We start from the raw sequence: 56,969 nt of genomic DNA on the forward strand, positions 1-56,969 counted from the left end.
CGGCGCGACGGTGTACTCCTCTCTCGTGCACGAGACGGAGGCGCTGCTCTGGGACACGCTCCCCTCGTCCTGGGGCGCCGACGTGGTCCCGGCCTGGTGGGTCTTTCTCGTCCTGGGCACCGGCGCGGTCGCGGTCTGGGGCGCCAAGCACCTGCACGGGCACGGCGGGCACCACCCGCTCGGCGGGCTCGCGTTCGACATCACGCCGCGCCAGCTCCCGTCCACGCTCCTCGCCGCCTTCGCGACGCTCGTCTGCGGTGCCGTCGTCGGGCCGGAGGCCCCGCTCCTGGCGATCGGCACGAGCATCGGGTTCGTCGCCGTGGCACGCGCGCGGTCCGACCGCGCGAAGATCCTTGTGATCGCGGGCGCCGCCGCCGCGCTCGGGGTCGTCATGGGCAACCCCCTGGTGACCGTCTTCCTGATCCTCGAGGCCGCCCTGCTGATGCCCGGCAGCAAGTCTCCGCAGCCGCTGACCCAGCTGCTCCCGGTCCTGGTCGCGCTCGGCACCGGATACCTGGTGCACGTGGGGATCGCGGACTGGCCCGGGATGAGCTCGCACCCCCTGGACGCCGGCGACCTCGGCACGTACGGGACCGTCGACCCGACCGACCTGGCCGTCGGCGCCGTGGTCGCGCTGGCCGCAGGCGCACTCGTGATCGCCGCGACACGCTCGGCAGAGACCCTCCGCCCGCTGGCCGACCGTCACCCCCTGCCCGTGATCCTGGGCGGCGGCCTCCTGATCGCCGCGATCGCCGTCGTCGCACGCGCGATCTCGGGCGAGGACGTCGACACCGTCCTGTTCTCGGGTCAGAGCACGATGTCCGCACTGACGGACGCGGGCGCGCTCGCCCTCGTGGTGATCGCGGTCGCCAAGGCCGCGGGCTACGCGATCAGCCTCGGGACGGGGTTCCGGGGCGGGTCGATCTTTCCTGCGGTATATCTCGGCATGGCCGTCGGTGCCCTCGGGTCCTTCGTCCCCGGCGCGACCCTGCCCGGCCTGGTGGCCTGCGGGATCGCGGCCGGAGCGGCGGCGACGCTCGGCATGCCGCTGACGTCGACGATGCTGGCCGTGCTCCTGACGGCGAGCGCCGGGCCTGCCGTCACCGTGACCGCGATTCTCGGCGCGGTGATCGGGGTGATGCTCAAGGTGTGGCTGGACCGTCGTCGGGCCGGCGTGCGTCCCGACCTCCCGGGCGTCGACGACGACCTGTCGCTCCGACGGACGGGCACGCGGGAGAGCTGAGCGCGCAGGCCTGCCGCAGACCTGGTCAGCCGTCGCTCGCGAGCCCGCGGATCGCGTCGTCGAGCACGTCCGCGTAGACGTCGATCCCCTCCAGGTTCGGGTGTGTCCTGTCTGCGTGCAGCAGCCCTGGCTCGGCGCGCACCGCACCGTTCCAGTCGGCCACCACCACGTTGGGGCGGGACTCGGCCAGGGCGGCGAGCGCGTCGTTCGCCTCGGGGACCCAGTAGCTCACCCCGACGGAGTTGACCAGGACGACCGCCCGGTCCGGCCCGATCGTCGCCAGGGACTCGTCGAGCGCCTCCGTCGACCCGTCGAACTGGAACCCTCCGTTGGTCCCGAAGTTGAGCACGACGACGTCCCGCAGCTCGCCGGCGTCGGCCGCCTCGCGGAGGAGCGCCGGAGCATCGAGCCACTTGCGGATGGGTTCGGCGTCGATCGCGATCCCGGGGAAGCGCTCCAGGACGGCGGGGGCCGCCCCGGAGAGCACGGAGTCGCCGAACGCGGAGACCTGGGTGCCGTCGACGACGCCGTCGACGAGGAGCTCGGCCGACGCCGGCGGGTCGGCCTCGACGTCGGCGGCCGCGGCCACGGCCGCCGCACCGCGCTCGACCGCGAGCTGCGCCTCGGAGACGGCCGGCGCCGTCGCGATCACGACGCCCGACGCGACCAGCAACGTGGCGGCGACACCTGCCGTCGTCCGCCGGGCGAGCAGCGCCGGGGTGACGGTGTCGCCGCGACGTCCGAGGCTGCCGCGCAGGCGCAACCAGGTCGCACGGAACCCGTCGCGACGCACCGGGGTCTCGACCCACCGGTAGGACACGGCCGCGAGCGCCACCGTGACTCCCAGCGCGACCACCGTGCCCCGCCACCAGACGACGGTCCCCGGCTGGGCACCGACCAGGTCGTCCACGAGCAGGATCACGGGCCAGTGCCAGAGGTAGAGCCCGTACGACCGCTCACCCACCCACCGCAGCCCGCGGGCGTCGAGCAGGCGGACGAACGGGGTTTCGCCGGCAGCGGTCGCGTCCGCGCAGGCAGCGACGAGCACCACCGCACAGAGGGACCCGAGGACGATGCCGCCCCGGTAGGTGAACGTCGCTCCGCTGTGCAGGGTCAGGACGAGGACCGTGAGCCCGAGGGCCGCGACGACGGGCGCCCAGGTCCGCAGGTGACGACCCACGGCCCCGGGCAGACCCGCGCCGTCGAGGAGTCGCGGGTGCGTGACCCACCAGAACGCGGCCGCGCAGCCGAGGAGCAGGCCGAAGACGTGCGTGTCGGTGCCGTAGTAGACGCGGGTCGGGTCGCCGCCGGGGACCACCAGCACAGCCATCAGCAGGGCCGAGAGCGCGGCCCCGGCGAGGGCGACCGCGGCCCGCGCGCGCATGGTCGGCACGAGCGCCACCAGGGCGGCCAGCACGACGGGCCAGAGGAGATAGAACTGCTCCTCGATCGCGAGCGACCAGAAGGTCTGGAAGAGGACGGGGGCGCTCTGGTCGAAGTAGCTGGACCCCGCGGCGATCTCCACCCAGTTGCTCGTGAACGTCGCCGCGCCGAAGACCTGACGGCGGATCCCGACGAGGAAGTCGGGCTCGACGACGCGGGCCGCGAGCACGGACACGACGACGACGAGCGCGAGGGCCGGCAGCAGGCGGCGGGCGCGGCGACGCCAGAAGCGGAGGAGGTCCAGACGCCCGTCCCTCCGCAGGTCGCGCAAGAGCAGCGCCGTGATGAGGAATCCGCTGACCACGAAGAACATGTCGACGCCGAGGAACCCGCCCGGAAGGGCCGCGGGCGTGACGTGATAGCCGACGACGGCCACGACCGCGAGGGCCCGCAGGCCGTCGAGCCCGCGGATCCGCCCCCGGGCAGGCCCGTCGCGGCGCGGGCCGTCGGCGCGCACGCCGGAGGTCGGGCGGGCTTGCGTCGGTGCGGACACTGCACACCTCCGGTGCGCTCGTCGGGCCCGGACTCCCGGACTCCCCAGGTTCAGACCTCACGCTAGGGCGTGGACCGCGGGCACCGGCGACGACACGACGACGCCCGTGCGGCTTTCGTCGAAACCTGACCCCGGCGGCGCTAGGGCGTGTCCGGTGAATCGCGGAGCCAGAGGATGATGGCGGCGATGGTGAGTTCGGAGCGGTAGTAGGCGGCGCGTTTGGTGTAGCGGGTGGCCAGGGCGCGGAACTGTTTGAGGCGGTTGAAGCAGCGTTCGACGACGTTGCGGCCCTTGTATGTTTGGGCGTCGAAGGCGGGCGGGCGTCCGCCTCGGGTGCCGCGGCGGAGTCGGTGGGCGGCGTGGTCGGCCTTCTCGGGACTGGTGAACGCGATGCCCCGGGCGCGTAGTGCTCGTCGGGTGGCGGGGCTGGAGTAGGCCTTGTCGGCCAGCACTCGGTCCGGGCGTTTGCGGGGCCGCCCCGGCCCGTCTCGGTGGACGTTGACCTGCTCGAGCAGCAGCAGTTGCGGGTTGTCGCCGGACTGCCCAGGGGTCAAGATCACGCTCATCGGCAGCCCGCGGCCGTCGGTCGCGAGATGGATCTTGGACGTCAGTCCGCCGCGCGAGCGGCCGAGTGCCTCACCGTCGAGGGCGAGGTCCTCGACCCACGCGGTCTTGCAGCCCCCTTTTTCCGCCCACCAGCCGCGTGCTGGTGAGCCCGAACGTGGGTGGAGTCGACCGAGAAGGTCCACTCCACAACTCCGACCGCGTCGTCCTTGACGATCACATGGCTAAGGATCTTGTCCCACGTGCCGTCCGCGGTCCAGAGTCGTAGCCGCTCGTGCGCCGTCTTCCACGGTCCGTACTTCACCGGCACCTCACGCCACGGCGCCCCGGTCCGCAACCGCCACAAGATCGCGTTGATCACCTGCCGATGATCACGCCACCGCCCACCACGACCGGTCGCGACCGGCAACAACGGCTCGATCCGCGCCCACGCCGCGTCTGTCAGCTCACCACGCCCCACACCCACAACCCGGACATTACCGGACACATACCAAGAACATTCGCAGGACAGGCCCTAGGGCGTCGGATCACCAAACGTCACCAGGTCACAGTTCGATAACGCTTGCGCTTCTGCTGTAACTACTCCGCACATGGCGGCGATCTACCTTGCGACGGCCGCGATGGACGCCGCCGTTCACAGGCAAGGGAGTCAACAGCAATGACGCGCTTCACCTCGAACTTGGTCGTCCGATCTCGGGCTGTGACCATGGCCGCAGCCGTCGGCCTGCTCGCGGCCATTGGCATGGCAGGTGGTAGTTTGGTCGCGGCCGCTTCGGAACCCACCGCGCCACCGGTGCCGGATGACACTGTGGCCATCTCGGTGATCGGTGATCTGCCGGATGGAGAGTTCGACCTCCAGGATCTGCAGAACGTCGGCGTGAGCGAAGGGCAGGTCGCCATGATCTCTGAGGGCCAGGAACCAGTCGCGGCGATGGCCGGCATGGCCATGGCAGCAGACCCGAACAACCCGTACCAGATCATGGCCACCTGGTCGGACAGCAAGGGCAGGGCACTCGCTATGCGTTGGGGGAGCTCGTCATGGGGGTGGTTGAAGGTCAACAACAAGCACAACCTCACCACCGCCGCCGTGCGGACGACGACGAAGTACCCGAAGGAGCGCAAGGTCGAGAGCGCCAGCTCGATCAGGTATCGGACGCCTGTGCACCGGGTCGAGTGCAAGCTCTGGGGGTTGTCCTGCAAGGTGGTGGAGACAAAGACTGTGCGGGTGGTCGCGAACCCGACCAAGCTCAGTGACGGCAAAGCGAAGGGCATCATCACCGCCTACTGCGAGGGCGTGACGTGGTGCCCCAACTGGGTCAAGAACGCCATCAACGCCTGAACCCGCTGAAGGGAAGCACCATGATCGTCGAAGCCCCGACCTTGTTGGGCGCAGTCAACGAAGGGTTCAGAACCGCGTCCACGGGTCGCGAACTCGGCCTGCAGAGCGCCGACGTCGATGACGCGACCCTGATCGTGGTGTTCTCGGGCTCCGCTGAGGACCGTCGCGGCCCTTTCGGCGCGAGGATCTCCATCCCACGGGATGCGTCCGATCCAGAGTGGACGCGATGGGGAGTGGTCAGCGGACTCGAGGAGTGGGTCATGTACGCGGTTGTCCAGCGGATCGCCGAGGAGTATCTGACTGGCGGCGCGGAACGTGGCAGCCGCGACGCGGACGGGACGCTCTGGCTTCAGTTGTCCTAGCGGCGGCTGACGGCTGAGGCCCACACCCAGGCGAAGCCCTCGCGTCCTGCGCGATCGATGTATCGCACGTACACGGCCCGTGGGGTCCAGGCGAGGGCTTCGCCGTTTGCTTTGAAGGATCGGCCGCGCCCGTCGGTGATCCATGCTGTCACCGGGACGGGGTCGTCGGGGCGGGTCGGTTTCTCAGGGCGGGCCTGAGGTGGGACATCGGTGGCGAAGTCCCGCATGGCAACTCGTTCGATCCCGCTAGCGCCCACCGAACGTCGACTGGGCGTGTCCGGTGAATCGCGGAGCCAGAGGATGATGGCGGCGATGGTGAGTTCGGAGCGGTAGTAGGCGGCGCGTTTGGTGTAGCGGGTGGCCAGGGCGCGGAACTGTTTGAGGCGGTTGAAGCAGCGTTCGACGACGTTGCGGCCCTTGTATGTTTGGGCGTCGAAGGCGGGCGGGCGTCCGCCTCGGGTGCCGCGGCGGAGTCGGTGGGCGGCGTGGTCGGCCTTCTCGGGACTGGTGAACGCGATGCCCCGGGCGCGTAGTGCTCGTCGGGTGGCGGGGCTGGAGTAGGCCTTGTCGGCCAGCACTCGGTCCGGGCGTTTGCGGGGCCGCCCCGGCCCGTCTCGGTGGACGTTGACCTGCTCGAGCAGCAGCAGTTGCGGGTTGTCGCCGGACTGCCCAGGGGTCAAGATCACGCTCATCGGCAGCCCGCGGCCGTCGGTCGCGAGATGGATCTTGGACGTCAGTCCGCCGCGCGAGCGGCCGAGTGCCTCACCGTCGAGGGCGAGGTCCTCGACCCACGCGGTCTTGCAGCCCCCTTTTTCCGCCCACCAGCCGCGTGCTGGTGAGCCCGAACGTGGGTGGAGTCGACCGAGAAGGTCCACTCCACAACTCCGACCGCGTCGTCCTTGACGATCACATGGCTAAGGATCTTGTCCCACGTGCCGTCCGCGGTCCAGAGTCGTAGCCGCTCGTGCGCCGTCTTCCACGGTCCGTACTTCACCGGCACCTCACGCCACGGCGCCCCGGTCCGCAACCGCCACAAGATCGCGTTGATCACCTGCCGATGATCACGCCACCGCCCACCACGACCGGTCGCGACCGGCAACAACGGCTCGATCCGCGCCCACGCCGCGTCTGTCAGCTCACCACGCCCCACACCCACAACCCGGACATTACCGGACACATACCAAGAACATTCGCAGGACAGGCCCTAGAGCAGCGTCACCGGCGAGTAGCGCAGCAGGAGCCGCTTGGTGCCGTCTGCGCCGAAGTCGATCTTGGCGACCGCGTTCGTCCCCGACCCCTCGACGCCGACCACCGTGCCGAGCCCGTAGGCGTCGTGCGTGACGCGGTCGCCGATCGAGAGCGACGGGATCGCGCCGTCGGCGTGCGGCTGCTTGCGCGGCCCCGCCTGGGCGGCGCGCTGCCGCGCGATCTGGTCGATCTCCGACTGCGAGTACCCGCTCGAGCCCGACGAGCGCTGCCCGGAGCCTGCACCCCGCGACCCCGCTCCCCAGCCACCACGTCCGCCACCGACGAACCCCCCGGCACCCCGCAAGGTCTGCGTCGCCGACTCGGCACGCCGCCAGTCCCAGAGCTCGTCGGGGATGTCGTCGAGGAACCGGCTCGGCGGGAACTCGTTGGGGGTGCCCCACGCGGACCGCACGGCCGCGCGGGAGATGTACAGGCGCTCGCGGGCCCGGGTGAGGCCGACGTAGGCGAGCCGACGCTCCTCGCTGAGCTCGGCGTCGTCGTGCAACGAGCGCATGTGCGGGAACCCGCCGTCCTCCATGCCGGTGAGGAACACGACCGGGAACTCCAGGCCCTTGGCCGTGTGCAGGGTCATCAGGGTCACGACGCCGGGGTCGACCGTCGGCGTACCCTCGTGCCCCGCGTCGTCCGCGGACGGGATCTGGTCGGCGTCGGCGACGAGCGAGACGCGCTCCAGGAAGTCTGCGAGGTCCCCCTCGGGGTCGGCCTCGGAGAACTCGGTGGCCACGGCGTGCAGCTCGGCGAGGTTCTCCACGCGGCTGCCGTCCTGGGGATCCTCCGACCCCCGCAGCTGGGCGAGGTAGCCCGTCCGGTCGAGCACGTCCCCGAGGATCTCTGCGGGGGTGGCACCGGACTCCGCGAGCCGGGCGAACTCTCGCATCAGGTCGCGGAACTTCCGCAGGGGGTTGAGGGTGCGGGCCGTGATCCCGGGGATCTCGTCGCAGCGCTCGACGGCCGCCCCAAAGGAGATGCGCTCCGCGTCGGCGAACGCCGCGACGGTCGCCTCCGCCCGGTCGCCCAGTCCGCGCTTGGGCACGTTGACGACGCGACGGACGTTCACGTCGTCGTCCGGGTTGGCGATCGCGCGCAGGTACGCGACCGCGTCCTTGATCTCGCGCCGCTCGTAGAACCGGGTGCCACCGACGACCTTGTACGGGAGGCCGACCCGGATCAGGACCTCCTCGAGCGCCCGGGACTGGGCGTTGGTGCGGTAGAAGATCGCGACGTCGCCGGGTCGCACCCCGTGGTCGTCGCCCAGCGTGTCGATCTCCTGGGCGATGAAGCGCGCCTCGTGATGCTCGTCGTCCGCGACGTAGCCCGTGATCTTGGCGCCGTCCCCCGCGTCGGTCCACAGCTTCTTGGGGCGACGGTCGGGGTTGCGCGAGATGACGGCGTTCGCCGCGCTGAGGATCGTCTGCGTGGAGCGGTAGTTCTGCTCCAGCAGGATCGTGCGTGCGTTCGGGTAGTCCTCCTCGAACTCGAGGATGTTGCGGATGGTCGCGCCGCGGAACGCGTAGATCGACTGGTCGGCGTCCCCGACGACTGTGAGCTCGGCCGGCTCGAGCGCGACGGGCTCCCCCGGCGCCGGCGCACGGCCGGTCAGCTCCCGGACCAGGATGTACTGCGCGTGGTTCGTGTCCTGGTACTCGTCGACGAGGATGTGCCGGAACCGGCGCCGGTAGTGCTCGGCGACCGCCGGATGCTCCTGCAGGAGCCGCACGGTCGACATGATGATGTCGTCGAAGTCGACCGCGTGCGCCTGGACCAGACGCTCCTGGTACCGCGTGTAGACGTCGCGCAGCACCGGGTCCGCGTCCTCGCGGCCCGCGTACTCGGCCGGTCCCACGAGCTCGTTCTTGAGGTCCGAGATGCGGTTCGAGAGGGACCGGGCCGGGAACTTCTTGACGTCCAGGTCCTGCTCGCGGGAGACGAGGGTGATGAGCCGCTGGGCGTCTGCGGCGTCGTAGATCGAGAAGCTCGGACGCAGCCCGACCGTCTTCGCCTCCTTGCGCAGGATCCGGACGCACGCGGAGTGGAACGTCGAGACCCACATGTTCTTCGCGGCCGGGCCGACGAGGTCGCCGACCCGCTCGCGCATCTCCGCCGCGGCCTTGTTCGTGAACGTGATCGCGAGGATCTCCCCGACCCGCGCGCGCCGCGTCGCCAGGAGGTACGCGATCCGGTGGGTCAGCACCCGGGTCTTGCCCGACCCGGCGCCCGCGACGATCAGCAACGGGCTCCCGCCGTGCTCGACGGCCTCCCGCTGCTGCGGGTTGAGGCCGTCCACGAGCGCCTCGGGGTCGAGGTGGTCGAAGGGTCCGCGGTACGGGCCGCCCTGGTCGGCACCCGCGTAGGCCTCGTCGTACCCGTCGGGCACCTCCGCGTCCGGGACGTCGTCGCGCTGGAGCGCAGGCAGGCGTGCCAGGTCGTCGAGGCCGGGGAGCGGAAGGTTCTCGAAGAGCGATGTCATAGCCCTCCCAGGGTAGGTGAATCCACCGACGTCGCCGCCCCTCTCCGGGCGCGGCACACCCCGCGACGGTAGATTTCCGAGCACCCGGTCGCCGCACGGACCGGTAGCAACGGCGAGGAGGCACGGTTGAGGACCCACACACGCGTCGCCGGCCTCGTCGACGGCGTGCGCAAGCGGTTCGACCCGGTCACCATCAAGGGCGCGGCGATGATCGCCGTGGGACTCGTCGTCGTGCTCCTGCCGTCGATCAGCGTCAGCGTCATCTCCGCCCTCGTGGGCGTGGCGATCGCGGCCTCCGGTTGCCTCGACCTCTGGGCGTCCGTCGCCCGCACCAAGGGCCGCCGGGTTCGGCGGAGCATTCCGCGCCGGATCCTGCTCGGACTGCGCGGCGTGGGATCGCTCGTCGTCTCCCTCTTCTTCCTCGTCAGCACGCAGGGCGCGCTGAACCTCGTCGTGACCGGGTTCGGCGTCTACCTGTTCTTCCACGGGGTCATCGGCCTCGTGTCCGGGCTGGGCAGTCCGCGCGAACGAGTGGGCCAGCTCGCCGGCGGGGCGATGTCGACGGCGTTCGGGATCGTCCTCGTCGTCAACCCGTCGATCGCGTCCGAGGGTCTGATCCTCGCCGGTGCCACCGCCACCGCCCTGATCGGAGTCGTGGTGCTGGCCTACGGCATCCGCCACCGGGCCGGCTCCGGGTTCGCCCCGCTCGCCAACCCGAGCCCCACCGAGATCCTCTGGGCCTGGGTCAAGGAGGTCGAGGTCGGCGCGGACCGGCGAGCAGAGCTCGTCGAGTCGCTCTACGCCGAACCGCCGGACCGGACGGCCAAGGTCGTGGGCTGGTGGGTGATGCTGATCCTCAGCGTCTGCATCGCGACGTTCGCGGTGCTGCAGGACTCGACCGCCGTCGTGATCGGCGCGATGCTTGTCGCCCCGCTGATGGTGCCGATCCTCGGTCTCGCGGGCGCCCTCGTCAACGGGTGGGCCCGCCGCGCCGTCAGCTCGACGCTCTTCATCGTCGGGGGTGCGGCCGCCGCGATCGCGACGAGCGCGGCGATCTCCGCCTGGGCCCCCGCGGTGGCCGCGTTCGACACGAACTCGCAGATCACCTCACGCGTCAACCCGACCCTGCTCGACCTCCTGATCGCGCTCGCCGCGGGTGCCGCCGGCGCCTACGCGACCCTCGATCGGCGCGTCGGCTCCTCGATCGGCGGGGTCGCGATCGCCGTCGCCCTCGTCCCTCCGCTGGCCGTGGTCGGGATCACGGCGCAGGCCGGGCTGATGGACGAGGCCTGGGGCGCGTTCCTGCTCTTCCTGACCAACTTCGTCGCGATCGTGCTGGCGGCCTCGCTCGTCTTCGCGTTCGGCGGCTTCGCCAGCTTCAGGCCGGACCGCAAGCACGTCCAGAAGATCGCGCTGACCCTCGCACCGTTCGTCACCCTGGCGCTCGTCGTGTTCGTCCCCCTGCTCCTGACCACCGAGGGCCTGATCGCCCAGTCCGCCGACCAGAGCAGGTCGGAGGACGTGGTGGACGACTGGCTCGACGACGCCGACACGGACCTGGCGCTCGTGGACGTCTCTGTCGCGGACGACGTCGTCGAGGTCGACCTCGTCGGGTCCGACGACGCCCCCGACCCCGACGACCTGCAGAGCTCGTTGACCACTTCCCTCGGACGTTCCGTCGGCGTGACGATCTCGGTGACACCGACGGTGGTCACGCACGTCGACGCGGGATAGCGCAGCCGACGCCGGGCGTCACGTCTGGACGAGGCCCACGATCCACGCCGTGGTCGCGATCAGACCGGCGGCGAGCTCGACGAGGATCGAGATCCCGGTCGCCTTGAGCGCGACGACCGTGGCCTCCCAGGCCGCCCGGCCGTCCTTGCGCCGTACCAGCTCGGCCACCCACACCCCGGCGACGAACCCGATGAGCAGACCGACCACGGGGATCACGAAGAATCCCACGACGCCGGCCGCTCCTCCCCACCACATCGTCGAGGACGGGATGTCCTTGCTCACCATGTACTTGCCGGCGACCACGAACTTCACGACGGCGGCGATCAGGACGACCACCGCGGAGATCGCGAACACCGTCCAGGCGACCTGCCCGCCGGTGACGATCGCCCAGACGAGGACCGCGCCGAGGACGAGGAACGACCCCGGGATGACCTGGATGATCGTGCCGACGAGGCCGGCGAGGATCACGAGGCCGACGAGGACCTCGCCCCACGGGCTCATCGCGCCGACCCCCGCCGGGTGCTACGCATCAGACGAAGCGGCGACGACGATGTTGACGAGGACCAGCGCACCGATCGAGTGCTTCAGCGCCGGCGCGATCTTGTCGCCCTGCCGCTTGCCGACGAACGCCAGGACCGCGATCACGAGGGCGATGCCCAGCTTGATGCCGATCTTCGTCATGTTGAGGTCACCCTCGAGGAAGTCGCCCATCTCGGCGAGGCCGACCATGACGATGCCCGCGACCAGCGCCGTCGCCGCACCGTGGAAGACGCCCTTGTACAGGCCCGGGGTGCGCAGGCTGGCGAGGTAGCCGCCGAGGACGAGCGCCCAGCCGACGAAGTGCAGGACCGTGAACACGTTGTAGAGGAACTCCATGGCCCGATCCTAGTTTGCTGACGCCGGTGTCGTCTCCGGGGCGGGGCGAGGGCTATGTCACTCAGCCGCGTCCCGGGCGCCCTTCGCGACAATGTCCCACGATCCGGACCCCCTGTTTCCGCGGCACCGATCCGTCAGTAGTGTCATGAAACATGACCACGGCCCGGACGATCGACACCGCAGCGCTCCTCGACGCGCGCTCGATGTCGGCGTGCCCGGACAACAGCTGTCGCTGTTGTTGATTCGCGCCTGACTCCGCGCGGCCCGCCCGGGCCCGCACCCCACCGAGCAGGCACGCGACGCCGGCCGCTCGGCCCCGAACCCTGAGCCTTCCTGCGTCCAGCGCGTGCCCCCGAATCTCCTCGAGGAGCCCGATGACGCCGCCCACAGCCCCCAGCACCACCGACGACGCACCCGCGCGTCCGGCACGCCCCGCCCGCGCGCCCAGGCCGAACGGTCAGTGGAAGATCGACGGCACGACGCCGCTCAACCACAACGAAGAGTTCAAGCAGGAGGACCCCGGGTTCGGCGTCCGCCAGAGGATCGTCGACGTCTACTCCAAGGAGGGGTTCGGCTCGATCCCCGACGACGACCTGCACGGCCGGTTCCGCTGGTGGGGCATCTACACCCAGCGCAAGCCCGGGATCGACGGCGGCCGCACCGCCAGCCTGGAGCCGCACGAGCTCGAGGACGAGTTCTTCATGATGCGCGTGCGCATCGACGGCGGGGCTCTGACCACCGACCAGCTCCGGGTGCTCGCCGGCATCTCGGAGGAGTTCGGCCGGGACACCGCCGACATCAGCGACCGGCAGAACATCCAGTTCCACTGGATCGAGGTCGAGAACATCCCCGAGATCTGGGCACGCCTGGAGGCCGTCGGCCTGCAGACCACCGAGGCGTGCGGCGACGTGCCCCGCGTCGTGCTCGGCAGCCCCGTGGCTGGGATCGCCGAGGACGAGCTGATCGACCCCGCACCCGCGATCGCCGAGATCACCCAGAAGTACATCGGCATCCCGGAGCTCGCGAACCTTCCGCGCAAGTTCAAGACCGCGATCACGGGACACCCGAGCCAGGACGTCGTCCACGAGATCAACGACGTCGCGTTCGTGGCGCACGTCCACCCGGAGCTTGGCATCGGCTACGACCTCTGGGTCGGTGGCGGACTCTCCGCGAACCCGCGCCTGGGTGAGCGCCTGGGTGTCTTCGTGACCGAGGACCGCGTGGGCGACGTCTGGTACGGCGTCGCCCAGATCTTCCGCGACTACGGGTACCGGCGGCTGCGGAACAAGGCACGCCTGAAGTTCCTGCTCAAGGACTGGGGCCCGGCGAAGTTCCGTCAGGTCCTGCAGGACGAGTACCTCGGCTACGAGCTGCCCGACGGTCCGCCCGCACCGCAGCCCGACCAGCCGGGCGACCACATCGGTGTGCACCGCCAGAAGGACGGTCGCTTCTACATCGGCGCCGCGCCGTACGTCGGTCGCACCTCGGGCCCCACGCTCCGCAAGGTCGCCGACCTCGCCGACTCCGTCGGGTCGTCGCGCGTCCGTCTGACCCCGCACCAGAAGCTGCTCGTCCTCGACGTGCCGGAGGAGCAGGTCGAGCACGTCGTCGGCGAGCTCAAGGGCCTCGGCCTGGACGCCGACCCGAGCCCGTGGCGTCGCTCGACGATCGCGTGCACCGGCATCGAGTTCTGCAAGCTCGCCATCGTGGACACCAAGGACACGGCCACCGCCGCGATCGACGACCTGGAGAAGCGGCTGGGCGACCTCTCCGAGATGAAGCCGCTCTCGCTCAACATCAACGGCTGCCCCAACTCTTGCGCCCGCATCCAGACGGCCGACATCGGGCTCAAGGGCCAGCTCGTGATGGGCGACGACGGCGAGCAGGTCCCCGGGTTCCAGGTTCACCTCGGTGGTGGTCTCGCCTCCCAGGACCGGGAGGAGGCCGGGCTGGGGCGCACGGTCCGCGGCCTCAAGGTCACCGCGGACGACCTCAGCGAGTACGTCGAGCGCGTCGTCCGTCGGTACGAGGCCGACCACGAGGGCGCCGAGACGTTCGCCGAGTGGAGCCATCGCGCCGACGAGGAGGCCCTCAGATGACGAGCGACCCTCTGTCCGCGCTGCGTGCGGCCGCGGCCGAACGTGCTGCGCTGCGTGCGCAGGAGCGGGCAGAGCACCACGCCAGGCGGGCGGCACGCGCCCGCCCGCGGCGCAGCACCGACGAGCTCCAGGAGATCGCCCGACGGGGCCAGGCCGAGCTCGGCGGCTCCGGGATCGGTGCCGACGACGAGGCCTCGGCCGAGGAGGTCGTCGCCTGGGCGGTCCGCGAGTTCGGGGACTCGATCGCCGTCGCGTCGTCGATGTCCGACGCCGTCCTGGCGCACCTCGTCTCGCAGCAGTCCCGGTGGGTCGACGTGCTCTTCCTCGACACCGGCTATCACTTCGCCGAGACGATCGGCACCCGCGACGCGGTCGAGCAGACGGTCGACGTGACCATCGTGGACGTCCGGCCGGAGCTGACAGTCGCCGGGCAGGACTCCGCCTACGGCAAGAACCTCTTCGCCCGTGACGCGGAGGCCTGCTGCCGGATGCGCAAGGTCGAGCCGCTGCGCCGCGCGCTCGGCGGGTACGAGGTCTGGGCAGCCGGGGTCCGCCGCGACGACTCGCCGACACGCGCCAAGACGCCGGTAGTGACCTTCGACGAGAAGAACGGCCTCGTGAAGATCAACCCGATCGCCGCGTGGACGTACGACGACGCCGTGGCGTACGCGGCGCAGCACCAGGTGATCTCGAACCCTCTCCTGGACGACGGCTACCCGTCGATCGGCTGCGCCCCCTGCACCCGCCGGGTCGCGCCCGGGGACGACCCCCGCGCAGGCCGCTGGGCGGGCCAGGACAAGACCGAGTGCGGGCTGCACGTATGAGCGCGGACATCTACCCCCTCGGGCTGCGGATCACCGGCCGTCCGGTGGTCGTGGTCGGCGGTGGCCCGGTCGCCGCCCGGCGCGCCGCGGCACTCGTCGAGGCCGGCGCACACGTCACGGTCGTCGCACCGTGGATCTGTGAGGACGTCGCGGACGCGGTCGACGCAGGCGACGTCCGCTGGGTCCGCCGCGACTACCTCAGTGGCGACCTCGACGGCGCCTGGCTCGTCCACGTCGCCACGGGCGACCCGTCGGTCGACGCCGAGGTGGCGCGCGACGCCGAGCAGGATCGCGTCTTCTGCGTCACCGCGGGCGACGCCGATCTGGCCACGGCGCACGTCCCCGCCGTCGCGAGGACGGCGCTCGACGGTGGCGGGCAGGCCACGATCTCGGTGCACGCGCACCGGGACCCGCGGCGTGCCGTCCGGATCCGGGACGCCGTCGCCGGGGCGCTCCAGTCCGGAGCACTCCCTCTGCGTCGTGTACGGGCCCGCGACGAGACACGCGCCGGGCGGGTTGCACTCGTGGGCGGAGGCCCCGGAGCGACCGGCCTGATCACCGCACGCGGTCGGACGTTGCTCGCGCAGGCCGACGTCGTCGTGATCGACCGCCTCGCCCCGCGGGCGCTCCTCGAGGAGCTCGCGGACGACGTCGTCGTGGTCGACGTCGGCAAGACGCCCGGCAACCACCCGGTGCCCCAGGCGGAGATCAACGCGCTGATCGTGCAGCACGCGCTGGCGGGCCACGACGTCGTCCGCCTCAAGGGCGGCGACCCCTACGTGTTCGGGCGGGGTGGCGAGGAGCGGGAGGCCTGCGAGGAGCACGGGCTCGACGTCGAGGTGGTGCCGGGCGTGACCTCCGCCGTCTCGGTCCCGGCCGCCGCCGGGATCCCGGTCACGCATCGCGGGCTGGCCCGCGGCTTCACCGTGCTCACCGGCCACGAGGACATCTCCGTGGTGCCCGCGCGGAGCGACCACACCGTGGTGCTCCTCATGGGCGTCTCCCGCCTGCGTGAGTCGGCCGGACGTCTCGTCGACGCGGGCCGGGACGCGTCCACCCCGGTGGCGATCGTCGAAGACGGCTACGGTGCGCGCCAGCGGGTCACGGTCGGGACCCTTGCCACGATCGCCGACCGGGCCGCCGCGGTAGGGGTACGGTCGCCGGCGGTCACCGTCGTCGGTGACGTCGTCCGTCTCGCGCCGGCCTGGACCATGGCAGGCGACGGCGCAACGGTGTCCGAGCCCGTCGGGTAGAGAAGCGCAGACAGACACGACGACGCCCCGCTCGCTGGAGCGGGGCGTCGTCGTGCTGTGTGCGAGGGTCAGGCGTCGAGCGCCGCCTTGTCGCCCGTGGCAGCGGCCGGCGCGGCGCCGAGCTGCTTCTCGATCTTGCCGAGGGCGAGGCCACCCAGCGTGAAGAGGAGGCCGAGACCCATCACCAGTGCAGCGACGCCGTAGGCGACGACCGAGGTGAAGAGCGAGGCCCGCAGGAACGAGGCGGTCATCATCGTGGTCCGGACCGGGTCGTCCTGGTCGAGCTCGGCGTAGGTCTTGCCGTCCGACCCGGCCAGTGCGTGCTCGTTGATGATCTCGGCCTGGGCGTAGGCGGAGAACGGACCGTTGACGTCGTCCCCGGGAAGGAAGCTCGCGTCCTCCGAGACGGTGATGTTCTCGTCCGCGAGCTGGGTCGTGACCGCGCCCCAGGTGACGGCGCCGGCGACGATCATGACGATGCCTGCGACGAGCGAGATGATGCCGGTCCAGCGGACGAGCGGCTGGCGGGTGGTGGTGGCGCTCATGGTGTGACTCCCCTTCGAACTTGTGAATGTCTTCACAAGTAAAAGTACTCGGAATTCATGACCAAGGCGATACCTCGACATGGTTTCGATACGGTGCATCTCACCCAGTGGTCGTGATGCCCGTCACGCACCGGGACTGCGTCGTATCGCTGCAGGTCAGAGGAGTTTTCTCTGCGCGGCCCAGCGCGTCAGCTCGTGGCGCGACGAGAGCTGCAGCTTCCGCAGCACCGCCGAGACGTGGGTCTCGACCGTCTTGACCGAGATGAAGAGCTCTCCCGCAACCTCACGGTAGGCATATCCGCGGGCGATCAGCCGCATCACCTCCTGCTCCCGGGCCGAGAGCCGGTCGAGCTCGTCGTCGCGCTCGGCCACGTCCGCCGGCGCTGTGCCGAAGGCGTCGAGGACGAAGCCCGCAAGCCGTGGGGAGAACGCCGCGTCGCCCTGCGCCACCCGCACGACGGCGTCGCTCAGGTCGGCCCCCGTGATCGCCTTGGTCACGTACCCGCGGGCACCCGCACGGATCACCGCCACGACGTCATCAGCCGCATCAGAGACCGACAGGGCGAGAAATCGCGTCCCCGGCGTCAGGTCCGCGCACTCCCGTGCCACCTCGGCACCACCACCGCCCCTTCCGCCGGGCAAGTGAACGTCAAGAAGCACCACGTCGGGACGATGCTCCCTGATCGCCGCGATCGCGGACCCGACGTCCTCGGCCTCCCCCACGACGTCGATCCGCCCGTCCAGGCTCGCCCTCACCCCGGCGCGGAACATCAGGTGGTCGTCGACCACCACCACCCGGACCTGCTCGGTCGTCATGCATCCTCCTTCAGCGCCGCTGCGCGCGGCATGCTCAGTCGAACCTCGGTCCCCCACTGCGGTCGGCTGACGACCTCGGCGGTGCCACCGCGGCGGCGGACGCGCCCGAGGATGGACTCCCGCACCCCGAACCGGTCGGGCTCGATCTCGCGGACGTCGAACCCGTCGCCGCGGTCGCGGACGAACGCCTGGACCGAGTCCTCCCCCACCTCGAGGTACACCGAGACCGGTGGCACACCGTGGGCGCAGGCGTTGACCAGTGCCTCGCGGACGGCCTGCAGGAGCGCCGCGGACTGCTCGTCCGGCACCGCGTCGCCGACCACGACCGTCTCGATGGTCGCGGGCTGTGCCCCGTCCGACGTCCGCTCGACCTGCGTGTCCTCGACCTGCGCGACGACACGACGCAGCTCCGCGGCCACGGAGGTGCCCTCCGCGGGCCGGTCGGCGTACAGCCACTCGCGCAGCTCGCGCTCCTGCGAGCGCGCGGCCCGGGCGACGTACACGGCGTCGTCGGCGTGCAGGCGCACCAGGGCGAGGGTCTGCAGCACAGAGTCGTGCAGGTGGGCGGCGATGTCGGCCCGCTCCGCCTCGCGGGCGCGGGCGGTCCGCTCGTCCCCGAGCTCGCGCACGAGCCGCCACCACCAGGGGGCAAGCACCACGGCGACCCCCGCGAGCACCGCGACGGCAGCCATCGCGGCCCGGACCATCGTGCCGGCGCCGGCCTCCTGGCCGGCGAAGAGCAGGGCACCGACGAGGACCAGGACGAGCCCGGCGGAGACCAGGAGAACGGCGGAGGGACTGCGCCCGTCGGCCCGCCGTGCCCCCGGGCGACGCTGCGTGTCAAGCTGGCTCCACGCGAGCCCGACGCCGACGACAGCGATCACGGCGGGCAGCACCCACCCGCCGGAGAGGGCGACACCGGTGCGCACCGCGACGAGCACCGCCGCCCCCAGGAGCAGACCGAGCGCGATCAGGACGTTGCGTCGTGCCGCGGACTGCTGCACACCACGCAACCGTGGCGCGAGCCGGGAGAGCGCCGCCGGACGTGCCTCGGCAGCGGCGTCACGGGGGTCTCCCGGCGGGATCGTGAGCCACCAGAAGCCGTAGAGCAGGACCCCGGCCCCGCCGGCGGCCCCGAGGAGGACGGCCAGCGCCCGCACTCCGGCGACCGGGAAGCCCAGGTGCAGGGCGAGCCCCGTGCACACCCCGGCGACCCACCGACCCTCACGGGGGCGGCGCAACGGCAGTCGCTCGGTCGTCATGGGTCGATCGTGGCACGTCGCCCGGCCCCATGACGCCGGACGTCCGGGAATCAGGGTCGACGCCGTCAGATCTCAGGGTCGGTTCAGGGTGACCCCCGATGGTCAACGGTGCGTGCGCGGTCCGACGATGGATCCATGGAGAACGAGACCGCCCCACCACCCCCGCCCACGCCGACACCGCCGAGCGCGTCGTCGCCCTTCTTCGACTCGATCCGGCGCCTCGACGTCAGCCGCACGGACGACCGGTGGGTGGGTGGTGTCGCCGCCGGGATCGCCCACCGGTTCGGGATCGACCCGCTGATCGTGCGCGGGCTCCTGGTCGTCAGCGTCCTTCTCTCGGGCGCCGGGCTCGCCCTGTACGGCCTCGCCTGGGCCTTCCTGCCCGAGAAGAGCGACGGACGCATCCACGTCGAGCAGGCGTTCCGGGGCGACTTCGACGTCGCCCTCGTGGGTGCCGGCGCCGTCACGATCGCCGGGTTCGCCCGCGGCGACGGAGCCTGGTGGCTGTTCGGCGCAGACCTCGGGTGGCTCAACGGCCTCCTCTGGCTCGCTGCCGTCGCGCTCGTGGTCTACCTCGCCGTCCGTGCCGGGTCCGAGGCCCGCGGCGCGGGGACGACCACCTGGCAGGGGACCTCCGAGTTCACGGACGGCGCGACGCCGTACGGCCCGCAGACCTCCGCGCAGGCCGCTGCCGCGGCAGACGCCGAGAGCGCCGCCTCCACGGCAGAGGCGCGCGCCCGGGCCCGCGCCGAGGCGGAGCAGGCTCGTGCCGCCGCGCAGGCCCAGCGCGCCCAGCTCGCCGCCGAGCGCACCGCCGCTCGTCGTGCGGCGCGGGAGGCCGCCGAGGCCGGGTACCCGCCACCGGCGGGGCCGACGGTCGTCGGTGCCACCATGGGGGTGATCCTGCTCCTCGGGGCCGCGCTGATCGCCGCGGACCGGGCGGGGGCCGTCGACGTCCCGCTGATGCTGACGTGGGTGGCGACCGGGGCGGCACTCACCGGGCTCGCGACGATCGCCGTCGGGATCGCGGGCCGCCGCAGCGGAGGGCTCATGGGCCTCGCCCTCGTCCTCCTCCTGGCCGTCCCCGTGGCGGCCGTCGCCGACGCCGTCCGCCTGCCGTCCGAGGCGGGCGTCCGCAGCACCATCGCCGAGGGGACGTACACGTTCGACTCGGTCGACGACGCCGAGGCGGGCGCCGCGTTCACGGCCGGCGCCGTCACCATCGACCTCCGTGACCTCGAGACGCGCGGCGAGTCGGTCACGATCCCGCTCGCCCTCGCCCTCGGGGACATCGACGTCCTGCTCCCGGCCGACACCCCGGCAGCGGCCGAGGTCGAGCTCTGGGCCGGACAGGTGAACTGGATCGACGACGACGGACTGGTCACCTCACGCTCCACGGTCGGGCCCGAGCCCGTCCGGTTCGACACCGGCGACCCCGGTACCCCAGAGATCACGCTCGACATCACGGGCCTTGCCGGCACCGTCGACATCGTGGAGGCATCATGACCGAGACCGCACCGACCACTCCCGAGGCACCCCGCCGTCGGCAGGGCATGTCGACCGCGACGGTGGTGTGGGGCGTCGTCGTGACGCTCGTCGCCGTCGGAGCGATCTCTCTCGCGCTCGGAGCGTCGTTCGACCTGGGGCTCGCCCTCATCGTGGCGCTCACCGCGGGTGGCGTCGCGCTCCTGGTCGGCGCCGTCGCCGGCGCGGCCGGGCGCCGTCACTCCCGCACCAAAACGGACTGAGCCGTCCCGACCCCGGACAGCACGATGCCGGTGCCACCGCGGTGGCACCGGCATCGTGCTGTTGACGGGTAGGGCTCGGGTCAGTGGCGCGGCCCGGCGTCACGGGTCGGGGTGTCGTCTCCCGGGACGTCCTCGGGACCGGGCGAGGTCACGGGCCGCGGCTCGGCCGCAGGCGCCGCGGGGGCCGCGGGAGCCGCGGATGCAGCCGGAGCAGCAGACGCTGCGGGGGTGCCTGGCGACGCCGTCGCGGGACCAGCCGCGTGGGCTGCTGCGGGCGCCGTCGCGGCGGGAGCAGGCTCACGCGCAGACGAGGTGTCGACGCTGACCTCGGACCCACCCGCGAGCCGTCGGAGCGCGACGCCGAGCAGGATGAACATGATGCCCAGGCCGATCACCAGTGCGGCGACACCGAACGCGACGACCGACGTGAAGAGGGAGGCCCGCAGGAACGACGCCGTCATCATGGTGGTGCGCGTCGGGTCGTCCTGCTCCAGCTCGGCGTACGTCTTGCCGCCGGAGGACTCGAGCGCGTGGTGGTTGATGATGTCGGCCTGCGCGTAGGCCGAGAACGGGCCGTCGACGTCGTCACCCGGGAGGAAGTCCGCGTCGTCCGACACCGTGATGTTCTCGGCGGCGAGCTGGTCGTGGACGGCGTACCAGGTGACTCCGCCGGCGAGGATCATGATGATCCCCGCGATGATCGTCAGCATGCCGATGGCGCGTACGCCGCCGGTCGGTTTCACGGTGACAGTGCTGGACATGACAACTCCCCTAGTCGATGATGTGCTACACCTCACATGCCACGCTAGACCAGATCGGTGGGTTCGACCGGTTGATCCGCCTGGGACGGCCCCGGCGTGTCCGGTGTCGCGTCAGCCCCTCGCGCGCGTGTACGCAGCCATCGCGGCGGCCAGAGTCGCGTCCCACCCGTGCGCAGGCGGGTTCGCCACGTTGTGCTCCACGATCCGATCGCGCAGCGGCCGGTCCCGGACCAGGCGCACCATCGCCTCCGCGAACCCGGCGTCGTCGTCGACCAGGAGCCCGTCCTCCTCGTGCCGGACGAAGCCCTCGATCCCGGTTCCACGTCGGGCCAGCACGCCGAGTCCGGCGGCACGCGCCTCGAGCGCCGCGATGCCGAAGGCCTCGAGATCCGCGGGGGCGCAGAAGAAGTCCGCGTGCCGGTAGAGAACAGGGATCTCCTCACGCGGCAGCCTGCCCGCGAACAGCACGGAGTCGCCGAGGCCCAGCTTCTCGACGCGCGCCCGGAGCGCGGCCTCCTGCGGACCGTCGCCGACCAGGGTCAGGTGCAGGGCGCCGTCGGGGACGACGCGCGTCGCGTCGGCCATCGCGTCGATCAGCGCCCGCCCACGCTTGCGCGGGGCGAGCCGTTGCGTGGCGACCAGCCGCACCGTCGACGACGGCTCGCGCCCCGCCGCCCCACGAGACCACGCCCCGACGTCGATCGCGTTGGGCACGACCCCGACCTCGTCGGGATCGAGGCCCAGCACGCGCGCCACGCGCTTTCCCGCCGCCGGGCTCACCGCCGTGGGCACGAACCGCGCGTCGCGCCAGCCCGAGAGCCTCGCTCCCAGCGCGAGGGCCGTCGTCGCGCCGTCGAGCATGCAGTGCCACGTCACGACCATCGGCAGCCCGCGCTCGCGGGCAATGCGCGCGCCGTCGTACGCGAACGGGGAGATCATCCCGGCGTGGACGTGCACGACGTCCGGGCGCAGCTCGTCGAGCGCCGCGCGGATGAGCCGAGGACCGGTCACGGGGTTGATCGGGGCGTCGCCCGGGATCTGGGCGCCCAGCCGGTGCACGACGACGTCACCCGCGCTCTCGACGACCCCGCCGCGTTCTCCCCCGGCCCCGGGGGTCGCCGTCAGGACGTGGACGTCGTCGCCCGCGGCCGCCTGGGCGGCCGCGAGGTCACCGACCTGCGACTCGATGCCGCCCGTGCGCGGGGCGAGGCAGTCGGAGACGTGGACGATGCGCATGGGTCGAGACTATCCGGGCAGACGCAGGACGCCCGCCCGACGCCTCACTCCCACTCGATGGTGCCCGGCGGCTTGCTCGTCACGTCGAGGACCACGCGGTTGACCTCGCTCACCTCGTTGGTGATGCGGGTCGAGATCACGGAGAGGACGTCGTACGGCAGGCGGGTCCAGTCCGCGGTCATCGCGTCCTCCGAGGAGACCGGACGCAGCACGATCGGGTGGCCGTAGGTGCGGCCGTCACCCTGGACGCCCACCGAGCGCACGTCGGCGAGCAGCACCACCGGGCACTGCCAGATGTCGCGGTCGAGCCCCGCCCTGGTGAGCTCCTCGCGGGCGATCTTGTCGGCGGCGCGCAGCACCTCCAGGCGCTCGGCGGTGACCTCGCCGATGATCCGGATGCCGAGGCCCGGCCCGGGGAACGGCTGGCGCCAGACGATCTCCTCGGGCACCTCGAGCTCGAGGCCGACGGCGCGGACCTCGTCCTTGAACAGCGTGCGCAGGGGCTCGATCAGGGAGAACTGCAGGTCGTCCGGCAGACCGCCCACGTTGTGGTGGCTCTTGATGTTGGCCGCACCCTCGCCGCCGCCGGACTCGACGACGTCGGGGTAGAGCGTCCCCTGGACGAGGAACTCGACCTCTTCACCGTGCGCACCGGCGTCCGCGACGACGTCGCGTGCGGCATCCTCGAAGACGCGGATGAACTCGCGGCCGATGATCTTGCGCTTGGTCTCCGGGTCGGTCTGGCCGGCGAGCGCGTCGAGGAAGCGCTGCCTGGCGTCGACCACCATGAGCTTGACGCCCGTGGCGGCGACGAAGTCACGCTCGACCTGCTCGGCCTCGTCGGCGCGCAGCAGACCGTGGTCCACGAAGACGCAGGTGAGCTGGTCGCCCACCGCCTTCTGCACCAGCGCCGCGGCGACGGAGGAGTCGACACCGCCGGAGAGGCCGCAGATCACGCGCTTGGTGCCGACCTGCGCGCGGATCGCCTCGACCTGGTCGGCCACGACGTTTCCGGGTGTCCAGTCGGGAGCCAGCCCTGCGCCGTCGTACAAGAAGTGCTCCAGCACGGTCTGGCCGTGCGCGGAGTGCTTGACCTCGGGGTGCCACTGCACGCCGTAGAGACGACGCTCCGTGTCCTCGAACGCCGCGACCGGGGAGCCGGCCGACGTCGCGAGCACCTGGAAACCCTCGGGGGCCGCGTGTACGGAGTCGCCGTGGCTCATCCACGTCGTTTGGTTGGCGGGCGTGTCAGCAAGCAGCGCACCTGCCTCGCACACCTCGACCTCGGTGCCGCCGTACTCACGCTGACCGGTCTGGGCGACGTCGCCGCCGAGCGCCGCGGCCATCGCCTGGAACCCGTAGCAGATGCCGAGGACGGGGACGCCGGCCTCGAAGAGCTTCGGGTCCACGAACGGCGCACCGTCGGCGTACACGGACGACGGACCACCCGAGAGGATGATCGCGGCCGGGTCCTTGGCCAGCATCTTCTCGACCGAGAAGGTGTGGGGCACGATCTCCGAGTACACGCTCGCCTCGCGCACGCGACGCGCGATGAGCTGGGCGTACTGCGCGCCGAAGTCGACGACGAGAACGGGCCTCGGGGTGGTCACGGGGACGTCAGGCGTGGCTGTCACGCACCCAGGATAGTTGCCGCGCCAGCGTGCCGCGGACACGTCCGGATTCAGGCCGGGAGACGCTCCCGCAGAGCGCGGGCCGCCGCCTCGGGGTCGGCGGCCTCGGTGACGGCGCGTACGACGACGATCCGCTCGGCCCCGGCGTCGAGCACCTCGTCGAGGCGCTCGCCGTCGATCCCGCCGATGGCGAACCAGGGTGTCGACGGCCGGGAGTCCGCGACCTCTTGGAGCAGATCCAGCCCGACGGCGGGGCGACCCGGCTTGGTCGGCGTCGCCCAGAGCGGGCCGACGCAGAAGTAGTCGACGTCGGGGTCGGCCTCCGCGGCTGCCGCCTCGACGGCCGCGTGCGTCGACCGCCCGAGCAGGACGTCCCCGCCGAGCAGTGCGCGCGACCCGGAGACAGGAAGGTCGTCCTGGCCCGTGTGGAACACCGGCGCACCGACCAGGCTCGCGACGTCGGCACGGTCGTTCACGCACCACAGCGCACCATGCTCCGTCGCGACCGCTGCGACGATCTCCTGCAGCTCCAGCTCGCGCCGCACGTCGAGCGTCTTGTCCCGGAGCTGGACGACGTCCACGCCTCCCCGCAGGGCCGCGTGGAGGAACTCCTCGAGGTCGCCGCGCTCCTCGCGTGCGTCGGTGCACAGGTAGAGGCGTGCAGCGGCGAGTCGGGCGCGAGCGTCTGCGGAGGTCATGGGCGCGAGCCTATCGACCAACATTCCCGCGGTCGCCGTGCGAGTCGAGTCGCGCCTGCCCCGCGCCACCTGGTCCGTCGCTCATCGCGCTACGCTGACCCCTGCACGGGAGCCTCGACCAGAGGCTGAGAGGGCGATCTGCCGACCGTCGAACCTGATCCGGGTCATGCCGGCGATAGGGAGCAACGATGAGCAAGCACAGCGACGTCCTCGTGGTCGGCGCCGGGATCATCGGACTGACCGCGGCCTGGCGGGCGGCATGCCGCGGCCTGAGCGTCACGGTCCTCGACCCCACCCCACGCGACGGTGCCAGCATGGCGGCGGCCGGGATGCTCGCAGCGGTCTGCGAGGCCGACTTCGGAGAGCCCGAGCTGGCGGCGATGAACGTCGACTCGGCAGCACGCTGGCCCGACTTTGCCGCAGAACTCGAGAAGGCATCACGTCTCGACGTCGGACTACGCCAGACCGGCACGCTCACCCTGGCCTTCGACCCGGACGACCTCGCCGAGACGCGGCGGCTGATCGACCTGCAGCACCGCTGGGGGCTGGTGTCGGAGGAGATCTCGACGGCGCAGGCGCGCCGCATCTCCCCGCTCGTCGGCCGCGTCGCCGGCGGAGCGTGGATGCCGGACGACCACCAGGTCGACCCGCGGGCCACCACCCGCGCGCTCGACGCGGCCGCCCGAGCGGCCGGCGCAGTGGTCGTCGAGTGCCGAGCCGTCCGGCTGACGTCTGCGTCGGGCCGGGTGGTCGGTGCGGTCGACGCGGCGGGCGTCGACCGCACCGCCGACCTCGTCGTCGTCGCGGCAGGGGTCTCGTCCACGGGCCTGCTGGCGACCGCAGGGATCCACGCGCCGCTGCGCCCCGTCAAGGGCATCACGCTCCGACTGGCCGCGGAGCCCTGGTTCGACGTCGAGCCGGTGGTGCGCGCCCGCGTCCAGGGACGGGCGGTGTACGCCGTGACACGGGTCGCCGACGAGTCAGGGTTCCGCGAGGTCGTGATCGGGGCGTCGAGCGACGAGAAGCCCGACGACCGGCGGGTCGAGGCAGGATCGGTCTTCGCCCTGCTCCGCGACGCCCGCGCCGTCCTGCCAGGCATCGACGAGCTCGACCTGCGCGAGGCGAGCCCGCGTGTCCGCCCCAGCGCCCCGGACAACCTTCCCTACCTCGACGCGAGCGTCGACGGCCTGCTCGTCGCCACCGGTCACGGACGCAACGGCATCCTGCTCACCCCGCTGACCAGCGCCGTCGTCGACGCCACGCTCGACGAGACAGACCTGCCCGACGTCGTCGCGCCCGCCATGATGAACCGTCACACCCGCATCCGGACCGAGGAGGCCTCATGAGCACCGACATACCGACCGCCGTCGTGAACGGGGAGCCGTACCCGCTGGCGGAACCGACCGACGTCGCGACGCTGGTGCGTGGCATGCTGCCGAACTTCGTCGCCAACGGTGAGCCTCGAGGCGTGGCGGTCGCGATCGACGACGCCGTGCTCCCCCGCTCCGCATGGAGCACCACGCATCTCGCCCCCGGAGACCGGGTCGAGGTCGTCACCGCAGTCCAGGGAGGCTGACATGGATTCACTGACCATCGCCGGGCAGGAGCTCGGCTCGCGTCTCGTCATGGGGACGGGCGGCGCCTCCAACCTCCTCGCGCTGGAGGAGGCGCTCGTCGCGTCCGGGACGGAGCTGACGACCGTCGCGATGCGCCGGGTCGCCGCACCCACGGCCGGCGAGGACGCCGGGATCTGGGGTCTGCTCGAACGCCTCGGCATCCGCGCCCTGCCCAATACCGCAGGCTGCTTCTCGGTCAAGGAGGCCGTGCTCACCGCCCGGCTCGCCCGTGAGGCGTGCGGCACCGACTGGATCAAGCTCGAGGTGATCGCCGACGACATCACGCTGCTCCCCGACCCTCTGGGTCTCGTCGAGGCGGCCGAGACACTGGTCCGTGACGGGTTCACCGTCCTGCCGTACACGAACGACGACCCGATCGTGGCCCGCCACCTGCAGGACGTCGGATGCGCCGCCGTCATGCCGCTCGGCGCACCCATCGGGTCGGGTCTGGGCATCGTCAACCCCCGCAACATCGAGGCGATCTGCGCCGAGGCCCGCGTCCCGGTGATCCTCGACGCCGGGATCGGGACCGCGTCCGACGCCGCCCAGGCCATGGAGCTCGGGTGCGACGGCGTCCTCCTCGCCACCGCCGTGACCCGCGCGGAGCACCCCGCGCGGATGGCACGTGCCATGCGGCTCGGCGTCGAGGCCGGGTGGGAGGCCGCGCACGCCGGTCGCATCCCTCGCCGCGAGAGCGCGCTCGCGTCCTCGCCGGTCAGCGGGATGGTCGGCCGCAACAACCTCGACCTCGCGATGTAGCGCGGTGGTGCGGTGCTCCCGACACCGCACCGCCGCGCCACGCAGCCGTCGTCCACAGCCTCGGAACGAGGCGCTTTGCGCACTGCTAGGTTCGCGTAGGTGAACCACGTCACTGCTGGCCCTTCGACATCAGGAAGCATCAGCACGCGCCGAGTGCTCTCGACACGTTGGCACCGAGTCCGCGAGCCACTACTTTGGGCAGGACTCGGACTACTCGCGGGCGCCTCTGCCACCGGTGTCGCCGTCGTCTCGATCAACTGGCGCCACGCGGCGCCCATCATCGGAGACCTTGCCCCCGCAGCCACCGCGCTAGCTGGTGTCGCCGCATTCATCATCGGGATGGGCACACTTCTGCATCGCGCGAAGTCCGAGGCTCGCTCGCAGTGGTGGGAACGGATGCAGTGGGCGACTGATCACCGCCTCGACACCACGAGCGGGGAGAAGCACGAGGTCGGCTCCGAGGTGCTGTACGCGCTCATCGACTCACCGCTCGCCGACGTGGACGAACTTCGGGTGATCGACGCCGTACTGGCCGTGGCGCTTGATCGGAGGAGCGAGGATACTGGTACAGACGAGACCAGCAGCGCGGACGGAGGTCGAGAAGATGGCTGATCATGCTCGGAACAGCGACTCCACGAAGTCACCGCGAGCAGCGCGGACTTCGGGTCGATACGTCCCGACGAGAGCTCAGATCGTCGACGCACGCACGCGGCTGGTCATTGATCGGCGCCTGGGCCGCACGCCTGACCCGACGATCCAACAGTGGGCGGCAATGCCGAAGAGCTCCGGGCGCTGAACCTCTAGACCCACCGCGAGCCTCAGTACATCTGCTCGTGCGGGGCGACCTCACTGATCCAGGCGAGGATCCCGCCCGGGACGTTGCGGGCGTCGACGCCTGCCTCCCGCGCGGCCTGTGCCACGCGGTCCGAGCGCGCACCCACCTTGCAGAGCACGACGACGGGGCGGTCCGTCGGCAGGTCCGCGAGCGCCGCGTAGGCTCCCGCCGAGGTGCCGAGGAAACGGCCGCTGGGGACGAGGTGCGCGCCGGGGATCGCGACGATGTCGTGCTCCCACTGTTCGCGGACGTCGAGGAGATAGGCACCGTCGTCGAGGAGAGCGGCGATCTCTGTCGCAGCGACCGTGGTCTCGACAGGCTCGACCGACGAAACCGTGGTCTCGACAGGCTCGACCGACGAGGCCCTGGTCTCGACAGGCTCGACCGACGAAACCCCGCAGAAGGCGGCATACGCGTCGGGCCCCTCGAGCAGCGCGGTGACGGGTTCGCGGGTCGGGTCGGCCCGGACGGTCAGCTCTCGCCAGGTCGCCTCCAGCGCGTCGTGCACGGCGAGGCGCCCGAGCAGGGTCCGGCCGGTCCCGGTGACGAGCTTGACGGTCTCGACCGCCATCGCGGTCCCGATCGACCCGCACATCGCGCCGAGCACTCCCCCGGTGGCGCAGTCGGGAACGGTCCCGGGCGGCGGTGGTTCCGGGAAGACGTCGCGGTACGTCACACCGTTCTCGGGGGCAGCCCCCCAGAAGACGCTGACCTGCCCGGAGTGCTGGAAGATCGACCCCCAGACGACGGGGAGGCCAAGCACCTCGGCCGCGTCCGAGACGAGGTAGCGGGTGGCGAAGTTGTCGGCGCCGTCCAGGACGACGTCGTACCTCCCCATCACGTCGAGCGCGTTCAGCGGTGTCAGACGCTCGCGGTGGGCGACGAACCGGACGTGCGGGTTGATCTCCGCCACGGAGTCGCGCGCGGACTCGACCTTGGGGCGTCCGACGTCGCCGTCGCCGTGCAGGACCTGCCGCTGCAGGTTGGAGGCGTCCACGTCGTCGTCGTCGACGACACCGATCGTCCCGACCCCGGCAGCCGCGAGGTAGAGGATCGCAGGGCTACCCAGTCCCCCAGCCCCGACCAGAAGGACCCGTGCGGCGGCCAGTCGCCGCTGCCCGTCCACCCCGATGCCCGGCAGCGACAGGTGACGGGCGTAGCGGGCGAGCTCCGGCGGGCTGAGCGCCGGACCGGGTTCGACGAGGGGCGGCAGCGGGGCACCGGTCATGCGACGCGGGCCTCCAGCGCGTCGAGGCGTGCCTGGGTGTCGCGGTGCACGTTCTTCTCGAGGACGAACGACATGACGGGGACGACGCCCGCGAGGACCATCGTGACGAGCCGACCGAACGACCAGCGCATCTTGGCCCACAGGTCCAGCACCGTGACGAGGTAGAGGACGTAGATCCACCCGTGGGCGAACGGGATCCACTCGATGTACGGCAGCGCGGCGTCGGACATACCGAGGACGCCGATCAACAGGTACTTGTAGATCATCTCGGCACAGAGGACGAGAAGCATGACTCCGGTGATCAGTGCCATGAACCGGTAGCGGGCGAGCGCGCCGCGCGCCTTGGCGATGGCGGCCTGCACCTCGGCGTCGCTCGGCCCGGCGGTGGTCGTCGCGGCGGCGGCGTCGGCCGCCGGCGTGGTGGTCTGCGCAGCGGCTTCGCGGTCCGGGGTACTCATGGGTGTTCGTTTCCTCACGCCGGTGAAATTGGGTAGGTAGTCAAGCCTGCATGGTTCATGCTAGTTGCCGTGCGAGCCCTCCCCCTCCCCGACCCCGGCACACCGCCGCTGACCGGACCGATCCGGCTGCTGTGGTGGCAGGCCCTGCGCCAGAAGTGGATCCTCCTGACCGCGATCGCCCTCGGGATCGTGGTGTTCGTCTGCCAGGCGGTGCAGCCGTACCTGCTGGGTCGCGCGATCGACGAGGGCCTGGCCGACGGGTTCGGCTCGGCGCTGTGGGGGTGGGCGGCTCTTCTGCTCGCCGTCGGGGCGCTGCTGATAACCGCGTCTGCGATCGGGCACCGCTTCGACGTCCAGTGCTGGATGCGGGGCGCGTTCGGGATGTCTCAGCTGGTGGGCCGTACGGTCTCCGAGTCGGGCGACGCCATCACCGAGGAGCTCCCCACCGGCGAGGTGGTCTCCGCCGTGGCGAACGACTCGCTCCGCCTGGCCGAGATCTACGCGATCGCGGCGCAGTTCATCGGCAGCCTGTCGGCCTATCTCGTCGTGGCCGCGATCATGCTCAACCAGTCGGTCGAGCTCGGGCTGATCGTCGTCCTCGGGCTGCCCGCCGTCGCCCTGGTCCTCAGCTTTCTCATCAAGCCGCTCCAGCAGCGCCAGAGCGCCCAGCGCGAGGCGGCGGGCCGGCTGACGACGCTCGGCGCGGACACCGTCTCGGGTCTGCGGATCCTGCGCGGGATCGGCGGTGAGCAGGTCTTCACCGACCGCTACCGGGTCAAGTCCCAGGAGGTGCGCCAGGCCGGCGTCCGCGTGGCGGGCGTGCAGTCGCTGCTCGACTCGCTGCAGGTGCTGCTGCCCGGCATCTTCGTGGCGTTCGTCGTCTACATCGGTGCGATGAAGGCGATCGCCGGCGAGATCACCCCCGGCGAGCTCGTCGCCTTCTACGGGTACTCGGCGTTCCTCGGCTGGCCGCTGCAGATCGCGACGCAGACGCTGCAGGTGGCGACGCGGGCGCACGTCGCCGCCAAGAAGCTCATCACGGTGCTCCGGGTGGAGCCCGCCGCGGGCGCGACGCCCGGGACGGCACCGCTCCCCCCGGCCGGGTCGCCCCTCGTGGACGAGACCAGCGGGCTCCGGCTCGAGCCGGGCCGCGTGGTCGCCCTCGTGTGCGAGGACCCGGACGCCTCGGCCGCCGTCGCCACCCGTCTGGGCCGATTCGACGACGCAGCAGAGCTCGCGACGCCCGTCCGCCTCGGCGGGACCCTCCTCGCAGACCTCGACCACGCAGAGCTGCGCGGTCGGGTCGTGGTCGCCGAGGCGACGCCGCAGTTGTTCTCCGGCACGCTCTCGGACGAGCTCGACGTGCACGGCACCGCGACACGGGAGGCCCTGCTCGCGGCCATCACCGTGGCCGACGCTCACGACGTCCTCTCGTCCGTGCCGGACGGTCTCGACGGTGTGCTCCCGGAGAAGGGTCGCTCGCTCTCGGGCGGGCAGCGACAGCGCGTCGCCCTGGCGCGCGCGATCCTGACCTCCCCCGAGATCCTGGTCCTCGTCGAGCCGACCTCGGCGGTCGACGCCCACACCGAGGCCCGGATCGCCGTCCGGCTCGCCGAGGCACGCGCCGGCAGGACGACCCTGATCGTCACGGCCAGCCCGCTGGTCCTCGGCGAGGTCGACGAGGTCGCCTTCCTGGACGGCGGCGTCGTCGCCACCCGCGGTACCCACCGCGAGCTGCTCGACCGCCCCCTGGACGCCCCGGGCGGCGAGTCCGCCGCCCGCTACCGCGCCGTCGTCGGACGCAACCTCGACGCCGACGCGGCGCCCGAGACCAGCGACACCCACCCCGGAGTCACGGAAGGAGCCCGCTGATGAAGCTGCCCGTCGCCGACCTCCGCGAAGTGCGCCGGCACACGTCCGGCCTGATGCGGTCGTATCGCGGCCCGCTCACGACCGTCGCCGTCCTGCACACCCTCGCCGCGCTCGGAGGGCTCGCCGGCCCCCTGATCCTGGGCAACCTCGTCGACGCGGTCGTCGCCGGCACCACCGAGTCGTACGTGATCCGCGTGGTGTCGATCGGTGTCGCCGCGATCGTCGCCCAGGCGGTCCTGATCAAGATCGCCCAGCGCAAGGCGATGGTGCTCGGCGAGAGCGTCTTCGCGGCCCTGCGCGAGCGCTTCGTCGAGACCGTCACGTCGCTGCCCCTGTCGACGGTGGAGCAGGCCGGCACCGGCGACCTCGTCGCGCGGACCACCAACGACGTCGACCGGATCCAGCACGCCGTGCGCTTCGGCGTGCCACGGCTGATCGTGGCCGTCGTGACGATCCTGCTCACCGTCGTCGCGTCGTTCATCATCGCCCCGCAGGTCGCGATCGCGATGTTCGTGGGGCTCCCCGTGATGATCGTCGTGACCCGGTGGTACCTGCGCCGCGCCTCGCCCGCCTACCAGCGCGAGGCGGCCGCCTACGCCGCCCTCAACGGCACGATCACCGAGACGGTCGAGGGCGCCCGGACCGTCGACGCGCTGCGGCTGGCGCGACGTCGTCGCGGGCGGGTGGACGACGACCTCCGCGAGGCCTTCGACGCCGAACGGGCCACACTTCGCCTGCGCACCGTGCTCTTCCCGGGCATCGACCTCACGTTCGTCGTCGCACCCGTCGCGATCCTCGTCTGGGGCGGCTATCTGATCTCGACCGGGAACGTCACGCTGGGCGCCGTCACCACGATCACGATGTACACGTTCCAGCTCGCGGGACCCGTGTGGGAGCTGATCTTCTGGCTCGACGAGATCCAGGTGGCGGCCACGTCGCTCGCCCGGATCATCGGCGTCGAGCTGGTCGAGACCGACCGCACCCCCTCGGGCGACGAGCCCGACGACGAGCACGTCGTGGCGCGCGACGTCCGGTACGCGTACCGCGAGGGTCAGGACGTGCTGCACGGCATCGACCTCGACCTGGCGGTCGGCGAGAGGCTCGCCGTCGTGGGCCCCTCCGGCGCCGGCAAGTCGACGCTCGGGCGGATGCTCGCGGGCGTCCACCCGCCCACGGGCGGTTCGGTCACGGTCGGCGGGGTCAACCTCGTGGACCTGCCGCTGGAGGACCTGCGGGGGCACGTCGCTCTCGTGACCCAGGAGCACCACGTCTTCGTCGGCACCCTGGCCGAGAACCTCCGGCTCGCGGACGTGGACGCCGACGACGAGGCCCTGCGCAGCGCGCTCGGGTCGGTCGACGCCCTCACCTGGGCCGAGGCGCTGCCCGAGGGACTCGCGACGACGGTCGGGTCCGGCGGGCACGTCCTCACGCCGGCGCAGGCGCAGCAGGTCGCGCTCGCGCGCCTGGTGCTCCTCGACCCGCACACGCTCGTGCTGGACGAGGCGACGTCGCTCCTGGACCCGCGCGCCGCCCGGCACCTGGAGTCGTCGCTCGACGCCGTGCTGACCGGGCGGACCGTCGTCGCGATCGCCCACCGCCTGCACACCGCGCACGACGCCGACCGCGTCGCCGTGGTCGACGGCGGGCGGATCGCGGAGATCGGCCCGCACGACGAGCTGGTGGCGGCGGGCGGCGACTACGCCCGCCTGTGGGAGTCCTGGCAGCAGGAGTGACGCGCGCCGTCAGTCCGTCGCCCGCCCCGGCACGGCTCGGGCCGTGGCGGGGCTGCCGGCGAACGTCGCCGCATAGCCGCTGACCGGGTCGGCCTCGCTCGCGGGGAAGTCGGTCGACAGGATGTTCGCGCCCGAGGCCAACGCGGCCGCGAGGTCGTCGCCGCCCACGTCGAGGTCGGCGTCGGTCCGTGTGCGGACGACGATCCCGGCCGCCGCCGCGTCGGCGATCGCGGCGGCGTGGGGGTCGTCGTGCACGGCGAAGACTGCGTCCGACCCACCCGTCCGCGACGACGTGAACATCGCCCGGCCGCGAAGGTTCTCGTGTCCGGCGAGGTACTGCTCGCGCACCTCCTCGTCGTCCCACGCGAACACGAGGATCCGCCCGCGCAGCTCTCCGACGGTCGGCCAGCCGGTCGTCTCGACCGCGTCCCGCGGTGACGGCGCGGAGCCCCGCAGGTCGTCGGGCGTGAAGAGCGCCTCACCGAGCGACTCCTCGAGGAGCGCGTCCCACCGGTCGTAGGAGTCGGCGTCGAACGCCTGCAGGCTCGGGTCGAGGAACGCGTAGTCCTTCTTGAACTCGACCATCAGACTGACCGGCAGGTGGTCCGGGTGCGAGGACGACCAGAGCCCGAGCTCCTCGAGCGCGAGCTCGAGGTCCGGCGACGTCCCACGGTTCGCGACCAGCGGGACGTGCGCCATCGAGAACCGGTCACCGTGGTCGCGCACGTCCCACTCGATGCTGCGCACGCCGTCCTCCAGCTGGTCCCAGAGCGGGTCGTGCCCGTAGCGCAGCGTGCTCTTCGACGCGGGCTCGACGAGTCCGATCAGCTGGAGCTGGAGCCACGTCGGCTCCTCCACGTAGGAGTTGTGCGTCCCGATCACCTGGAGGTCGTCGTACGCCAGGTCGTCGCTCACGGAGGCGTCCCCCGCCGGGTCGGTCCAGGCGGGGACCTCACCGTCCGCGAGCTGCGCCACCTCGTCCCTCGCGTCGTCGAGGCGCTGCGCCTGGGCGGAGGCGCTCGTCCATCCCTGGGCGAGCAGATAGAGGACGAGCGCGCCGGTCAGCACCACCGCCGCGCCGAAGACACCGGCCACCGCGATCAGCACCCGGCGCGACGCACGCGTGCGGGTGTCACGCGGCTTCGCGAGCGAGCTCGGCGACGTCTCGGCGGACGGAGGCTGAGTCATGGGCGCATGTCTAGCGCATCTCCGAGGTGCGATCCAAGTCACACCGTCGCGCCGGTCCGGCGCGCGTCCGACGGTCAGTCGATCGGGAGCTGCGCGAGCCCGCGCCGACCGGACGCCTCGTCCCGCACGAGCCGCACCCACAAGAGCACGGCGAACCCGCCGAAGACGAACCACTGCAGCGCGTAGAAGGCGTTGCGGAGGTCGAGCCCCTCGCCGCCGGAGATCGTCGGACGCGGCAGCGGCTCGGGACCGCCGTCGTCCGGGCTGATCTGCTCGGGCTCGGAGGACCGCTCGACGAGGTACCCGCTGTAGATCGGTGACCCCCAGACGTTGGCGAGCTCGGCGGTCGAGACGGCGCCGATCTGCCCCTCGGGGAGGGTCGTGTCGTCCGCCGAGGCCTCGCCCGCCTGCAGGTAGCCGGTGAGCCGGACGACGCCGTCGGGCGTCTCGAGCGCAGGATCGTCGATCTCGGTCCCGGCGGGGACCCAGCCCCGGACGACCGCGAGCACGGGCGGACCGGAGAGGTCGGCCCAGGACTCCCCGTCGGTCCCGTCGTCGGTGACCCGGAGCGGGCTGAGGACGAGCAACCCGTCCTCGCCGTCGAGGACGCGGTCCGGGACGAGGAACTGCTCGTCCTCGTACGTCCCCTCGACCCAGGCCGTCCGACCGACGAGGCTGCCGGCGATCGTCGTCTGCGGCGGCAGCAGCACGCCGAGTCCTTCCGGACCCTCCTCCGCCGCCTCGAGGGCGGCCTGCTTCTCGGCGAGCTCACCCTTGGCCTGGGCCCGGTCGATCTGCCAGATCCCCAGACGTGCACAGCCGCCCGCGGCGACGAGGAAGATGAGAAGGAGCGCGATCATCCGGGGACGACGGGCCACCTGCCAGAAGGACGCGCGCGGTTCGGTCGAGGCCACGCCCCTACGGTAACCGTGCACCGGCCGCACCTCCGCATTCTCGGGCGTGACGTGCGACGCCTCACGCGGCGGATCGGCCACAGACGCGCGAGGCCAACCGACCTGATGTTGGATGGACGCACCAGCAGTCCCCTGCGAAATGGAGTGCGTGATGAGCCTGACCACCCCCCGCCCCGCCACGGACGCATGGGCCGCCGGGCACGGCGACGTGTCCGCGGAGACGCTCGAGCGGATCGACCGGTGGTGGCGGGCCGCCAACTACCTGTCCGTCGGCCAGATCTACCTCCTCGCGAACCCCCTCCTGACCACGCCGCTCGACGTCGACGACGTCAAGCCACGTCTTCTCGGTCACTGGGGCACCACGCCCGGCCTGAACTTCCTCTACGCGCACCTGAACCGCGCGATCGCCGAGCGGCAGCAGTCCACGATCTTCATCACGGGCCCCGGCCACGGCGGTCCCGGCCTGGTCGCCTCGGCCTATCTCGACGGCACCTACTCCGAGATCTACCCCGCGATCACCGAGGACACCGAGGGCCTGCGTCGGCTCTTCCGCCAGTTCTCGTTCCCTGGCGGGATCCCGTCGCACGTCGCACCCGAGACGCCCGGGTCGATCCACGAGGGTGGCGAGCTCGGCTACGCACTCTCGCACGCCTACGGTGCCGCGTTCGACAACCCGGACCTTCTGGTCGCCGCGGTCGTGGGTGACGGCGAGGCCGAGACCGGGCCGCTCGCGACGTCCTGGCACTCGAACAAGTTCGTCCACCCGGCCCAGGACGGTGTCGTTCTGCCGATCCTGCACCTCAACGGGTACAAGATCGCCAACCCGACCGTGCTGGCACGCATCGACGACGACGAGCTCGTCGCCCTGATGCGGGGCTACGGCCACGAGCCGCACGTGTTCGTCGCCGGGTTCGACGACGAGTCGCACACCGAGATCCACCGACGCTTCGCCACGATGGTCGACACGGTCCTCGACGAGATCGCCGAGATCAAGGCCCGGGCCGCCTCCGGGGACGTGGACCGACCGCGCTGGCCGATGATCGTCTTCCGGACCCCCAAAGGATGGACCGGACCCGACTACATCGACGGCAAGAAGACGACGGGATCCTGGCGCGCGCACCAGGTCCCGCTGGCCAACGCCCGGGACACCCCCGAGCACCTCGAGGTGCTGGACCAGTGGCTGCGCTCGTACCGCCCGGACGAGCTCTTCGACGACGAGGGCCGCATCGCCGCGGACATCCGCGAGCTGGCACCGACCGGCGAGCTCCGCATGAGCGCGAACCCGCACGCCAACGGCGGCCAGCTCCTCAAGGACCTGCGGCTGCCCGACTTCCGCGAGTACGGCGTCGACGTCCCGGTCCCCGGCAGCGGCATGACCGAAGCACCGAAGGTGCTCGGCCAGTGGCTCACCGACGTGATCCGCCAGAACCCGGACAACTTCCGCATCTTCGGACCGGACGAGACCGCGTCGAACCGCCTGCAGGCCGTCTACGACGCCACGGACAAGCAGTGGAACGCCGAGTTCGAGGGCCCCGAGGTCGACGACCACCTCGCCCGCGCCGGCCGCGTCATGGAGATGCTCTCGGAGCACCAGTGCCAGGGGTGGCTCGAGGGCTACCTCCTCACGGGCCGCCACGGCCTGTTCAACTGCTACGAGGCGTTCATCCACATCGTCGACTCCATGTTCAACCAGCACGCCAAGTGGCTGAAGGTGACGGACGAGATCCCGTGGCGTCGACCGATCGCCAGCCTGAACTACCTGCTCTCCAGCCACGTGTGGCGCCAGGACCACAACGGCTTCAGCCACCAGGACCCGGGCTTCATCGACCACGTCGTGAACAAGAAGGCCGAGATCGTCCGCGTCTACCTGCCGCCGGACACCAACACGCTGCTGTCGACGTACGACCACTGCCTGCGGTCCAAGCAGTACGTGAACGTCGTCGTCGCGGGCAAGCAGCCTGCTCCCGACTTCCTGACCATGGACCAGGCCGTCGCCCACTGCACCCGCGGGCTCGGCATCTGGGACTGGGCCGGCACCGAGACCGAGGGTGAGGAGCCCGACGTCGTCCTCGGGTGCGCCGGGGACGTCCCCACGCTGGAGGTTCTCGCGGCGGCAGACATCCTGCGCCGCGAGATCCCGAAGCTCAAGGTCCGCGTGGTCAACGTCGTCGACCTGATGCGGATGCAGGACGCCAAGGAGCACCCGCACGGACTCAGCGACTCCGACTTCGACACCATCTTCACGCCCGACAAGCCGGTCATCTTCGCCTACCACGGCTACCCGTGGCTGATCCACCGCCTGACCTACCGCCGCACCGGGCACTCGAACATCCACGTGCGCGGGTACAAGGAGGAGGGCACCACCACGACTCCGTTCGACATGGTGATGCTCAACGACCTCGACCGCTACCACCTGGTGATCGACGTGATCGACCGCGTCCCGGGCCTCCGGACCAGCCGGGCGAGCCTGCGTCAGCGGATGGTGGACTCACGGCTCGCCGCGCGGCAGTACACCCGGCTGCACGGGGAGGACATCCCCGAGGTCCGCGACTGGGTCTGGCCCGAGGCCGCGGCCGCCGGGCTCGGCCAGGACGTCGACGCGAACGCCGCCACGGGGGGCGACAACGAATAACCGGTAGCCGGGGTGCGGCGGGCGTGTCAGCGCTCCGCCGCACCCCGGCTCGACCCGCACCAAGAGATCACCACGCCCAGGCATCGTGTCGGTCAGCGCGACCGCCACCACCAGAGACCGGCTCCAGCGACTCCGGGGAGCGCACCGCACGACCGTCGAACCGCCCCCAGCCGCGCGTTTCCCGACCGTCCTCGGCGAACTGAGACCGAGACCACGGCTCTCGCGGGCCGGAACCCCGTGCACTCACCGGTGCAATGCGATGGAATGGGTACCACCATCGTCGAGCGAGAGCCGAGCCGTGAACACACGCAGCGTCTACATCACCAGCCCCGAGGGCGATACCGGAAAGTCGACGGTCGCCCTAGGTGTCCTGGACCAGCTCGTCCGGCGCGCGACCCGCGTCGGGGTGTTCCGGCCGGTCGCGCGGAACACCGCACGCGGCGACGCCGCCGAGGACCGCGACTACGTCCTCGAGCTCCTCCTCGCGCACGACGGTGTCGACCTGGCCTACGAGGACGCGATCGGCGTGACCTACGAGGACGTCCACGCCGACCCGGACGCCGCGCTGAGCCGGATCCTGTCCCGCTATCACGCGGTGGCGGCCGTGTGCGACGTCGTCGTGGTGATCGGCACGGACTACACCGACATCGCCGGCCCGACCGAGCTCGCCTTCAACGCCCGCGTCGCCGCGAACCTCGGCTCCCCCGTCCTCCTCGTCGTCTCCGGGAGGAACCGCGACGCCGGGGGCATCCGCCAGCTCGCGGAGGTGTCCGTGGGCGAGCTGCAGGCCAACCACGCACAGCCGGTCGGCGTGATCGCCAACCGCTGCACCCCCACGGACCTCGAGACCGTCCGGTCCGAGCTCGACGCCCTTGACCTGCCCTCCTGGGCGATCCCGGACGAGCCGTTCCTGACCGCACCGACCGTCCAGGCGATGATGGAGGCCGTCGACGGCCGGCTCGTCTTCGGCGACCGCGAGCTGCTGGGCCGCGAGGTCCTCGACGTCCTCGTCGGCGCGATGAGCCTCGAGCACCTCCTCGAGCGCATCACGGACGGCGCCCTGATCATCACCCCCGGCGACCGCGCCGAGCTCCTCATCGGCCTGATCGCGGCGCACTCCGCCCCGGGCTTTCCGTCGATCGCCGGCATCGTGCTCAACGGCGGCTTCTACCCGCCCCCCACGAGCGCCGACCTGATCGCCGACCTCGACCCGCGCCTTCCCGTCATCCGCACGGAGATGGGTACGTTCCGGACCGCGAGCGCCGCGTCCCGCGTCCGGGGTCGGGTGACCAAGGACTCGCAGCGCAAGATCGACACGGCCCTGGCCCTGTTCGAGCAGAACGTCGACGGCGCCACGCTCCTGCAGCACCTCGACGTCCCCCGTCCGGACACGGTCACGCCGTTGATGTTCGAGTACGAGCTCTTGTCACGGGCGCGGGCGGACCGCAAGCGGATCGTGCTCCCCGAGGGCTCGGACGACCGGATCCTGCGGGCGGCGTCGACGCTCCTCGGCCGGCAGGTCGCCGACCTCGTGATCCTCGGCGAGGAGCCGGAGGTCCGCTCGCGCGCGATCGAGCTGGGCCTCAACATCGAGGCGGCGCGCATCCTGTCGCCGCACGACCCGGCGTACGTCGACCGGTTCGCCGCGGAGTACACACGGTTGCGGGCGCACAAGGGCATGACCGTCGAGCGGGCTCGGGAGATCGTCACCGACGTCTCCTACTTCGGCACCATGATGGTGCACATGGGCGACGCGGACGGGATGGTCTCCGGTGCCGCGCACACCACGGCCCACACGATCCGGCCGTCGTTCGAGATCATCAAGACCGTTCCCGGCGTCTCGGTCGTCTCGTCCGTCTTCCTGATGTGCCTGGAGGACCGCGTGCTCGTCTACGGGGACTGCGCCGTGAACCCCGACCCGTCCGCGACCGAGCTCGCAGACATCGCCATCTCGTCGGCCGCGACCGCCGCGCAGTTCGGTGTGAACCCGAAGGTCGCGATGCTGTCCTACTCGACGGGTGCGTCCGGCTCGGGTGCCGACGTCGAGAAGGTCCGGGACGCGACCGCCCTGGTGCGGGAGCGCTCGACGGACCTCTTCGTCGAGGGCCCGATCCAGTACGACGCGGCCGTCGACGCCAGCGTCGCCGCGTCGAAGATGCCCGGGTCCGACGTCGCGGGCAAGGCGACCGTGTTCATCTTCCCGGACCTGAACACGGGCAACAACACGTACAAGGCCGTCCAGCGCTCAGCCGGCGCCGTGGCCGTGGGCCCGGTCCTGCAGGGCCTGAACAAGCCCGTCAACGACCTGTCGCGCGGCGCGCTGGTCCAGGACATCGTCAACACCGTCGCCATCACCGCCATCCAGGCGCAGGCCGGAACCTCTCAGGGAGACCCCGCATGAGCACACTTCCCGCCGGCGACGGCGTCACCACCGCACGAGGCGCCCACGGGTCGGTCCTCGTCCTCAACTCCGGCTCGTCGTCCCTGAAGTACCAGCTCGTCAACCCGGTGGGCGGCGAGGCGATCGCCACGGGCCTGGTCGAGCGGATCGGTGAGGACGGCCCCGGGCTCCTCAAGCACAAGTTCGCCGGCAACGCGACGGTGCGCGAGCAGCCGATCGCCGACCACGGCGACGCCCTGCGGCTCGCTCTCGGCATCTTCGAGGAGGTCGGCCCGTCGATCGAGGACGCCCACGTCCGCGCGGTCGGGCACCGTGTCGTCCACGGCGGGGCGATCTTCTCCGAGCCGACCCTGATCGACGACGACGTGCTCCGGCAGATCCGCGACCTGATCCCGCTCGCCCCGCTGCACAACCCGGCGAACGCGACGGGGATCGAGGTGGCCCGCGAGCTCCTGCCCGACGTCCCCCACGTCGCCGTCTTCGACACCGCCTTCTTCGCGACGTTGCCCGAGGCTGCCGCGACGTACGCCCTGAACAAGGACGTCGCCGAGGAGCACGGTATCCGCCGGTACGGCTTCCACGGCACGTCGCACAACTACGTCTCCGGGAAGGCCGCACGAGTCCTGGGTCGGCGCCTCGAGGACCTGAACCAGATCGTCCTGCACCTCGGCAACGGGGCCTCCGCGTCCGCGGTGCGCGGCGGGGCGGCGGTCGAGACCTCGATGGGCCTGACGCCCCTCGAGGGCCTCGTCATGGGCACCCGGACGGGCGACATCGACCCCGCCGTCGTCTTCCACCTGATGCGCAACGCGGGGATGGACGTCGACGAGGTCGACACGCTGTTCAACAAGCAGTCGGGGCTCAAGGGGCTGAGCGGCGAGAACGACTTCCGTGCGCTGCACGAGCTCATCGCCGAGGGAGACGAGGACGCGGAGCTCGCGCTCGACGTCTACCTGCACCGGCTCCGCAAGTACATCGGCGCCTACGCCGCGGTCCTCGGCCGCGTCGACGTCATCGTCTTCACGGCCGGGGCCGGCGAGAACGACGACGTCGTCCGCTCCCGCGTGATGGAGGGGCTCGAGGGATTCGGCTTTGCCGTCGACCCGGAGCGCAACGCCGGGCGGATCAGCGAGCCGCGCGTGATCTCTCCCGAGTGGGCGCGGACCACCGTCATGGTGATCCCCACCAACGAGGAGCTGGCGATAGCCCGCCAGTGCCTGGAGGCCACCGGCGCCTGACGGGCGAGAGCCCCTACGGCAGGCGGAGCCTGTTCATCAGCCGCAGCGCGCCGGTGAGCAGGCCCGTCGCCCGGGCTGCGCCCGTGTCGTAGAGCGTGTCCAGGCTCAGTCCGCGCATCACGCCGTGCTGGACGACGATGCTCCGCGACTCGGTCATCGCCTCGATCGCCTCCCGGCCGTGGCGCCGCCCGAGGCCCGACGACTTGTGGCCGCCCTGGGGTGCGCCCACCGAGCCCCACGCCGACGTGAACCCGTCGTTGACGCCGACGGTGCCCGCGTCGATCCGGGCCGCGATGCGACGGCCACGGCGCGTGTCGCCGGTCCACACGCTCGCGTTGAGCCCGAACTGCGTCGCGTTCATGCGTTCGACGGCCTCGTCGTCCGAGCCCACGACCGTGATCGCGACCACCGGCCCGAACGTCTCCTCCGTCGTGCACACCGCGTCGTCGGGAACGTCGCTGAGCACGGTGGGCGCATAGCTGTACGGCCCGACGTCGGTGCGGTGCACCCCGCCGGCGAGCACGCGCGCACCGCGGGCGACCGCGTCCTCGACGTGCCCCTGCACGCGGTCGAGCTGGGCCTGCGACGTCAGGGACCCGATGTCGTAGCCGTAGTCGAGCCCCGTCCCGAGGCGCAGGTCGCGCACGAGCGGGACGAACACCTCGAGGAACTCGTCGAGGACGTCCTCGTGGACGTAGAGCCGCTCGATCGAGACGCAGAGCTGGCCGGTGTTCGCGAAGCACGCACGCGCCACCCCGGACGCGGCGAGCACCGGGTCGACGTCGTCGGCCACGTACAGGGGATTCTTCCCGCCCAGCTCGAGGGTCGCGCCGATGAGGCGCTCCCCGGCCCGGCGACCGACGACCCGGCCCGTCGGGGTGGACCCCGTGAAGGCGATGTGGTCGGCCCGGTCCACGACGGCCGCCCCGATCTCGCCGCCACCGGCGACCACCTGGACCACGCCGTCGGGCAGCCCTGCCTCGGCGAGGAGCTCGACGGCCCAGAGCGCGGTCAGCGTCGTCTGGGGGTCCGGCCGCAGCACGGCGGCGTTGCCCGCGACCAGCGCGGGGAGGAGCTCGGACACCGAGAGCGTCAGCGGGTAGTTCCACGGGGACACGACGCCGACGACGCCGACCGGGCGACGGTCGACCGTCACCGAGGTGAGGACCGGGAACATGCCCGGCTCGCGCCGGTCTGCGAGATATCGACCTGCACGCACGGAGAAGTGCCGGGCAGCCACCGAGCAGTACGCGACCTCGTCGAACGCGCTCGTCCTCGACTTGCCGGTCTCCATCTGAACGATGTCCAGAACCTCGGTCTGACGCTCGAGCACCAGGTCGGCGAACCGTCGCAGCACGGCGGTTCGCTCCCGCAGGGCCGTGGCCGCCCACGACGGCTGTGCGGCGCGTGCCCGGGAGAACGCCAGCTCGACGTCGTCGTCCGACGAGGTCGGGAACGTCACCAGGGGCGCGCCCGTGAACGGGAGCTCGGAGGTGTGCGTCCCGCTGGTCTGCGAGGTGACGATGCGCGCGATCAGCGGCGTCGCGACGTCGGGCTCCAGGGCGTACGACGACGCGGGGTGCTCCGGGTCCAGCGGGCCGGCGGAGGCGGAGAGCGCGGAAGGGTTGTCCATGCACCCAGGCTATCCGGCGGGTACGACCCCGACGGTCAGCGCGGCTGGTACGGCGAGACGACGACCTCGACGCGCTGGAACTCCTTGAGGTCCGAGTATCCCGTGGTCGCCATCGCCCGGCGCAGCGCACCGACGATGTTCGTGGTGCCGTCCGCCTGACGTCCGGGACCGAAGAGGATCTCGTCGAGCGGGCCGTGGTTGCCGACCTCGACGCGCTCGCCGCGCGGCAGCTGCGAGTGGTGCGCCTCGGGGCCCCAGTGCCAGCCGCGGCCGGGCGCCTCGTCGGCCCGGGCCAGCGCCGCGCCGAGCATGACGGCATCGGCACCGCAGGCCACGGCCTTGACCATGTCCCCGGAGTGCCCGACCCCGCCGTCGGCGATGACGTGGACGTAGCGTCCGCCCGACTCGTCGAGGTAGTCGCGCCGCGCCGCCGCGACGTCGGCCACCGCGGTCGCCATCGGGGCGTGGATGCCGAGCGAGACGCGGGTGGTGTGCGCGGCGCCGCCGCCGAACCCGACGAGGACGCCCGCGGCCCCGGTCCGCATGAGGTGCAGCGCGGCCGTGTAGGTGGAGGCTCCGCCGACGATCACGGGGACGTCGAGCTCGTAGATGAAGCGCTTGAGGTTGAGCGGCTCGGCGTTCCCCGAGACGTGCTCCGCCGAGACCGTGGTGCCGCGGATGACGAAGAGGTCGACACCGGCGTCGACGACGGTCTGGTAGTGCTCCTGGGTGCGCTGCGGGGAGAGCGCACCGGCGACGGTGACGCCCGCGTCACGGATCTCCTTGAGCCGCTGCGTGATCAGCTCGGCCTTGATCGGCTCCGCGTAGAGCTCCTGCATGCGTCGGGTCGCGTCGGCGGGTGCGAGCGAGGCGATCTCGGCGAGGTGCGGCTCCGGGGTCTCGTACCGGGTCCACAGGCCCTCGAGGTCGAGGACGCCGAGGCCACCGAGCTTGCCGAGCTGGACGGCCGTGGCCGGGCTCATCACCGAGTCCATCGGCGCCGCGACGATCGGCAGGTCGAAGTGGTAGGCGTCGATCTGCCACCCGACGGACACGTCCTTCGGGTCGCGCGTGCGCCGCGAGGGCACCACCGCGATGTCGTCGAAGGAGAATGCGCGGCGACCACGCTTTCCACGGCCGATCTCGATCTCGTTGCTCACCCGGACAGCCTACCGGCCAGCCGCGCCCCCGCCCGGCCCGTGTCCGGCGCGTCACAGTCCGAGGATGTCGCAGACGGCGTCCGAGAACTCCTCGAGGTCCTCGGGGCTGCGGGCCGTGACGAGTGTCCAGCCCCGGCGGGTGCAGATCACGGGCGCCCGGTCGTGCCACGTCCCCCCGGCGTTCACGACGTCGGTGCGCAGGCTCGGGAACGAGGTCAGATCCTTGCCCCGGACCAGGTTTGCCTCGACGAGGAGCCACGGCCCGTGGCAGATCGCGGCGACCGGCCGGCCCGCCTCGGCGAACGCCCGGACGAGGGCGACCGCGCCGTCCTCCGTCCGCAGCCGGTCCGCGTTGACCGTCCCGCCGGGCACGAGCAGCAGCTCGTGCTCCGCGACGAGGTCCGGCACGTCGGCGTCGCCCAGCAGCACGTCGGCCGTCCGGGTCCCGGACGCGTCGAGGTCCGCGTCCACGAGCCCGACGTCGCGGCCCGTGGCCACGTGCGTCAACGTCGCCCCGCGGCCCTCGAGCTCTCGCCACGGCTCGGTGAGCTCGACCCGTTCCACGCCGCCGTCCGACGTGAGCACCAACACCCTGGACTCCATCGACCCTCCACTGTCCGTCTGGGTCAACTCTCGTCCGTCCGTGCGGAGATCGCACGCCGGGCCGTGCGGACGACTGTCGGAGGCTCGTGGTTGCCTCGGAGTCGTCGGGGACACCCGGCGACGACGACGAAGGGCGTGGACATGACCTGGAGCACCGGGCCTCTGCTGGGTTTCGACACCGAGACGACAGGGGTGGGCGTCGCGACCGACCGGATCGTCACGGCGGCGCTGGTCCTGCGCGAGGGTGACACCACCTCGGTGCGCACGTGGCTGATCGACCCGGGTGTCGAGATCCCGACCGAGGCGGCGGCCATCCACGGGATCAGCACCGAGCACGCCCGCGAGCACGGCCGGCCGCCGGCCGAGGCGCTCGAGGAGATCGCCCGGGCCATCGCCGCGGAGCTGGACCGTGGCGTCCCGGTCGTCGCCTACAACGCGTCGTTCGACCTCTCGATCCTCGACGCGGAGCTCGGCCGCCACGGCCTGCCGACGATCTCCGACCGGATCGGCCGGCCGGTCAGCCCCGTGATCGACCCGCTGGTGCTCGACCGCGGTCTCGACCGCTACCGTCGCGGCAAGCGACGGCTCGGGAACCTCTGCGACGAGTACGGCGTCGTCGCCGGTGCAGCCGGCCTGCACTCGGCCGACGTCGACGTCATCGCCACCCTGGACGTGCTCGCGGCGATCGTCGCCCGGCACCCGGACGTCACCACGAAGGCGCTGCCGGAGCTGCACGAGTTCCAGGTCGCCGCGCACCGCGAGTGGGCGACGAACTTCAACGAGTGGCGTCGACGGCAGGGGTTCGAGGGCGAGGGAGCCTCGGTCGCCTGGCCGTGTAGCGCATAGGCCGCCAACTCACCATTCGAATGCCGGGCTGTGCACATCTCGTGAAGAACCCTCGAAGACGCGGTTCGATGCCCCTCGGCATCTCATCTGTGAGTTAACGTCGCCGCATGACCACTCTTGAGGAGACCCCCGCACACCTGGTCCAGGTCGGCACGCTCATCCGCGGCGCGCGCCAGCACCGTGGATTCACCCAGGCCCAGCTGGCCGAGCGCCTCGGCACCAGCCAGAGCGCCGTCCACCGGGTGGAGCAGGGCGCACAGAACATCAGCCTGGACATGATCACGCGGATCTCCGAGGCGCTCTCGACCGAGCTCGTCACCCTGGGCGGACCCAAGCACTCCCACCTGCGCGTGACCGGCGGTCAGCAGCTCAGCGGCAGCATCCGCGTGAACTCCTCGAAGAACGCCGCGGTCGCGCTGCTGTGCGCCTCGCTCCTCAACCGCGGCCGGACGACGCTGCGCGACGTCGCACGGATCGTGGAGGTCGACCGCATCCTCGACGTCCTGACGAGCGTCGGCGTCCGGGCGACGTGGTCGGCGAACGGTCGCGACCTGGAGCTGGTCCGCCCCGACCACCTCGACCTCGCCAACATCGACACCGAGGCGGCACGGCGCACGCGCTCGATCATCATGTTCCTCGGCCCTCTGCTGGGTCTGGAGGACGAGTTCAGGCTCCCGTACGCCGGGGGCTGCGACCTCGGCACCCGCACCGTCGAGCCGCACATGATCGCGCTGCGGCCGTTCGGCCTCGCCGTGACCGCCACGGACGGCTTCTACGAGGCCGCGGTCACGCCCCGGACCGGGGACGTCACCGTGGTGCTGACCGAGCGCGGCGACACCGTCACGGAGAACGCGATCATGGCGGCCGCGTGCCACGACGGCGTGACCACCATCCGCAACGCCTCACCCAACTACATGGTCCAGGACCTCTGCTTCTACCTCGACCTGCTGGGGATCCGGATCGAGGGCATCGGCACGACGACGCTCCGCGTGCACGGCGTCACGGACGTGAACGTCGACGTGGAGTACGCCGTCTCCGAGGACCCGGTCGAGGCGATGAGCCTCCTGACCGCAGGGATCGTCACGCACTCGGAGATCACCGTCCAGCGCGTCCCGATCGAGTTCATGGAGATCGAGCTCGCGATGCTGGCCGAGATGGGACTCCGCTACGAGGAGTCCCCGGAGTACCTCGCCCGCAACGGGCGCACCCGCCTTGTCGACATCACCGTCTACCCGAGCGACCTCGTCGCCTCGCAGGGCACGATCCACCCGATGCCGTTCCCGGGACTCAACATCGACAACCTGCCGTTCTTCGTCGTCATCGCCGCCTGCGCGGACGGCAGCACGCTGGTCCACGACTGGGTCTACGACGGCCGCGCGATCCACCTGACCGACCTCACGCGCCTCGGCGCGAACGTCCGGCTCCTCGACGCCCACCGGCTCGACGTCACGGGCCCCACCCGCTGGTCGGGCGCCGAGGTGAGCTGCCCGCCCGCGCTGCGGCCCGCCGTCGTGATCCTGCTGGCGATGCTCGCGGCCAAGGGTGAGTCGGAGCTGCGCAACGTCGACATCATCGCCCGCGGGTACGAGCAGCTCGCCGACCGGCTGCGCGAGCTCGGGGCGCAGATCGAGACGTTCCGCGACTGAGCCACCCCGCACGCCGTACGACGACGGCCGGTCACCCTGTCGGTGACCGGCCGTCGTCGTACGGTTCCGGTAGGCAGGCCCCGGGCCCTGCCTACCGTCCGGCGTAGTTCGGTGCCTCGACCGTCATCTGGACGTCGTGCGGGTGACTCTCCTGCAGGGAGGCCGCGGTGATCCGGATGAAGCGCCCCTTCTCCTGCAGCTCGGGGACCGTCCGGGCACCGACGTAGAACATCGTCTGGTGCAGTCCGCCGACGAGCTGGTGGGCCACCGCGGTGAGCGTGCCCTTGTAGGGCACCTGCCCCTCGATGCCCTCGGGGACGATCATGTCGTCGCTCGCGACCTCGGCCTGGAAGTAGCGGTCCTTGGAGTACGACTTCTTGCCGCGCGAGGACATGGCACCCATCGAGCCCATGCCGCGGTAGGCCTTGTACTGCTTGCCGTTGACGAGGATCGTGTCGCCGGGCGACTCCTCCGTGCCCGCGAGCATCGACCCGAGCATGACGGCGTTGGCGCCGGCCACGAGGGCCTTGCCGATCTCCCCGGAGTGCCGCATGCCGCCGTCGGCGATGACCGGCACGCCGGCGGGACGTGCGGCCTTCGACGCCTCGTAGACGGCCGTCACCTGAGGCACCCCCACCCCGGTGACGATCCGTGTGGTGCAGATCGAGCCGGGGCCCACGCCGACCTTCACGGCGTCGGCACCCGCGTCGACGAAGGCCTGCGCGCCCTGCTGCGTCGCGACGTTGCCGCCGATCACCTGGACGTGGCGGGTGGCCGGGTCGGTCTTCAGACGGCGCACCATGTCGATGAGCATGCGGACGTTGCCGTGCGCGGTGTCGGCCACGAGCACGTCGGCACCGGCCTCGACGAGCGTCGTCGCACGCTCCCACGCGTCCCCGAAGTAGCCGATCGCCGCACCCACGAGCAGCCGACCCTGGCCGTCCTTGGACGCGTTCGGGAACTGCTCGGACTTCACGAAGTCCTTGACGGTGATGAGCCCCGCGAGCCGTCCCGCGTCGTCGATCAGCGGCAGGCGCTCGAGCTTGTGCCGGCGCAGCAGCATCGTCGCGTCGTCGCGCGAGATCCCGACCGGCCCGGTGATCAGGGGCATGTGCGTCATCACGTCGGCGACCGTGGTGGTCGCCCACTCCGCGACGGGGGTGAACCGCAGGTCGCGGTTGGTGACGATGCCGATCAGGACGTCGTCCTTGCCGACGACGGGGAAGCCGGAGATCCGGTACTCCCCGGCCCGCTGGTCCAGCTGCTCGAGGGTCGCGTCCGCGTTGATCGTGACCGGGTTCGAGATGATCCCGGTCTGCGTCCGCTTCACCAGGTCGACCTGGTACGCCTGGTCCTCGATGGAGAGGTTGCGGTGCAGCACACCGATGCCTCCCTGGCGTGCCATGGCGATGGCCATCCGCGACTCGGTCACGGTGTCCATGGCGGCGGAGATCAGCGGCACGCGGATGGAGATCTCGCGCGTCAGCCGCGTCGTCGTGTCGATGTCCGTCGGCGCCAGGTCTGAGTATCCGGGCTGCAGCAGCACGTCGTCATACGTCAGGCCCGTGAAGCCGAACGGGTCGTGGTCCAGGGGGCGGGAGTCAGCGATCGGGTCCGTCACGCCTCAATCCTACGGCCGACGGCGTGACCGACGGTCACGGGTTCTCACCGGACGAGCGCGAGCACCTCGTGCAGGAGCCCGGTGAACGACCGCACGCGCAGCACCGTCGACGCGAGAGGCAGGTCACGTGCGGCGCTGTCCGCGCTCGCCCCGACGAAGATGGGCAGGTCGGGGTTGGCCTCGTGGACGGCGCTGACGATGTCGAGCTCGGGGCGCGGGAGCGACGTCACGGTCACCATCGCCGCGGGCCGGACCATCGTCACGAGCTCGCACGAGCGGTGCGCGTTGGTCGGGCCGGTGACGATACGCGTCGCCGCACCCTGCGCGTTGAGCGCCGCGGCGAGCGCGTGGGCCGCCATCGGCAACCGCTCCTCCGGCGCGACGAAGATCAGGACGAGCTTGCGCATCCGGCTGGGGTGGTTGGCCGGGGGCCCGCCGGCGGAGACGATGGCCTCCTCGCGCGCACGGCTGTAGCGCCGCAGGGCGTCGAGCGTCGCGTTGGCGAGCCCGACCACGGGGTCCTCGCCGGCGCCCGCCAGGACGGTGCGCTCGTACAGCCTCCGGAACGCGGGCTCGACCAGCCCGGTCCACCACGTCCCGGGGTCGCCCTCTACGCCGATCTCCAGGAGCGTGGCACAGGCGGCCTCGTCGTAGGCGGTGGCCGCGTCGACGATGTCCGAGACGTCCGCGCGTGCCGTCGTCCCGCCCGCCCCGCTCGCTCCACCGGGCGACTGCCGCGGCGGCCTCGAACCCCCCGGCTCGTCCGACGAGCCGGGCGCGTCGGGAACCGCCCGGAGGAATCCACGGGCGGCAGGCTTCTCGTCACCCTCCGGCCCTGCGCTCTCCCCCGGCTCCGACCCACCGGCGAGAGCGGTGGCCGCGTCGTCGGTCGCCGCGGCGGTGACGCGAGCCAGGTCCTCCGACGGGTCGACGTTGCTGAGGTCGGCCTCGAGCGCGGCCTGCGCCGCGTCGACCGGTGCGACACCCTCGAGCGTGAGTCCACGCATGACGAGCAGTCGCGCGACGTCCTCCGCCGTGTACCGCCGGTGCGAGCCCGCGGTCCGGCCGGAGGGACCCAGGCCGTAGCGCCGGTCCCAGGTCCGCAGGGTCGCCGGCGCGACGCCGAGCCGACGGGCGACGGCGGCGACGGTCAGCGCTGGTCCACGGGTTCCCGATGCACTGGAATCTCCGTCGTCGGACGGGGGCCGGGTTTGCGTCATGCCTCGATTGTGCAGAGCAAAAGTGCCACCGGCTAGCGCGCCTCGCCGGGGAATCGCAGACGGCGCGACTATGGCGCGGTTTGCCCCCGATCGGGGTTGACGAGAAGTTCGTCACCCGCAGCCCCTTGAACAACTTCTGCAACGCTTGTATGTTGATCCGCATGACGGAGATTTCGAGGTTGCCAGGTCCGGTCATGGAACTCTGGGAGTGGCAGTACCAGGGCGCATGCCGAGACGTCGACGACACGCTGTTCTTCCACCCCGAGGGCGAGCGTGGCTCGACCCGCCGGCGCCGTGCCGACGCGGCCAAGGCCATCTGCCACAGCTGCCCCGTGATGATGGAGTGCCGCGAGCAGTCGCTCCGCGTGCGCGAGCCCTACGGCGTCTGGGGCGGGCTCTCGGAGGACGAGCGCAGCGCGATCCTCGCCGAGCGCGCCGGGAAGGCCGTCTGACCGGATTCGGTCCGCGTGCCGACGCACCACCTCGCCACCCGTCGACAGCTCCCACGGTGACGCGACCCTGAACAACTCACCCAGCTTCCTCGACACAGCACATTCTTGAGACAGCACGACGAAGGCCCCGCGACCAATGATGATCGCGGGGCCTTCGACGTGGTGCGGTGCGTCAGCGGACGACGACCGCCAGCACGTCGCGAGCCGACAGGACGAGGTAGTCGTCGCCGTCGTAGCGCACCTCGGTGCCGCCGTACTTGCTGTAGATGACCTTGTCGCCGACCGCGACGTCGACGGGGACGCGGTTGCCCTTGTCGTCGATGCGGCCCGGGCCGACCGCCAGGACCTCGCCCTCCTGGGGCTTCTCCTTGGCGGTGTCGGGGATGACGAGACCGGAAGCGGTCGTGGTCTCGGCCTCGAGGGCCTTCACGACGATCCGGTCCTCGAGCGGCTTGATGGAGACCGACACGTCGGACCTCCCTTTCGCAGTGAGAACTTCAACGGATGGAAGTGCACTCCTGGACCGGGCGTCGTCGCGGGTGCCGACCGGACTGGTGTGTGCGTGGATCGTCGCGACGCGATCGCCGACGATGATCCACTGACAAATCTATGCCCCGCTTAGCACTCGGTCAACACGAGTGCCAGAACTCGGTCCGGGCGCCCCCGCGCGTGAAAGACTCACGGCATGGATGCCGCCTCGCTGACGCCGCTGCTCACGCCCGAGGGCTGGTCGCTCCTGAACGCCCTGCCGCCGTACGACGAGTCCGAGGCGATGGTCCTCCTCGAGGGCCTGCGGGCCAAGGGCGTGGACCCGGCGCTCGCCGCGGCGGCGATGACGCAGTCCCGTCTCCGTGCCGACGGCCGCGCCAAGTTCGGCGACCTCGCCGAGGGCATGCTGTTCACGCAGGCGGGGCTCGAGCAGGCCACCCGGCTCGTCGTCGCCGCACGCCACGCGCGCCGGTTCCACGACGCCGGTGCGTCGCACGTCGCCGACCTCACCTGCGGGATCGGCGCCGACGCCATGACGTTCGCCGGGGCCGGGCTCCGGGTGCTGGCCACCGACATCGACGAGGCGACGGCGGCGATCGCGACGGTCAACCTCCGCCACTTCCCCACCGCCGTGGTGCGCCACGCCGACGGTCTGGGTCTCGACCTCGCGGCCGAGGGCGTGGACGCCGTCTTCGCCGACCCGGCGCGCCGGACCCGGCGCGGGGCGCGCATCGTCGACCCGAAGGCTTACGCCCCGCCGCTCGACGACGTGTGGGGACTGCGCGACGTCGTCCCTGCCGTCGGGATCAAGGTAGGTCCCGGGATCGCGCACGCCGGCCTGCCGCAGGACGCCGAGACGCAGTGGGTCTCGGTCGACGGCGACGTCGTGGAGGCCGGGATCTGGTTCGGGCCGCTGGCTCCGGACGGGCCCGGTCACAGCGCGCTCGTGCTCGCCACCGTCCACGGGGACGACGGGCCGACGACCGTCGCCGAGACGGTGCGGGGCGACCTCGACCTCGCCCCGGAGGTCGGCGGGCTCGGGGCGCACCTCTACGAGCCGGACGGAGCGGTGATCCGCGCGGGGCTCGTCGCGCACGCCGCGGAGCGCCTCGGCGGACGCCTGGTCGACCGGACGATCGCCTACGTCACCACCGACGAGGTGGTCCCGCCCGCCGCGAACGGGCTCGCCGCGGGCCTCGCGACCGGATACCGCGTGCTCGACACGCTCCCGTTCGGCCTCAAGCGGCTCAAGGCCTACCTCCGCGAGCGGGACGTCGGGCGACTGACCATCAAGAAGCGCGGCACCGCCGTCGTCCCCGAGCAGCTGCGCCGCCAGCTCGATCTGCGAGGATCCGCGGAAGCGACGATCATCCTCACGAGGGTGGCCGGTGCCCAGACGGTGCTGGTCGTCGAGCCCCACGCCCACGCGCACCGGAAGGACGGCCGTCGATGACGCTGGAGTTCACCCCCTCGGAGCGGTCCACGATCGGGATCGAGTGGGAGCTCGCACTCGTGGACGCGGACTCCGGCGACCTCCGGCAGGTGGCGGCGACCGTGCTCGACGCCATGACGGACGAGCAGGGCGACCTCGACGCCAACCTGCGGCAGGAGTTGCTGCTCAACACCGTGGAGGTGGTCAGCGAGCCCCGCCGCACGGTCCGCGAGGCGGCCGACGACCTGGAGCGTGCGATCACCCGCATCCGCTCGGTGACCGACCCCCTGCGCGTCGAGCTGATGTGCGCGGGCACGCACCCGTTCGCCCGGTGGGACCACCAGAAGGTCACCGACAAGAAGCGGTACCAGACCCTGATCGACCGCACGCAGTGGTGGGGCCGGCAGATGCTGATCTACGGCGTGCACGTCCACGTCGGCATCGAGGACCGGGACAAGGTCCTGCCGATCCAGCGCGCGATGCACTGCTTCTTCTCGCACCTGCAGTCGCTCTCCGCGTCGTCGCCGTTCTGGGGCGGCAAGGACACGGGCTACGCCTCGAACCGCGCGCTGATGTTCCAGCAGCTCCCGACCGCCGGCCTCGGATTCCAGTTCAACGACTGGGACGAGCTCGAGCACTACGTCGACGACATGCTGCACACCGGGGTCATCGACTCCTGGGACGAGGTCCGGTGGGACATCCGCCCCGCGCCCCACTTCGGCACCCTCGAGATGCGGGTCTGCGACGGCATCACCAACATCACCGAGCTGCGCGCGATCGCGGCACTGACCCACTGCCTCGTCGAGCACTTCTCCACGATGATCGACGAGGGCAGGGAGCTCCCGTCCCTGCCGCCGTGGTTCCTGCAGGAGAACAAGTGGCGTTCCGCCCGCTACGGCATGGACGCGATCATCATCACGAACGCGGCCGGCGACGAGCGCCTGGTGACCGACGCGATCGACGACCTCGTGACCGACCTGGCGCCCGTCGCCGCGCGCCTGGGGTGCGCCGACGAGCTCGCCGACCTCAAGGTCACGCTGCGCCGCGGTGCGTCGTACCAGCGCCAGCGCGCGGTGGCCCGGCGCAACGCCGGGGCGTTCGACGCCGTCGTCGGGTCCCTCGTCAAGGAGATGCGAGCCGGGCGCCCGCTGTAGCTCAGACCGAGACGGTGGTCAGCGGCATCGAGGAGTCCACCCCGATGTCCAGGGACGACGGCGCGACGCCTGCCCGCACGACGGCGGACCCGAGGGCCGCAATCATGGCCCCGTTGTCGGTGCAGAACCTGATCGGCGGGATCCGCACGTCGATGCCCGCCTCGGCGCACCGTGCCCGCGCCATGTCCCGCAGCTGCGAGTTGGCGGAGAACCCGCCGCCGATCACGAGGGTGTCGACACCGTGGCGCTCGCACGCGGCGATCGTCTTGGCCGTCAGGACGTCCGCCACCGACTCCGCGAACGACGCGGCGACGTCCTCGAGCGAGAACGCCTCCCCCGCGTCCTGGCGCGTCTCGACCCAACGGGCCACGGCCGTCTTCAGGCCGGAGAACGAGAAGTCGTACGCGTGCTTCTCCTGGTCCTTGCGCGCCGTGAGCCCTCGCGGGAACCGGATCGCGGTCGGGTCACCCTCCCGCGCGAGACGGTCGATGTGGGGTCCGCCGGGGTACGGCAGGCCCAGCAGGCGACCGACCTTGTCGAATGCCTCCCCCGCCGCGTCGTCGAGCGTGGAACCGAGCTCGGTGACGGACGTCGCGATGTCGTCGACCAGCAGGAGCGAGGAGTGCCCCCCGGAGACGACGAGCGCCATCACGCGGTCGGGGAACGGCCCGTCGACGAGCTGGTCGACGGCGGCGTGCCCGACGACGTGGTTGACCCCGTAGAGCGGCTTGCCGAGGGCCACGGCGAGAGACTTGGCCGCAGCGGCCCCGATCGTCAACGGACCGACCAGGCCCGGACCGGCGGTGACCGCGATCGCGTCGACCTCGCTCAGGTCGACGTCCGCCTGGCCGACCGCACGCTGGATCGTGGGGACCATCGCCTCCAGGTGCGCACGCGACGCGACCTCAGGGATGATGCCGCCGTAGCGGGCGTGCTCGTCCATGGACGACGCCACCGCGTCGACGAGCAGCTCGTCGCCACGGACGAGCGCGACGCCCGTCTCGTCGCAGGACGTCTCGATACCGAGGACCAGGGGGTCACCAGAAGCCATGCTCCGAGGATAGTCGGGTCCGGACGGCCCCCGTGCGATGTCGTGCACGTCACGCCCGATCCGGGACTCTCAGGCGCGGCCGCCCGGTTCACCCAGGTATGAGCATCGACACCCTCACCCACGACCTGGCCATCGACGACGCGACCGCGGACCTCCTCTTCCGCGAGGCACGCACGATCCGCGAGTACTCGGACGCCGAGGTCACGGACGCACAGATCGCCGCCGTCTACGACCTGGTCAAGATGGCCCCCACGGCCATGAACACGCAGCCGCTGCGCCTGCTCTCGGTCCGGAGCCCCGAGGCGCGCGAGCGCCTCGTCCCGCACATGGCCGAGGGGAACCAGGCCCGGGTCTCGGCCGCTCCGCTCTCGCTCGTCGTCGCCTACGACCCCGCGTTCCACCGGCACATGGACACCCTGTTCCCGCAGGTCCCGGGCATGGGCGACAAGTTCGCGGCGATGCCCGAGGTCCGGGAGGAGATGGCACGGACCAACGCGCTGCTCCAGGCGGGCTACCTCATCCTCGCGCTGCGCGCGGCCGGCCTCTCGACGGGCCCGATGAACGGCATGGACTTCGCCGGGGTCGACGCCGAGTTCTTCTCCGAGAACGGCTGGCGCTCGCTGCTCGTCGTCAACGTCGCCGTCGCCGACGGTCCGGGCACGCCGCACCCGCGCACGCCCCGCCTGGACGCCGCCCAGGCGATCAACACGATCTAGCTACTCGCCCGTGGCCACCGGCCGTGCGTCGTCGTGGGACCACTGCGACCACGAGCCGGGGTACAGGGCCGCGTCGATGCCCACGGCCGCGAGCGCCGCGACCTGGTGCGCGGCGGTGACGCCGGATCCGCAGTACACGCCGACGTCGACCCCCGGGAGCACCCCGGCGGCCGCGAACCGCTCCCGGAGCCGCTCGTCGGCCAGGAAGGAGCCCGCGTCGTCGAGGTTCTCGTGGGTCGGCGCGCTCCGTGCCCCGGGGACGTGACCGGCCCGGGGGTCGATCGGCTCGACCTCGCCGCGGAACCGCTCGGCGGCCCGCGCGTCGAGCAGCACCCCGGAGCGGGTCAGGAGCGCCGCGTCGCTCGCGGTGAGGACCGGCATCCCCCCAGGGCGCACGACGACGTCCCCGCGCTCGGCGAGCACCTCGCCGGACTCGGTGGGAAGGTCGGCTCGCACCCAGGCGGGCAGCCCACCGTCGAGGATCCGGACGGCGGTGTGCCCGGCCCATCGCAGGAGCCACCAGGCACGGGAGGCGGCCGTCCCGCCCGTGGCGTCGTAGACGACGACCGGTGCGCCCTCACGCACGCCCCAGCTCCGCGCCGCCTGCTCGAAGACCTCGGGGGCCGGGAGCGGGTGGCGGCCGGCCGCGGGGGACGCGGGGCCGGCGAGCTCGAGCTCCATGTCGACGAAGACCGCGCCGGGCAGGTGACCCTCGAGGTACCGCTCGTGCCCGTCGTCCTGCCCGAGCGCCCACCGGACGTCGAGAAGGACGGGTGGCTCGACGTCGTCGAACGCCCCGGAGTCGTGCGGGTGCTCACCGAAGCCGAGCTCCCACGCGAGGCGCTCGGGGCTGACCAGGACGTCTTCTCGTGTCATTCGACGGCCTCCGCACCGACGGGTCCAGGAGTCTCGCGCAGCTCGAGGCGCATCGTGTACGCGTCGACGTTCCCGGGTTGGTAGTAGCGCCGACGCAGGCCCATCTGCTCGAAGCCGTGCTTGGCGTACATCGCGAGGGCCGCGTCGTTGGTCACCGCGACCTCCAGCAGCACGGCCGAGGCCCGCAGGACGCGGGAGCGCTCGACGAGGGCGTCGAGCAGGAGCGTCCCGACGCCCTGGTGCTGCGCCGCGGGGTCGACCCCGATCGTCATGATCTGGGTGACGTCGCCGTCGAACCAGAGTCCGGCGTAGCCGACGATCTCCTGCGGTCCTGGGGCGTCGAGCGGCTCGGGCTCGGCCGCGACGTACCAGCGGCCGGGGCCGCCGAGCTCCTCGGCGAGCATGCCGTACGACCAGGCGCCCCGGCCGAAGAGCTGCTGCTCGAGCACGACGACGCGGCGCAGGTCGGGGGCCTCGAGGGCTCGCAGCCGGATGGTGCCGCCGCGGGGCCCGGCGATGCGTCGCTCGGGCAC

Annotated in this window: 49 protein-coding genes, 1 pseudogene and 1 riboswitch (2 of these 51 only partly in view); of the genes and pseudogenes, 24 read left to right on the plus strand and 26 right to left on the minus strand. The window is 71.6% G+C overall.

Annotation, left to right across the window (positions count from 1 at the left end; all coding sequences use genetic code 11):
* On the plus strand, nt 1-1,243 hold the 3' portion of the coding sequence (locus BLU20_RS11655) for a chloride channel protein (RefSeq protein ID WP_172829072.1). The gene continues 122 nt to the left of window position 1, outside the view; the window shows 1,243 of its 1,365 coding nt (coding positions 123-1,365); the start codon falls outside the window, past its left edge; its stop codon occupies nt 1,241-1,243.
* Nucleotides 1,244-1,268: 25 nt separating this feature from the next.
* On the opposite strand, the gene BLU20_RS11660 is transcribed toward BLU20_RS11655, so the two are convergent.
* Both BLU20_RS11660 and BLU20_RS11665 read right to left on the minus strand, forming a co-directional pair.
* On the minus strand, nt 1,269-3,179 hold the full coding sequence (locus tag BLU20_RS11660; protein WP_083372623.1) for an acyltransferase family protein: 1,911 nt from the start codon (nt 3,177-3,179) through the stop codon (nt 1,269-1,271).
* Between the two features lie 140 nt (nt 3,180-3,319).
* Nucleotides 3,320-4,203 (minus strand): IS5 family transposase gene (locus BLU20_RS11665; protein ID WP_157270613.1). Its coding sequence is split into 2 segments (ribosomal slippage): nt 3,320-3,820 and nt 3,823-4,203, totalling 882 coding nucleotides; the frame shifts between segments, so codons are not numbered across the junction.
* A 246-nt stretch (nt 4,204-4,449) separates the two neighbouring features.
* Between BLU20_RS11665 and BLU20_RS11670 the strand changes: the two genes are divergently transcribed.
* Together BLU20_RS11670 and BLU20_RS11675 are read left to right on the plus strand one after the other, a co-directional pair.
* Nucleotides 4,450-5,082, plus strand: coding sequence for a hypothetical protein (locus BLU20_RS11670; protein ID WP_157270458.1), 633 nt, complete (start codon nt 4,450-4,452; stop codon nt 5,080-5,082).
* Nucleotides 5,083-5,102: 20 nt separating this feature from the next.
* Nucleotides 5,103-5,444 carry a hypothetical protein gene (locus tag BLU20_RS11675; protein ID WP_083372625.1) on the plus strand — a complete coding sequence of 114 codons (342 nt, stop codon included), beginning with the start codon at nt 5,103-5,105 and terminating at the stop codon, nt 5,442-5,444.
* Nucleotides 5,445-5,734: 290 nt separating this feature from the next.
* Here BLU20_RS11675 and BLU20_RS11680 read toward each other — a convergent pair.
* Nucleotides 5,735-6,594: pseudogene (locus BLU20_RS11680) on the minus strand (IS5 family transposase); the annotation flags it as partial.
* A 54-nt stretch (nt 6,595-6,648) separates the two neighbouring features.
* Nucleotides 6,649-9,180 carry a DNA helicase PcrA gene (pcrA, locus tag BLU20_RS11685; RefSeq protein WP_083372626.1) on the minus strand — a complete coding sequence of 844 codons (2,532 nt, stop codon included), beginning with the start codon at nt 9,178-9,180 and terminating at the stop codon, nt 6,649-6,651.
* A gap of 126 nt (nt 9,181-9,306) precedes the next feature.
* On the opposite strand from pcrA, the gene BLU20_RS11690 reads away from it, so the two are divergent.
* A complete protein-coding gene (locus BLU20_RS11690; protein WP_083372627.1) occupies nt 9,307-10,914 on the plus strand; it encodes a DUF389 domain-containing protein in 1,608 nt (535 codons plus the stop codon).
* 18 nt (nt 10,915-10,932) lie between these two features.
* Here the strand turns inward: BLU20_RS11690 and BLU20_RS11695 are convergent, their stop codons facing one another.
* Complete coding sequence (locus BLU20_RS11695; protein ID WP_083372628.1) at nt 10,933-11,415, minus strand: DUF456 domain-containing protein; 483 nt, start codon at nt 11,413-11,415, stop codon at nt 10,933-10,935.
* 21 nt (nt 11,416-11,436) lie between these two features.
* Entirely contained in the window at nt 11,437-11,790 is a 354-nt protein-coding gene (locus tag BLU20_RS11700) for a hypothetical protein (protein WP_083372629.1), read from the minus strand.
* A 374-nt stretch (nt 11,791-12,164) separates the two neighbouring features.
* On the opposite strand from BLU20_RS11700, the gene BLU20_RS11710 reads away from it, so the two are divergent.
* The 3 genes from BLU20_RS11710 to cobA are packed head-to-tail and all read left to right on the plus strand — an operon-like array spanning nt 12,165 to nt 15,966.
* Complete coding sequence (locus BLU20_RS11710; protein WP_083372631.1) at nt 12,165-13,889, plus strand: nitrite/sulfite reductase; 1,725 nt, start codon at nt 12,165-12,167, stop codon at nt 13,887-13,889.
* Nucleotides 13,886-14,713, plus strand: a complete 828-nt coding sequence (locus BLU20_RS11715; RefSeq protein ID WP_083372632.1) for a phosphoadenylyl-sulfate reductase — start codon at nt 13,886-13,888, stop codon at nt 14,711-14,713. The genes BLU20_RS11710 and BLU20_RS11715 overlap by 4 nt, the downstream gene beginning before the upstream one ends.
* Nucleotides 14,710-15,966, plus strand: a complete 1,257-nt coding sequence (cobA, locus tag BLU20_RS11720) for a uroporphyrinogen-III C-methyltransferase (RefSeq protein ID WP_083372633.1) — start codon at nt 14,710-14,712, stop codon at nt 15,964-15,966. The genes BLU20_RS11715 and cobA overlap by 4 nt, the downstream gene beginning before the upstream one ends.
* 68 nt (nt 15,967-16,034) lie before the next feature.
* Here cobA and BLU20_RS11725 read toward each other — a convergent pair whose 3' ends face one another.
* From BLU20_RS11725 to BLU20_RS11735, 3 genes are all read right to left on the minus strand, one after another.
* A complete protein-coding gene (locus tag BLU20_RS11725) occupies nt 16,035-16,511 on the minus strand; it encodes an aromatic ring-opening dioxygenase LigA (protein ID WP_083372634.1) in 477 nt (158 codons plus the stop codon).
* 156 nt (nt 16,512-16,667) lie between these two features.
* A complete protein-coding gene (locus BLU20_RS11730; protein WP_029252256.1) occupies nt 16,668-17,327 on the minus strand; it encodes a response regulator in 660 nt (219 codons plus the stop codon).
* The gene (locus BLU20_RS11735; protein ID WP_083372635.1) at nt 17,324-18,589 is read right to left on the minus strand and encodes an ATP-binding protein; all 1,266 of its coding nucleotides are present in this window, start codon (nt 18,587-18,589) and stop codon (nt 17,324-17,326) included. The genes BLU20_RS11730 and BLU20_RS11735 overlap by 4 nt, the downstream gene beginning before the upstream one ends.
* A gap of 135 nt (nt 18,590-18,724) precedes the next feature.
* Between BLU20_RS11735 and BLU20_RS11740 the strand changes: the two genes are divergently transcribed.
* Together BLU20_RS11740 and BLU20_RS11745 are read left to right on the plus strand one after the other, a co-directional pair.
* On the plus strand, nt 18,725-20,095 hold the full coding sequence (locus BLU20_RS11740; RefSeq protein ID WP_029252254.1) for a PspC domain-containing protein: 1,371 nt from the start codon (nt 18,725-18,727) through the stop codon (nt 20,093-20,095).
* Nucleotides 20,092-20,337: a hypothetical protein gene (locus tag BLU20_RS11745; protein ID WP_083372636.1), complete on the plus strand. Its 246-nt coding sequence runs from the start codon at nt 20,092-20,094 to the stop codon at nt 20,335-20,337. The genes BLU20_RS11740 and BLU20_RS11745 overlap by 4 nt, the downstream gene beginning before the upstream one ends.
* An 80-nt stretch (nt 20,338-20,417) precedes the next feature.
* On the opposite strand, the gene BLU20_RS14325 is transcribed toward BLU20_RS11745, so the two are convergent.
* From BLU20_RS14325 to thiE, 4 genes are all read right to left on the minus strand, one after another.
* On the minus strand, nt 20,418-21,098 hold the full coding sequence (locus BLU20_RS14325) for an aromatic ring-opening dioxygenase LigA (protein WP_331713056.1): 681 nt from the start codon (nt 21,096-21,098) through the stop codon (nt 20,418-20,420).
* 111 nt (nt 21,099-21,209) lie between these two features.
* Nucleotides 21,210-22,334 carry a glycosyltransferase family 4 protein gene (locus tag BLU20_RS11755; protein WP_083372637.1) on the minus strand — a complete coding sequence of 375 codons (1,125 nt, stop codon included), beginning with the start codon at nt 22,332-22,334 and terminating at the stop codon, nt 21,210-21,212.
* Nucleotides 22,335-22,378: 44 nt separating this feature from the next.
* Nucleotides 22,379-23,968 carry a glutamine-hydrolyzing GMP synthase gene (guaA, locus tag BLU20_RS11760; RefSeq protein ID WP_083373052.1) on the minus strand — a complete coding sequence of 530 codons (1,590 nt, stop codon included), beginning with the start codon at nt 23,966-23,968 and terminating at the stop codon, nt 22,379-22,381.
* 47 nt (nt 23,969-24,015) lie between these two features.
* Nucleotides 24,016-24,663: a thiamine phosphate synthase gene (thiE, locus tag BLU20_RS11765; protein WP_083372638.1), complete on the minus strand. Its 648-nt coding sequence runs from the start codon at nt 24,661-24,663 to the stop codon at nt 24,016-24,018.
* A 95-nt stretch (nt 24,664-24,758) separates the two neighbouring features.
* Nucleotides 24,759-24,862: riboswitch (TPP riboswitch) on the plus strand.
* Between thiE and thiO the strand changes: the two genes are divergently transcribed.
* The 4 genes from thiO (at nt 24,852) to BLU20_RS13810 (ending at nt 27,650) form a co-directional block, all read left to right on the plus strand.
* On the plus strand, nt 24,852-26,009 hold the full coding sequence (thiO, locus tag BLU20_RS11770) for a glycine oxidase ThiO (RefSeq protein ID WP_083372639.1): 1,158 nt from the start codon (nt 24,852-24,854) through the stop codon (nt 26,007-26,009). (Overlaps the previous riboswitch by 11 nt.)
* A complete protein-coding gene (gene thiS / locus BLU20_RS11775; protein ID WP_083372640.1) occupies nt 26,006-26,239 on the plus strand; it encodes a sulfur carrier protein ThiS in 234 nt (77 codons plus the stop codon). The genes thiO and thiS overlap by 4 nt, the downstream gene beginning before the upstream one ends.
* Nucleotide 26,240: 1 nt before the next feature.
* Nucleotides 26,241-27,038: a thiazole synthase gene (locus tag BLU20_RS11780; RefSeq protein WP_029252246.1), complete on the plus strand. Its 798-nt coding sequence runs from the start codon at nt 26,241-26,243 to the stop codon at nt 27,036-27,038.
* Between the two features lie 99 nt (nt 27,039-27,137).
* The gene (locus BLU20_RS13810; protein ID WP_157270460.1) at nt 27,138-27,650 is read left to right on the plus strand and encodes a hypothetical protein; all 513 of its coding nucleotides are present in this window, start codon (nt 27,138-27,140) and stop codon (nt 27,648-27,650) included.
* A 206-nt stretch (nt 27,651-27,856) separates the two neighbouring features.
* Here BLU20_RS13810 and BLU20_RS11790 read toward each other — a convergent pair whose 3' ends face one another.
* Nucleotides 27,857-29,101: a ThiF family adenylyltransferase gene (locus BLU20_RS11790; protein WP_083372642.1), complete on the minus strand. Its 1,245-nt coding sequence runs from the start codon at nt 29,099-29,101 to the stop codon at nt 27,857-27,859.
* Nucleotides 29,098-29,559, minus strand: a complete 462-nt coding sequence (locus tag BLU20_RS11795; RefSeq protein WP_083372643.1) for a DUF3817 domain-containing protein — start codon at nt 29,557-29,559, stop codon at nt 29,098-29,100. The genes BLU20_RS11790 and BLU20_RS11795 overlap by 4 nt, the downstream gene beginning before the upstream one ends.
* Nucleotides 29,560-29,616: 57 nt before the next feature.
* Between BLU20_RS11795 and BLU20_RS11800 the strand changes: the two genes are divergently transcribed.
* Both BLU20_RS11800 and BLU20_RS11805 read left to right on the plus strand, forming a co-directional pair.
* A complete protein-coding gene (locus BLU20_RS11800; protein WP_083372644.1) occupies nt 29,617-31,431 on the plus strand; it encodes an ABC transporter ATP-binding protein in 1,815 nt (604 codons plus the stop codon).
* On the plus strand, nt 31,431-33,164 hold the full coding sequence (locus BLU20_RS11805; RefSeq protein WP_083372645.1) for an ABC transporter ATP-binding protein: 1,734 nt from the start codon (nt 31,431-31,433) through the stop codon (nt 33,162-33,164). The genes BLU20_RS11800 and BLU20_RS11805 overlap by 1 nt, the downstream gene beginning before the upstream one ends.
* 9 nt (nt 33,165-33,173) lie before the next feature.
* On the opposite strand, the gene BLU20_RS11810 is transcribed toward BLU20_RS11805, so the two are convergent.
* Both BLU20_RS11810 and BLU20_RS11815 read right to left on the minus strand, forming a co-directional pair.
* On the minus strand, nt 33,174-34,352 hold the full coding sequence (locus BLU20_RS11810; RefSeq protein WP_083372646.1) for a Ca2+-dependent phosphoinositide-specific phospholipase C: 1,179 nt from the start codon (nt 34,350-34,352) through the stop codon (nt 33,174-33,176).
* A 74-nt stretch (nt 34,353-34,426) separates the two neighbouring features.
* Nucleotides 34,427-35,266 (minus strand): SURF1 family protein, encoded by an 840-nt coding sequence (locus BLU20_RS11815; RefSeq protein WP_231959213.1) that lies wholly within the window; start codon nt 35,264-35,266, stop codon nt 34,427-34,429.
* Between the two features lie 151 nt (nt 35,267-35,417).
* On the opposite strand from BLU20_RS11815, the gene BLU20_RS11820 reads away from it, so the two are divergent.
* The 3 genes from BLU20_RS11820 (at nt 35,418) to BLU20_RS11830 (ending at nt 41,537) form a co-directional block, all read left to right on the plus strand.
* Nucleotides 35,418-37,898, plus strand: a complete 2,481-nt coding sequence (locus BLU20_RS11820) for a phosphoketolase family protein (RefSeq protein WP_083373054.1) — start codon at nt 35,418-35,420, stop codon at nt 37,896-37,898.
* Between the two features lie 298 nt (nt 37,899-38,196).
* Nucleotides 38,197-40,299, plus strand: coding sequence for a phosphate acetyltransferase (gene pta / locus BLU20_RS11825; RefSeq protein ID WP_029252237.1), 2,103 nt, complete (start codon nt 38,197-38,199; stop codon nt 40,297-40,299).
* A complete protein-coding gene (locus BLU20_RS11830) occupies nt 40,296-41,537 on the plus strand; it encodes an acetate/propionate family kinase (RefSeq protein ID WP_043109207.1) in 1,242 nt (413 codons plus the stop codon). Before pta ends, BLU20_RS11830 begins: the two co-directional genes overlap by 4 nt.
* Nucleotides 41,538-41,550: 13 nt before the next feature.
* On the opposite strand, the gene BLU20_RS11835 is transcribed toward BLU20_RS11830, so the two are convergent.
* The 3 genes from BLU20_RS11835 to BLU20_RS11845 are packed head-to-tail and all read right to left on the minus strand — an operon-like array spanning nt 41,551 to nt 44,933.
* Nucleotides 41,551-43,170: a succinic semialdehyde dehydrogenase gene (locus BLU20_RS11835; protein ID WP_083372647.1), complete on the minus strand. Its 1,620-nt coding sequence runs from the start codon at nt 43,168-43,170 to the stop codon at nt 41,551-41,553.
* 35 nt (nt 43,171-43,205) lie between these two features.
* On the minus strand, nt 43,206-44,330 hold the full coding sequence (locus tag BLU20_RS11840; RefSeq protein ID WP_083372648.1) for a GuaB3 family IMP dehydrogenase-related protein: 1,125 nt from the start codon (nt 44,328-44,330) through the stop codon (nt 43,206-43,208).
* Between the two features lie 51 nt (nt 44,331-44,381).
* On the minus strand, nt 44,382-44,933 hold the full coding sequence (locus BLU20_RS11845) for a DJ-1/PfpI family protein (protein WP_083372649.1): 552 nt from the start codon (nt 44,931-44,933) through the stop codon (nt 44,382-44,384).
* Nucleotides 44,934-45,074: 141 nt separating this feature from the next.
* Between BLU20_RS11845 and BLU20_RS11850 the strand changes: the two genes are divergently transcribed.
* Complete coding sequence (locus BLU20_RS11850) at nt 45,075-45,779, plus strand: exonuclease domain-containing protein (protein ID WP_083373055.1); 705 nt, start codon at nt 45,075-45,077, stop codon at nt 45,777-45,779.
* 107 nt (nt 45,780-45,886) lie between these two features.
* A complete protein-coding gene (locus BLU20_RS11855) occupies nt 45,887-47,425 on the plus strand; it encodes a helix-turn-helix domain-containing protein (protein ID WP_083372650.1) in 1,539 nt (512 codons plus the stop codon).
* Nucleotides 47,426-47,516: 91 nt separating this feature from the next.
* Here BLU20_RS11855 and guaB read toward each other — a convergent pair whose 3' ends face one another.
* Together guaB and BLU20_RS11865 are read right to left on the minus strand one after the other, a co-directional pair.
* Entirely contained in the window at nt 47,517-49,046 is a 1,530-nt protein-coding gene (guaB, locus tag BLU20_RS11860; RefSeq protein WP_231959214.1) for an IMP dehydrogenase, read from the minus strand.
* A gap of 44 nt (nt 49,047-49,090) precedes the next feature.
* Complete coding sequence (locus tag BLU20_RS11865) at nt 49,091-50,266, minus strand: MerR family transcriptional regulator (protein WP_029252229.1); 1,176 nt, start codon at nt 50,264-50,266, stop codon at nt 49,091-49,093.
* 161 nt (nt 50,267-50,427) lie between these two features.
* Between BLU20_RS11865 and BLU20_RS11870 the strand changes: the two genes are divergently transcribed.
* Entirely contained in the window at nt 50,428-50,718 is a 291-nt protein-coding gene (locus BLU20_RS11870; RefSeq protein WP_029252228.1) for a WhiB family transcriptional regulator, read from the plus strand.
* A 172-nt stretch (nt 50,719-50,890) separates the two neighbouring features.
* Here BLU20_RS11870 and groES read toward each other — a convergent pair whose 3' ends face one another.
* The gene (gene groES / locus BLU20_RS11875) at nt 50,891-51,187 is read right to left on the minus strand and encodes a co-chaperone GroES (protein WP_029252227.1); all 297 of its coding nucleotides are present in this window, start codon (nt 51,185-51,187) and stop codon (nt 50,891-50,893) included.
* A gap of 216 nt (nt 51,188-51,403) precedes the next feature.
* On the opposite strand from groES, the gene BLU20_RS11880 reads away from it, so the two are divergent.
* Nucleotides 51,404-52,660, plus strand: a complete 1,257-nt coding sequence (locus BLU20_RS11880) for a THUMP-like domain-containing protein (RefSeq protein ID WP_083372651.1) — start codon at nt 51,404-51,406, stop codon at nt 52,658-52,660.
* Entirely contained in the window at nt 52,657-53,793 is a 1,137-nt protein-coding gene (locus tag BLU20_RS11885; protein ID WP_029252225.1) for a glutamate--cysteine ligase, read from the plus strand. Before BLU20_RS11880 ends, BLU20_RS11885 begins: the two co-directional genes overlap by 4 nt.
* Before the next feature lies 1 nt (nt 53,794).
* Here BLU20_RS11885 and tsaD read toward each other — a convergent pair whose 3' ends face one another.
* Entirely contained in the window at nt 53,795-54,844 is a 1,050-nt protein-coding gene (gene tsaD / locus BLU20_RS11890) for a tRNA (adenosine(37)-N6)-threonylcarbamoyltransferase complex transferase subunit TsaD (RefSeq protein ID WP_029252224.1), read from the minus strand.
* A 98-nt stretch (nt 54,845-54,942) separates the two neighbouring features.
* Between tsaD and BLU20_RS11895 the strand changes: the two genes are divergently transcribed.
* Nucleotides 54,943-55,560: a malonic semialdehyde reductase gene (locus BLU20_RS11895; RefSeq protein WP_083372652.1), complete on the plus strand. Its 618-nt coding sequence runs from the start codon at nt 54,943-54,945 to the stop codon at nt 55,558-55,560.
* Here the strand turns inward: BLU20_RS11895 and BLU20_RS11900 are convergent, their stop codons facing one another.
* Complete coding sequence (locus BLU20_RS11900) at nt 55,561-56,436, minus strand: sulfurtransferase (RefSeq protein ID WP_083372653.1); 876 nt, start codon at nt 56,434-56,436, stop codon at nt 55,561-55,563.
* On the minus strand, nt 56,433-56,969 hold the 3' portion of the coding sequence (gene rimI / locus BLU20_RS11905; protein WP_083372654.1) for a ribosomal protein S18-alanine N-acetyltransferase. It continues 18 nt past the right edge of the window; 537 of the gene's 555 nt are visible here — the last part of the coding sequence; the start codon falls outside the window, past its right edge; the stop codon is at nt 56,433-56,435. Before rimI ends, BLU20_RS11900 begins: the two co-directional genes overlap by 4 nt.

This window comes from Paraoerskovia marina (assembly GCF_900105445.1).
GTDB classification, from domain to species: Bacteria; Actinomycetota; Actinomycetes; order Actinomycetales; family Cellulomonadaceae; genus Paraoerskovia; species Paraoerskovia marina.

Bases quoted from the DNA above. Each gene is read 5' to 3' on its own strand.
- BLU20_RS11885 (WP_029252225.1), top strand. From the start codon at position 52,657: ATGACGCTGGAGTTCACCCCCTCGGAGCGGTCCACGATCGGGATCGAG.
- BLU20_RS11830 (WP_043109207.1), top strand. From the start codon at position 40,296: ATGAGCACACTTCCCGCCGGCGACGGCGTCACCACCGCACGAGGCGCC.
- thiS (WP_083372640.1), top strand. From the start codon at position 26,006: ATGAGCACCGACATACCGACCGCCGTCGTGAACGGGGAGCCGTACCCG.
- BLU20_RS11700 (WP_083372629.1), bottom strand. From the start codon at position 11,790: ATGGAGTTCCTCTACAACGTGTTCACGGTCCTGCACTTCGTCGGCTGG.
- BLU20_RS11855 (WP_083372650.1), top strand. From the start codon at position 45,887: ATGACCACTCTTGAGGAGACCCCCGCACACCTGGTCCAGGTCGGCACG.
- BLU20_RS14325 (WP_331713056.1), bottom strand. From the start codon at position 21,098: ATGTCCAGCACTGTCACCGTGAAACCGACCGGCGGCGTACGCGCCATC.
- BLU20_RS11710 (WP_083372631.1), top strand. From the start codon at position 12,165: ATGACGCCGCCCACAGCCCCCAGCACCACCGACGACGCACCCGCGCGT.
- BLU20_RS11845 (WP_083372649.1), bottom strand. From the start codon at position 44,933: ATGGAGTCCAGGGTGTTGGTGCTCACGTCGGACGGCGGCGTGGAACGG.
- cobA (WP_083372633.1), top strand. From the start codon at position 14,710: ATGAGCGCGGACATCTACCCCCTCGGGCTGCGGATCACCGGCCGTCCG.
- BLU20_RS11835 (WP_083372647.1), bottom strand. From the start codon at position 43,170: ATGGACAACCCTTCCGCGCTCTCCGCCTCCGCCGGCCCGCTGGACCCG.
- thiE (WP_083372638.1), bottom strand. From the start codon at position 24,663: ATGACCTCCGCAGACGCTCGCGCCCGACTCGCCGCTGCACGCCTCTAC.
- BLU20_RS11790 (WP_083372642.1), bottom strand. From the start codon at position 29,101: ATGACCGGTGCCCCGCTGCCGCCCCTCGTCGAACCCGGTCCGGCGCTC.
- BLU20_RS11820 (WP_083373054.1), top strand. From the start codon at position 35,418: ATGAGCCTGACCACCCCCCGCCCCGCCACGGACGCATGGGCCGCCGGG.
- BLU20_RS11725 (WP_083372634.1), bottom strand. From the start codon at position 16,511: ATGAGCGCCACCACCACCCGCCAGCCGCTCGTCCGCTGGACCGGCATC.
- BLU20_RS11800 (WP_083372644.1), top strand. From the start codon at position 29,617: ATGCTAGTTGCCGTGCGAGCCCTCCCCCTCCCCGACCCCGGCACACCG.
- BLU20_RS11880 (WP_083372651.1), top strand. From the start codon at position 51,404: ATGGATGCCGCCTCGCTGACGCCGCTGCTCACGCCCGAGGGCTGGTCG.
- BLU20_RS11740 (WP_029252254.1), top strand. From the start codon at position 18,725: ATGGAGAACGAGACCGCCCCACCACCCCCGCCCACGCCGACACCGCCG.
- pcrA (WP_083372626.1), bottom strand. From the start codon at position 9,180: ATGACATCGCTCTTCGAGAACCTTCCGCTCCCCGGCCTCGACGACCTG.
- BLU20_RS11895 (WP_083372652.1), top strand. From the start codon at position 54,943: ATGAGCATCGACACCCTCACCCACGACCTGGCCATCGACGACGCGACC.
- BLU20_RS11810 (WP_083372646.1), bottom strand. From the start codon at position 34,352: ATGACTCAGCCTCCGTCCGCCGAGACGTCGCCGAGCTCGCTCGCGAAG.
- BLU20_RS11805 (WP_083372645.1), top strand. From the start codon at position 31,431: ATGAAGCTGCCCGTCGCCGACCTCCGCGAAGTGCGCCGGCACACGTCC.
- BLU20_RS11670 (WP_157270458.1), top strand. From the start codon at position 4,450: ATGGCCGCAGCCGTCGGCCTGCTCGCGGCCATTGGCATGGCAGGTGGT.
- BLU20_RS11865 (WP_029252229.1), bottom strand. From the start codon at position 50,266: ATGACGCAAACCCGGCCCCCGTCCGACGACGGAGATTCCAGTGCATCG.
- tsaD (WP_029252224.1), bottom strand. From the start codon at position 54,844: ATGGCTTCTGGTGACCCCCTGGTCCTCGGTATCGAGACGTCCTGCGAC.
- BLU20_RS11730 (WP_029252256.1), bottom strand. From the start codon at position 17,327: ATGACGACCGAGCAGGTCCGGGTGGTGGTGGTCGACGACCACCTGATG.
- BLU20_RS11850 (WP_083373055.1), top strand. From the start codon at position 45,075: ATGACCTGGAGCACCGGGCCTCTGCTGGGTTTCGACACCGAGACGACA.
- BLU20_RS11675 (WP_083372625.1), top strand. From the start codon at position 5,103: ATGATCGTCGAAGCCCCGACCTTGTTGGGCGCAGTCAACGAAGGGTTC.
- BLU20_RS11715 (WP_083372632.1), top strand. From the start codon at position 13,886: ATGACGAGCGACCCTCTGTCCGCGCTGCGTGCGGCCGCGGCCGAACGT.
- BLU20_RS11735 (WP_083372635.1), bottom strand. From the start codon at position 18,589: ATGACGACCGAGCGACTGCCGTTGCGCCGCCCCCGTGAGGGTCGGTGG.
- BLU20_RS11900 (WP_083372653.1), bottom strand. From the start codon at position 56,436: ATGACACGAGAAGACGTCCTGGTCAGCCCCGAGCGCCTCGCGTGGGAG.
- BLU20_RS11795 (WP_083372643.1), bottom strand. From the start codon at position 29,559: ATGAGTACCCCGGACCGCGAAGCCGCTGCGCAGACCACCACGCCGGCG.
- thiO (WP_083372639.1), top strand. From the start codon at position 24,852: ATGAGCAAGCACAGCGACGTCCTCGTGGTCGGCGCCGGGATCATCGGA.
- BLU20_RS11755 (WP_083372637.1), bottom strand. From the start codon at position 22,334: ATGCGCATCGTCCACGTCTCCGACTGCCTCGCCCCGCGCACGGGCGGC.
- BLU20_RS11695 (WP_083372628.1), bottom strand. From the start codon at position 11,415: ATGAGCCCGTGGGGCGAGGTCCTCGTCGGCCTCGTGATCCTCGCCGGC.
- BLU20_RS11870 (WP_029252228.1), top strand. From the start codon at position 50,428: ATGACGGAGATTTCGAGGTTGCCAGGTCCGGTCATGGAACTCTGGGAG.
- BLU20_RS11745 (WP_083372636.1), top strand. From the start codon at position 20,092: ATGACCGAGACCGCACCGACCACTCCCGAGGCACCCCGCCGTCGGCAG.
- BLU20_RS11780 (WP_029252246.1), top strand. From the start codon at position 26,241: ATGGATTCACTGACCATCGCCGGGCAGGAGCTCGGCTCGCGTCTCGTC.